Source organism: Acidobacteriota bacterium, assembly GCA_016713675.1.
GTDB lineage: Bacteria > Acidobacteriota > Blastocatellia > Pyrinomonadales > Pyrinomonadaceae > OLB17.
In genome coordinates this window covers 115,344-173,014 of record JADJOS010000004.1, presented here as the reverse complement: position 1 = coordinate 173,014, position 57,671 = coordinate 115,344, and the positions used below count along the sequence as shown (strand labels likewise).

Sequence of the window (57,671 nt, the reverse complement as noted above, 5' to 3'; positions counted from 1 at the left end):
TAAATGCGGGGATTCCCGCATTATTTTGAGTTTTAGCGGCCGAAAGGGCGAAAACCCCCGGCATTTTTCCGCGTTTTGGCAATAAACGTGCCAAAACGTCCGAATGGCACGAACGTTGCGTGAAAACGGTAAATACACAATTTCGGCACCAAAATGCCGATGATCATAAGGGTTTGATATTTTAACGAATATTTTCGTATTTCAAAGGTTTTTATGATTTGTTTTTGGTGCACGAACGTGCGTGAAATTCGCGTTCGTTTTAGATGTTAGTGGGCCTTTGCGCTGATCGATCGGCTGCCCTACATATCGGTCAGAGAGGGCTCATTACCGGGGGCAAAGTGCCTTAGCTTCTGCAGCCTGTTGGCTGCATAGCAGACATCTTGTTTCCGTTGGATTTGGTTGAAAGATAGAACCCTTTGGGTGGTGCCGTTCTCGGGCATTCTTTGCTTGAACGGCCTGTCACTGCCAATTTCTATTATTTGGTTTCGTTCGACGTGCGGTGTTGTGTAATTTCAGCACTATTCCCACGACGTGCGATTCGATTTGAAAAGTAAGAGGAGAAGATGAATGTTTGAAACACTTAACACTTCAACAACGCTGACTTCCAGTTGGCGTTCCCCGGAGAGGTCGATCTTCCGGTATCTTGGACGATTTACATTTGTCATATTGGCGATCACGCTCGCCCTCACCGCATCGTCGGTGACGGCTCAGAGCGTCGTTTACAACGCGGTGCCAGCTACGCTCGCACCGAGCTATCCGAGCCAGCCCTTCAGGCTCAGCAGACGCGCCCATTCGGCGATTATGTTCAGCTCGCAGGCACAAATCGTGTGCTAAATTCCGTAACGTTTACAATGGTGACTTGGGCTCCCAATTCCGACTGGCCGCTAATGCCAGCCGGTGGTTGGTCGCATCCCTTCACCATCAATATTTACAATGCGGTACCGGGAGCTCCGCTCAATACGCTGGGATCATTGATCGCAACTTCGACCCAGGCCAAGTTAGTGCCTTGGCGGCCAGCCGCCGATCCGACTTGCGCGACTCCCACAATGTGGCGTGCCGCTGACACGCTCTGCTATAACGGATACGCATTCAATCTAACTTTTGACATGAGCAGCCTTAATGCTGTTTTGCCCAACGATGTGATCGTTGGTATCGCATACAACACCCAAACATACGGGTATACTCCGATTGGCGTTGGAGGTCCATATGACTCGCTCAATGTCGGTACCACTCCTGGCCCTCCTTCTGTCGGCACGGACAAGAGCCTCGACCGAGTTTTTTGGGATACTGTTACAGCAGGTTGGTATACCGACGGCGGCACCGGGGGAGTTGGTATTTTCCGTGAGGATACGAATTGGACCGGATATGGGTCGATTCCTATCCAGATCAACGCGACGCCAATTGTCCGCGAGGTCGACGACGACTTTGCTCAGTGTCCGCTTGCGACATTTTCGACAATTCAGGCAGCCGTAACCGCAGCCGGAGCCGGCGATATCATTAAGGTGTGCGCTGGTACTTATACTGAGAACGTCTCTATTACCAAGAGTCTAACCCTTCAGGGTGCTCAGGTTGGAGTGGATGCGAGAGGGCGAGCTGCTGCTGAGTCGATCGTAATTCCTGCGAACCCCGCAGTCGCGACTTTTGCATTCTCGTTTAGTGGAACATTTGTCGTTGACGGTTTCTCATTCTCAGGGGGCAGTGCCGGAACACAAGGTGTTATCTACAATGATGTCGGTCAAAATCCGGATTCACAGATCCTCAATAATCGATTTAGCGGATATTCAACACAAGCGATTTGGCTAAATCGTGGCGGAACTGACATAACGATTGACAAGAACGTCATGGACGGATCGAGTATCGCTGGCGGTTCGCAAGTGATGTTCTTCAACGGACCGCAAAATTTCAATGGATTGCATATCACCAATAACAACGTGATCAATAATCCGAATCGAGCGGGCGTATTTGTCGATGGCAACAACAACGTCAGCGAAAGTGCTACTCGCGACCCACTTATCAGTGGAAACCTCTTTAATAATAACAACGTTGGTATGAACCTCGGATCCCGTTCGTTCGGGAAACTTGGAACCCCGGCAACTGGAACTTACGCTGGTGAGATAAGTAACAATACTTTCTCAAACAATGCATTCGACGGTGTTCAGGGTGGTCTCCAACATGTGCTGGTTACTGGAAACACGTTCAGCAACAACGCTCGCGCTGGGCTAGCGCTAACCAGCTTTGGCAATACAGGTGCAGATCGGGGTGCGCAGAACAGCGATATCAAAGGAAACCTGTTCACTGGAAATGGCTCCGGGCCTGACCCGTTCCCGAACCCTGATTCGCGCGCCGGCATTTTCTTAAGCGGCACACAGGGCGTGGGCCTGATGGGAACGAACCGTTTGAACTTTAATCGGATCGTCGGCAATTTCGTTGGCATAAAGTATGGCAGTAGCGTGGCCGCCGGTAACAACGGAACCATTGACGTCGAAAACAATTGGTGGGGTTGCAATACGGGTCCGGGCGGAGCAGCCACAGGTGGCTGTGTAGCCAGTCCAAACGGCACACTGGTATTTGCAGGTAACACCGGTATATTGGACTCGAGTCCATGGCTCGTGTTAACGACATCGGCAGCGACGCCTTCGGTCATTGTTGGCGGAACGGACAATGTCACATCTCTGTTGACGACCAACTCGGACAACGTGACCCCGGGCGGCGGTTTTGTGCCGAACGGAACACCGGCGACATTCGTCGGAACGTTTGGAACGGTAGTGTCACCGAGTACTTTCACGTCTGGAAGCACCGGAACGGTATTCACCGGCACAGCACAGGGAGTCGGTGGAGTGGCAACGACCGTTGACGGTCAGACCGTCAGTGCACCGATCACGGTTTACAACGCAACCTGTTCAGCAGTTACAACGGACAACGTCAGCACAATGACGAACGTGGGAATCTCGATTCCGGTCAATACAGACCTGATGACAGGCCGCGGAGCGATCTCGGCTGACTTTGTATTCAATTACAACAATGCGGTACTAACGCCTAAGGTAGCGGCTGTATTGGCAGGGCCTGTTGCCGGTGGCGGTGCGGTTATCACTTACCGTACGCCGACAAGCCCGATCCCATCACCTGCCGGAACGGTCATCGTTTCAGTTGTCAATTCGGGAGGATTCACGGGAGCCGGAGCTCTGGTAACGATGGAGTTCGACGTGATCGGACCGATCGGTTCGACCTCGCCATTGGGTATTTCGCCTATCGCCGGATTTACGTCGTCTCAACTGTTCAACGGAGGCTATTTGCAGTGCAACACTGTCTCTACCGGAACCCTGTTAGTAATTTCAGGTACGGTGTCAGGACAGGTGACGTACGGCAATGCTCCTGCGGGACCGGCGATACCTGTTCGCGGAGTTCTTATTGATGCTCCGGGAACACCTCCGAATTCACCCAACGTCAGTGATATCACTGATGCGGGCGGCCTCTACTCGATGAGCGGATTCGGACCTGATGCTTATGTCATCACGGCATCGAAGACGGCCTATCCTGTCGGAACATCCAGTGTGGCAACCGGCATCTTTGCCGATGACGCGACGGCTATCGTTCGTCACGTAGTTGGCCTCGAAGTGCTGACCAACCCAACTCAGCTCGCAGCCGCGAAGGTGAGCGGAGTCGTGACGCCGGCACTTTCGTCCTTCGATGCTGCGTTGATCTCGCAGTGGATCGTCGCGATCCCGAGCCCGATCAATCAGACCGGACAGTGGAAATTGTCGCCGACGAGCCAGCCCTCGACGGTCTACACCGCCAATGCAACTCAGAATTACACGGCGCTATTGATGGGCGACGTTAATCAGAGTTGGAACAACGATCCTCTGTCACGTCCGGCTTTGACGGAACCGACCGATCGTTCGGTATTGCCTTCGATCACGAGCATGGAAGCTGAGAAGGGACGCGAGGTCATTGTACCGTTCAGGATCGACAATCTGGGCGGCAAATCGGTCGGTTCGTATCAGTTCGATATCGAATTCGATCCGACAGTGATCGAGCCTGTAACGACGGCAGCGGATGTGATGGGAACACAGAGCGAAGGCTTGACCGTCATTTCCAACTCACCTGAGGCAGGCCTGCTCAAGGTCGCAGCTTACGGTGCGTTGCCGGCAAGCGGCGACGGCGTTTACGTTAATCTGAAATTCCGCACGATCGGAGCTGTGGGTTCGACCACACAGGTCACGATCAAGGAATTCATGTTCAATAACGGAAGCGACGAAGTGTTTGCCAAGGGCGGCCGTGTATCGGTCACTCGAGAATCGAATGACACCGGCATCAAAGGCCGCGTCATCTCGGCTTTCGGACAGCCGGTAGCGAACGCCAAGGTGATCCTGACGGCAACCGATGGAACGACCCGCACTACTGTCACCGGTTCGCTGGGCTCATATGAGTTCGGCGGCCTGCAACAGGCGAAACATACACAGTGACGGTCCAGGCCAAACGCTTTACCTTCGAACCACGAAGCGTAAGCGTAACAGGCACGACCGTTGATCTGGATATGATCGCCAGACAATAGTCATACCGCCGCGGCGGAATAGGAATGCCTCTAGATCAAGAGGCATTCCGCTCCGCCCGGGTAAAATAATTTGCTTGTGGTTAGTTGGTAAATTATGTGAGCAGCAGTTCACATGTTTCAGTTTCGATTATTTGCAAGCGAGGTGCTCGGCCGTCGGCAGCACCACTTAGGATTCTTTTTTTTGGCTTCGTTCGCCGTGTTGTGCTGATCACCATCAGTACGAATCCCCACGACCTGCGATCCGTATTACTGAGTTGAAGGAGAAGAATTATGTTTGAAAGTTTTAACAAATTAAAAAGATCTAGACCGGGAAGAGCTGTACTTCGGCACTTCGGGCGATATTTACTCGTTATTATGGTGATCACATTAGGGGTCGCTGCGGCGAACGTATTCGCGACTGTACTTGTAACTAAACCACCCAATCTACAGGGTTGGGCAGTCCAGACTGGAACTTGCGGCGCGTTGAACACATCGAGTGCCCAGTACGTGATCGGCCCCGCAACGGCACCCGCGGGTGCTGGTAGCCTGAGAATGGCGATCGGTGCGGATGGTGATGCGTACTACATTTATCGAAATACCGCATTTGATGGTGTATTGATGAGTCAACTCACTTCACTTAGCTACAGTACTTATGTCACCACATATATCGACAGCCAAGCGATTGCAGTAAACCTACGGATCGACACCACTGGCGACAGTATTCCTGACGACACCCTCTGGTTCGAACCTGCGTATCAGGATGCAACATACTTTCCGAGTTTCCCGCAAGCAACGTTAACTACCGGAACATGGCAGACCTGGAATGCTCTTTCTGGTGGTTGGTACACAGACAATGGTGCTGGAGGTTCCGGCCCCGGCACGAATGTGAAATCGCTTGCCACGATCCTCGCGGCTTTGCCCCCAGGAACAACTATCGCTCCAAATGGCGCGCTCGGCGGACTAAGGCTCTATTCCGGCTGCGGCTTTGGCTCATGGGATAACTTTGACGGCAATGTTGACAACTTGACTGTCGGCGTATCGGGAAATGATACAACCTACGATTTCGAGCCGGTCGTTACTCACGTCGTTGACATAACGGACGGTCAGGCAAGTGCCACTGACTGTAACGCGGGGGATCTGGCATTTACCTCGATTCAGACTGCCGTCAATGCAGCCGGTGCTGGAGATGTCGTCAAGGTTTGTCCGGGTACTTATCCGGAGAACGTCAACGTCAATAAGGCGAATTTACAACTTCTTGGAGCCAAGGCAGGTGTCGCCGCAGGACCAGCCGCGATTCCAGTCGGCCGTGGTACTGGCGAGGCGATCATCGTTGGTCAGACCCTCGCATCTGCAGCCGTTGAACTGAGTGGCAACGCATCTAGCATCGATGGTTTTACCATTCGCCCAAGAGGTATTAACGGACAGCACGCGTTGTTTTTGTCGAGTGCTAGTGCGAGCAACCACGTAGTTCGGAACAACATCATGGAGGGCAATACGTTCGGAGCCGCCACGGGAACCTCCTCTTCGATGCTCTCGGTGCGTTTCGACAACGCTACCTTCAATAACAACAGCGTTAGAGGGTTTCGGTATGGAATCTACGTTGACGGAGCGGTCACGGATGCTACGAGTACTCTAGATAGCAACTATGTAACAGGTTCTACCTTTGTGAATGTAATGTTCGCAGGGAGTAGTGCCGGGCATATATTCTCAAATAATTTGGTTGAGAACAATTTGGGCTCCATTATTTTGGCGTCAGGGGGAAACACGTTTACGGGAAATACCATCCGTAATAATAACGCGGGCATTAGTTTGCAATCTCATGCGAACAATAACAACAACACCATCGTGGGTAATCGTTTTGTTAGTAATGTCACCGGGATAAGTATCAACGGACCATTGGGAACTGGTAATGTCGCAAGGTTCAACGCCATTATCGGTTCGACTAGTGGAAATGGTATCCGCAACGATCGAGCGGTTGCGTTCGACGCTCAGAACAACTGGTGGGGCTGCAATTATGGCCCAGGAGCCGGAGGATCTGGTTGTGTTGGCACACCCAACGGTATTGGCGGAACTTCGGTGGGCCTGCTAGACGCGAATCCGTGGCTCAGACTGACCACATCTGCGGCGTCGTCACCGATCTTGGTCGGCGGAACGTCCGCAATTACATCGTTGCTTACAACCAACTCGGACAATGTGACACCGGGCGGCGGTTCGATTCCGAACTTTATGACCGCGTCGTTCGTCGGAACGTTCGGGACGGTAGTATCACCAAATACATTCACAGCTGGAGTGACGGGAACGACCTTTACCGCGACCTCTCAGGGAGTCGGTGGAGTAGATACAACCGTTGACGGCCAGACGGTCAGTGCTCCGATCACGGTTTACAACGCAACCTGTTCAGCAGTTACGACGGACAACGTCGATACATTGACGGGCGTTGGAATCTCGATTCCGGTCAATACTGATCTGATGACAGGCCGCGGAGCGATCTCGGCTGACTTTGTGTTCAATTACAACAATGCGGTACTAACGCCTAAGGTAGCGGCTGTGTTGGCAGGGCCTGTTGCCGGCGGCGGTGCGGTTATTACGTTCCGTACTCCGACAAGTCCGATCCCGTCACCGGCCGGAACGGTCATCGTTTCGGTTGTCAATTCGGGAGGATTCACGGGATCCGGAGCTTTGGTAACGATGGAGTTCGACGTGATCGGACCGATCGGTTCGACCTCGCCATTGGGTATTTCGCCCATATCCGGGTTTACATCGTCGCAGCTGTTCAACGGCGGATATCTGCAGTGCAACACCGTCACGACCGGAACCTTGACCGTTATCTCGGGCACGGTGTCGGGAACGGTGACGTACGCACATAATCCGGGCGTACTGCCTGTTCGCGGAGTACTTCTTGATGCTCCGGGATCGCCGAACGTCAGTGATATCACTGATGCGGCCGGCTTGTATTCGATGGACGGTTTCGGACCTGGATCGTATACATTGACGCCGTCGAAGACCGCTTATCCGGTCGGGACCTCTATCCCGGCTCACGGCATCTTTGCTGACGACGCAACGGCTATTGTCCAGCATGTCGTCGGCCTCGTACCGATAACCAATCCAACTCAGCTCGCGGCAGCGAAGGTGAGCGGAGTTGTGACGCCGGCACTTTCGTCGTTCGATGCTGCGTTGATCTCGCAATGGATCGTCGGTATCCCGAGCCCGATCAATCAGACCGGACAGTGGAAGTTCACGAACACGAGTGAGTCTCTTGGGGTCGTGACAGCGAACCAAACGCACAACTTCACCGGTCTATTGATGGGAGACGTAAATGGAAGTTGGAGCAACATGGTCGGATCACGTCCGGCTTTGACGGAACCAACCGAACGCTCGGTGCTGCCTTCGATCACGAGCATGGAAGCTGAGAAGGGACGTGAGATCATCGTACCGTTCAGGATCGACAATCTGGGCGGCAAATCGGTCGGTTCGTATCAGTTCGATATCGAATTCGATCCGACAGTGATCGAGCCTGTAACGACGGCAGCGGATGTGATGGGAACACAGAGCGAGAGCCTGACCATCATTTCCAACTCACCCGAGCCCGGCCTGCTCAAGGTCGCAGCATACGGTGCGTTGCCGGCAAACGGCGACGGCGTTTACGTCAATCTGAAATTCCGCACGATCGGAGCTGTGGGTTCGACCACACAGGTCACGATCAGCGAATTCCGGTTCAATAACGGAAGCGACGAAGTGTTTGCCAAGGGCGGCCGCGTTTCGGTCACGAGAGAATCGAATGATACCGGCATCAAAGGCCGTGTCATCTCGGCGCTCGGACAGCCGGTAGCGAACGCCAAGGTGATCCTGACGGCAACCGATGGAACGACCCGCACTACTGTCACCGGTTCGCTGGGCTCATATGAGTTCGGCGGCCTGGCAACAGGCGAAACATACACAGTGACGGTCCAGGCCAAACGCTTTACCTTCGAACCACGAAGCGTAAGCGTAACAGGCACGACCGTTGATCTGGATATGATCGCCAGACAATAGTCATATCGCCCGGCGAAGCGGAATGCCTCTAGATCAAGAGGCATTCCGCTCCGCCGCGGCAAAATAAATTGCTTGTGATCAATGAGCAAAATAGTGGATAATGGTCATTGAATTCATTATTCGCCCGACTCGTTTGTCGCTGCTGGGATCATGCCTGATTGGATGAAGATTCGGCACACTGCGTCGGTTTTGTGACAAATTATTTTGGATTCGCCATGCTGCAGCCCATAACGGCAGGGTTGATTCCGAACTTCTGACAAAGCGGGCTCTCGTTCGCTTTGTTCTCTCATTTCCGGAGGTTTTGTATATGTCAGTTTTGTCATTTTGCGGGGGCAGGCGTCCTCGAGTCGATTCGGATCTCAAAGCGATGGTCAGCCGATATTCGCGATTCGCGGGTGTTGTAGCGGTCCTGGCTTTGTTTCTCAGCGTTATTTCGACGCCAATTTTGGCGAACACTGCAAATTTTGGTTCTGAAGTGATATCGGGCCCGTCCAATATGACGCTTCCGGTTGAGGTCAGTGCACCAACGATGGGCCATCCGGCAGCCATTTTGACAATTCCTGTGCCGATCTCTGTTCAGAGTGTGACTGGCGACAATATCATCGCATTTCAGTTCAACATTCTTTACGATCCCGCCATGATGAATCCTTTCGGGCCGAATTTTGGCTGCTCTACGGCGGGAACGATATCCGCAGCCGCAGGCCAGAGCGCAACGTGCAACGTAATTATTGGCGAAGAGGGCCGGCTGAGGGTCTCGGTCTCTGGCGCAAATGCGCTGAACGGCATGGGGCCGGTACTAAATGTCACATTTCAGCGTGTGGTGGCGGCTCCTCCCCCTTGGTCTTCGCCGCTCACATTCGAACCCGGAACCGTTTTCTTCTTTCGAGGAGGCCCGATGGCCGGGCCCGTGCCGGTAAACGTAACAAACGGACAGGTCACCCTGCTTCCGCCGACCTCGGCAACTGCTGCCATCTCGGGCAGGGTGACGACCTCGACCGGACGAGGCGTGCAGAATGCGATCATGACAATAACGGGCGGCGGCCTTACTTCGCCGCGTAGTGCCCGAACAGGTTCGTTCGGTTATTTTTCGATCGATGACCTCCTCGTCGGCGAGACGTATGTCGTCACGGTCAACTCGAAACGATATGCGTTCCAGACGCCCAGCAGGATCATTAGCCTGACCGACAGCGTCACCGACGCTGACTTTGTTGCTGACCCTGAACAGTAACCGACTATTGGATTTTCAATGAGGGCAGTGGCCGGAGCTATCGGCTCTGGCTACTGCCTTCTTTATTTTGTATTCTGTATCTTGATCACTGATCTCGATATTCTGACTGCTGACCACTGACAACCGCCAATGTCCATTTACGATCAAATACAGCCGATCGATCTGAGCAAGATCAATACGTACGAGCTGGCTTCGCGGCCGAGCAAGGTGACGGTCGCCGACTTTGCCGAGCCGGTCGCCGACGCGGAATCGCTCGCGGGTTTTTTGGGCAAATTGCCCGACATTTTGGCGGTCAAATCGCTGCGTGAGGTTGCTGCAGCGATCCGGCGTGCTAAAGACCTCGGAAAACCGGTGATCTGGGGAATCGGCGGGCATGTCGTCAAGACCGGGCTTTCGCCTATCATTATCGATCTGATGCGGCGAGGATTCGTTTCGGCGATCGCTTCGAACGGCTCGGTTCTGGTACACGACACCGAGATCGCGTTGGTCGGCTTTACCAGCGAGGACGTCGATTCGACTCTCGGCAAGGGGGATTTCGGAGCCGCACGCGAGACGGGCGAGATACTCAATGCCGCCGCGAAACGAGGTATGGACGACAATATCGGCCTCGGCGAAGCAATGGGCAGGGAGGTCGCGTCGCTGACGCCCCCGAACGGCGAAAGATCGTTGATCCGCTCAGCGTATTCCGCACGGATCCCGTTTACCGCTCATCTGACGATCGGCGCCGACATCGGGCATTTTCACGCAAGCTGCGACGGTGCGGCACTTGGGGCGACATCGCACACGGATTTTAAGCTGTTCTGCTCGCTGGTCCGCGAGATGAACGGCGGCGGCGTGTATCTCAATTACGGTTCGGCAGTGACGATGCCTGAGATCTTTCTCAAGGCCGTGACGGTGGTTCGCAACCTCGGCCACGAACTATCGGACATCACGACCGCCAATTTTGACATGATCCAGCATTACCGTCCGCTGACGAATGTCGTCCGCCGCCCGACCGCGAACGGTGCCGGCCGCGGATACGCGATCACCGGGCATCATGAATTGACTTTACCCTTGCTTGCTGCTCAGATCATCTGCGGCGAGTGATGTTGGACGACCAAGATTATGGAATTTCAAATAAAGAGCATTTTTAGCGTTATGGCACTTGTTGTTGGCCTCGCCGGATATTCGTTTGGACAGATACCTTATTCCGAAGAGCAATTCCATGCCTTTGACGGCAAAGGCAATCCCGTCTCGATGGACCAGATCGTCAAGGCGATCGGTGAAACGGACGTCGTTTTTCTCGGCGAACTCCACGATGACGCAGTTGGGCATGCTGTTCAGGCTGAGATATTCAAGCGAACGGTTGCACAATATGGTGCCGAACGCCGCGTTGCTCTCTCGCTCGAGATGTTCGAACGCGACAACCAGATCGTTATAAACGAATATCTTGGCGGACAGATCACCGAGGCCCATTTTATGTCCAGCTCGCGGCCTTGGGGCAATTATAAGACGGATTATCGGCCCATGGTCGAACTTGCCAAAGAAAAGCGGCTCAGCGTCATCGCCGCCAATGCTCCACGCCGTTATATCAACATGGTGTCGAGGAATGGCCGCGACGCGCTCAATTCGCTGACCAAACCCGCGAAGGAATGGATCGCTCCGTTGCCGTATGCCGAACCGTCCGCCGTCTACGCCGCCAAATTCAAAGCCCTCATGGGCCCGAGTCCCGAGGCTCAGATGGGTATCGACAAGATCCTTGCTTCACAATCTCTGTGGGACGCGACTATGGCAAATTCCGTTTCGAAATATCTCAAAGCGAACAAGAGATCCCTTGTTGTTCACCTTAACGGAGGTTTCCATACCGAGAGCCGCCTCGGAACGGTCGAGCATCTGCTAAAGTATCGTCCAAAAGCTAAGGTCCTGGTCGTAACGATGCGTTACGTAGACGATTTCCAGACGTTTGATAAGGCAAAACTTACCGATATCGGCGATTATGTGATTCTAACGGACGCCAAACAACCTCGCAGCAAGCGCTGATACTCCCAACATCAACGACAATTGCGGGATGGCCGATCGTTTAACTCGGCCATCTCGCGGCGCTGGTATCTCCACAAATCAAGACCTCGTAACGCTGAGAAAATTCGCACTCACACTAACCTACACGCGGACTTTCCCGCACTTTCTGTTTCCGAAGTCCAATAGTTGCCCACATTTACGGGCGGTACGCCCGTTGCAAATAGTCGGTTCGGAGATGATCGGACACTCGCTTTGTAGTATTTCCTCATTTCCGCATACGATTACCGGCTCTTATGAATGTCATCAGCTAATTAGCAACGACTATAAGTGGGGATTCCCATTAGAGCCTAGTTACGATGGTTACGGCGGCCCAATTAATTGGTCGTATGGAAGAAATCGGAGTTTTTATCATGTACAGAACATTTGTCTTACTTATTTTTATTTCAGCAATTTTATTCGTTTCGGCCGTGGCGGGACAATCTGTTTCGGTCAGCGGGCAGGTGAAGGATGCGGCGGGAATGCCGGTCGCAGGAGCTGTGGTCGTCTTACGAAACCAGTCTACAGGCTTAGAGCGTCTGACGAACACCGACGGCGAAGGCCGTTTTTCTTTTTCCGGGCTCGCGAAAGCGAAACACTTGGTGACTGCCCGCGCAAATGGTTTTGCAAACAAATCAGAGTCGGTCGACGGTAACCGAACGGATATTTTATTTACACTTTATCCGGCTATAATCGCCGCGGAGGTTAGCGTCACCGCTGCACGGACCGAGATCGCTTCGATCGATACCGCGGTGCCGTTATCGGTCATTGACCGCGAGGAGATCGAGCGAAAAAACATCAACACCGTAGGCGACCTGTTTCGCGGTCTGCCGGGAACTTCGACAACGAATGAAGGTGCATTTCAGGTGCGACCCCGCATTCGAGGACTGGAGAGCAATCGTGTGTTGATACTTGTGGATGGCGAACGCCTCAATAATAGCCGAACTTCGGCGCAATCCGGTATTGAGCCGGGACTGGTCGAAACATCGCAGATCGAATCAGTTGAAGTCATTCGGGGTAGCGGCTCAGTGCTATACGGGACCGACGCCTTAGCCGGTACGATCAATATAATCACCCGCGACACGCCGCAAAGACGTGAAAGCGGTTTTCGATTCGGCGGTATATTGAACACATTTTACAGTTCAAACGAGAAGGGAAGGCGGGCAAATCTCGAGGTTAACGGATCGGGCAAACTATTTGCCTTTCGCGTGAGCCAGTCGCTTGATCGATTTGATAATTATCTCGCCGGAAAGCCTGGCACGATCGATGTTGCCCGATTGAGAGCTGACGATCTTCAGATCACTGATGACGGCGAGATCCTGAATTCGCAATCACATGGAAGCAACAGCCAAGGAACACTTCGCTTCTTTATAAATGATACAAATACGGCCAAAGTAAACTACGAACGCCGGCGGAGCGCCAATGTCGGTTCGGCCGGTCTTGCGGGTGCAAATACCGGTGTGAACGGAATGACCGGCGTCTTCAACGGATTCTTTCCGTTTAGTAACCGTGACCGCGTCAGTGCCCGATACGATACTGCTGCGGTAAACAAATACCTCCAGCTGGTAACGGTAAAGGCCTTTTATCAAACACAATACCGCAACTTCTCGAACATCCTGACAGTTCCAAGCGTTCCGCCCTATTTCCCGGGACTGTATCAATTCAGCGAGACAGTTACCGACACAAAGACGAGCGGTTTTGACTTGCAGTCAAACTGGATATTTGGGAAGCATAACGTGATCGCCGGAACAAGCTATTTTCTTGACGACAATTCGGACCGACGCATGACTGTGTCGTCGACGACTTCGTACTCCCCAAACCGTACGATTCGATATACGCGCAGTGTCCCAAACGCGAGCTTGTCAAATATTGCGTTTTTCGTACAGGACGACTTTAGGGTAACTGATCGGCTGAGATTGACCGGCGGTTTTCGATTTGATCGATTTAAGACAGCCTCCGAACCGACCACGAACTTTGCGGTCGATCCGCGACTCACGCAGCAGCAGATCGAGCAACTTGGCATTACCGGTTTGGATCAAGGCCTAAAGGTGACCAATGCCGCTTACACGGGTGATATCGGTGTGGTATTCGCGTTGACTGATAACGTGAGCCTTTCTGCCCGAATCGGCCGGTCGTTCCGGACACCGAATATTTCTGAGAGATTCTTTACGGATGCTGCGTCGGCGGAGGGATTTCTCGTCGGCAATCCGTCCTTACTTCCCGAAACCGGGCTCAATTTTGATACAAGTGCAAAATTCCAGGTTAAGAGGCTGCGAGGTTCGGTGACGTACTTTAACAACTACTTCAAGAATTTCCTTGCGACTCAAATTACCGGGATCCGGATCGCACAACCGCCGCCGAGGGCACCGATCGATGTTTATCAAACAAGAAATGTAAGGACCGCACGGATCCAGGGTTTTGAGGCGGAACTCGAAACTACGTACAAGATCAGTCTCGGTTACCTGACCCCGTACGGCAATTTCAGTTATTTGCGCGGTGATGATGTGGATCAAGATCAGCCTTTAGACTTCATCAGTCCGTATCGAACAAATGCTGGATTCCGCTGGCAGAATTTCGGTAAGAATTATTATATCGATTACAATGCCCGCATTGTTGGCAAGCAGAAGCGGTTGTCCGTTGGGTATTTAATACCTGTCAATGACGGTCCGGAGCCCGGATACGTAACCCATAATATCGGGGGCGGTTATTATTTCCGCAAAGAGCGTTACAACTTCAGCATTAACCTGGGCGTTTCTAATCTGTTTGATCGATTTTATAGTGAACAGTTTACGTATGCACCGGCCCGAGGCCGTTCGTTTACTATCGGTACGACCTGGGCAATAAAGTAACCTCTGCAGTCTGTACGATCTGCAATCAGAGAGACGCCCGGCAGGAACGCCGGGCGTCTATTTTTTTTTCTTAATGAAAGCCGCGGGCTACTTGTCTCGCGTCGCTGTAAACGGTATCGACCCAAATCCCGGGTTGGAGAAAGTCCCGCTAATCTTGTCACCGTCGACGCTGCCCGCAATCGCGAACGCAACGATCTGGCCCTGAACATCAGCGTTGAGGTTTCCGGTGAAATCCGTGCCAGTGACCTTGCCTCCGCTGATCGTGCCGTTGCCCATTTGCGAATAGGTAGCCCCCGTAAAATCGGTACCGGTCTGTTTGAATTCGACCGCGATCGAAATCACCTGCCCGCCTGCATCAGCGACCAGCGTCCATTTGCCGTTTAGGCTCGCGGCAGCCGTTGCCGGCCCTGACGGAGTTGCCGCCGGTGCATTCGGATCTTTGATGACAACTTTCTTCGGATCAACTGTGATCTCACCGAGGCGTTTTGCGACCTCCGGCGTCATTGTCTCCTGGTAGCGGCCGCCGATATGTTTCGCGAGGAACTTTTCGGTCGCGGCGAGCATCGCCATGTTGTTGACCGGTCGAGCAAAGCCGTGGCCTTCGTCAGGAGCGAGAATGTACTCGACGGGATAGTTACGGTCCCGCAACGCAACGACGATCTGGTCCGATTCACGCTGTTTGACGCGCGGATCGTTGGCTCCCTGCACTACCATCAGCGGCGTTTTTATCTTGTCGGCATGGGCATGCGGCGACTGGCGTTTCATTTGGGCTTTTCCGGCCTCGGTTCGCGGATCGCCCATGCGTTTGTAGAATGTTTCGCGGATCGCTTCCCAATACGGCGGGATCGAATCGAGCAGCGTCTGCAGATTCGACGGCGGCACGATCGCCACCGATGCAGCATAAACATCAGGCGTAAAGGTCACCCCCGCGAGTGCCGCATAGCCGCCGTAACTGCCGCCCATTATGGCGACGCGTTTCGGATCCGCGATGCCCTGTTCGACGAGGTATTTGACGCCCCAGGTGATATCGTCCTGCATTTTCTCGCCCCATTGATTGTTGCCGGCGTTGAGGAATTTCTTGCCATAACCTGTAGAAGCACGGAAATTTGGCTGAAGCACGGCATAGCCGCGATTCGACAGGAACTGAGCATACGAATGATATCCCCATGAATCGCGACCCCAAGGTCCGCCGTGAATATACATCACGACCGGCAGGTTCTTGCCGGATGAGCCTTTTGGAATTGTAAGATATGCCGGGATCTCGAGGCCGTCTGAGGATTTGTATTTGACCGGCGTCATCGGCGAGAGTGCTTTGCGGTCAAGTTTTTCTCGGACCTGATAGAGAGTCTTCAAATTCCTGGATTTGCGGTCAAACAACCACACCGTGCCGGGATCGACATCACTTGAGGTTACAACGATAAACTTGGTCTCGTCCCTGGTGGCCGATTGAAAATTGACGTCACGGTCGCCCAACTGTTTTTTGATGTAGTTATAATCTTTCTCGTAACTCTTGTTTTTCCAATAGATGCGGTCGCGGTCTTCTTCGTAGGTGGTGGCGATCAGTTCGTCGGTCACCTCGGAGAAATTGGCTCCGCCAAAATCGACCTTGCCGAGCGGATCGCTTTCGACCTTAGTGACAGCACCCGTTTCCGCATCCATTAGGACGAGCTCGATCAGATCGAGATTGCCCTTGTTCGTCTGCATATAGACGAGCTTGTTATCCTTGTGGAACTTGATCGGGCCGCATGATTCGAATGCGTTGCAGTCGTAGATCTTGGTTGCTTTTCCGTCTGCCGCGACCTTAAGGATCTCGGTATCGCCATTCTGGGCCGAACGGACGGCAAGCCGCAATTTGTCAGTGTTGTCAAAGATCATTCCCTGATATCGGTCACGATTCTCGCTGATCTTTGTCCGTTCACCGGTCGAGATCTTTACCTTATAGAGGTCGTGCCATGCGGGGTCGCGGTCGTTGATCCCGACATAGATCGCATCCGGGTCTGATTTAGGCACCGCCTGTATCATCGCACGGATACCCTTGGCGTCCGTGAGATTTCGAGCTGTCGGAACATCTGAGCCCGCCGCCGGCCTGTCAGCGGGATTGACGGCATAGACGTTGAAATTCTCATCGCCGCCCTTATCCTGCACGTACAAAATGAACCTGCCGTCACGCGACCAAAAATAGTTTCGCACCGGCCGCGAGAGATCGGCGGTCATCGGGCGGGCGGCGTCAAAAGCTTCGTCGACGCCCTTGACCCAAACATTCATTGTGCCTTTGAAAGGCTTTACGAACGAGATATATTTGCCGTCAGGCGATATTTGGGCGCCAGCGTATTCCGGATTGCCGAATATCAGCTCCCGGTCGATAAGGGCCGGCATTTGCGCCGCGGCAACCGTTGAAAACACAAACAGCGATAAAACAAACGTTGATAAGATCAGCGATATTTTCATAGTATTTAGATTATTCTTTGATTCAGTACGCGTTTATGGTGCGGATGGTTCACACAAAATCGTACCAGGCGTTATTACTCCAACTTTGCTTGCGAAATTTGCTTTCAATCCAAAAGCCTTTGATCAGTTCGACCGTTGGTTCTGCATATTTTGGCATCAATACCGTGACGACATCATAACGAAAATCGATGTCGCGGATCCCGAACATTCGGCGGTATACCTTAGCCGTTCTGATGATCTGCCGTTGTTTTTTAAGGTCGACCGCTGTGATCACGGGCGTGAATTCATCCGATCGCCGAGTTTTGACCTCAATAAAGCACAGCGTATCGCCATCGAGAGCGACGATGTCGATCTCGCCGGTCACCGAAACGCCCTTGCTGTTGCGGCCGACGGGCACCTTAAAGTTGGTGATGACCGTGCGAAATCCGATCTTCGTCAGATATTCAGCTGCCAATCGCTCACCTCGTTCGCCGAGAGCGGTTGTGCTATTTGCAGCGGCACGACTATCGTCGTAAATAATAGACAAATTCTCGGACATGCAATTATTACCTAATATGAAACCACAGTATATCAAAAACGGCGCCGCTGCCGCTTTATTGTTGTTCATGCTCTTAACCGCAGTATGTGCCCAGACGCCGACTCCGACCGCGACGCTGGCATTTGTTCCGCCGAAGCTGCCCGAGATCGTAAATGTTGAGAAGCCGTCGGTTCATTCGGTCGATCCAGGGAAGTTGCCTTCGCCCTTTCATACTGAAAGTGCTCGCCGGGGATCAAAGGTACTCCCTCAGACCCGAGAATGCATAGCTGAAGGTGCCAAAAGGGTTTAGGGGCAATGTATTTGCCGAAGGTGATTTTCGATATCCGCGGTAAATGGCACTAGCTCCGACTGGCGCTGTATTTGTGGCTGATTCAAGGGCGAATTCGGTGATCGTACTTCGCGATACTGACAAAGACGGTAAGGCCGACCATTATTCTTTCGGGAAATCTTCCGTGATTTGATAAGTTAAAAGAGCTAATTCATGCGCTTTCTGCCAGACTTTGAGATTCTTGAAATCTTGTATAGCGATTTATTCGACCAGGCGACAGTTTTCAGCTACGAGCTTGTAAACTAATGGCTAATAGCTGAGGGCTGTATGAGATCTAAAACGCCGGTTCTTCATAAATTCCATACACATCCCGCAAGGCTACACAGATCTCTTCGACCGTAGCGTATGCGGCGACGGCCTCGATGATCGACGGCATTGTGTTGTCGTTCAAATTTGCAGCCGTTTTTAGTTTTTCTAGGGCAATGGCAACGGCACCCGCGTCGCGGACGGATTTGACGTGTTCCATTCGGAGAAGCTGGTGGTCGCGGACGCTTTCGTCGATCTGGAGTATCTTATAGGTCGATTCGCCTTCGTCCATGGCGTATTTGTTGACGCCTACGATGACCTGTTCGTTGCGTTCGACCGCTTTTTGGTATTGATAGGCTGACTCTTGGATCTCCCGTTGCGGAAATCCGGCCTCGACGGCCTCGACCATGCCGCCGAAACCGTCGATCTTTTCAAAATAGTCCATGCATCCGTCGATCATTTTTTGTGTCAACGACTCGACATACCAACTGCCGCCGAGCGGGTCGACTGTATTTGCGACACCGGTTTCCTCGGCGATGATCTGCTGCGTACGCAGTGCTATCAAAGCGGCGGCATCCGTGGGTAATGCAAGGGCTTCGTCGTACGAATCAGTGTGCAGGGATTGCGTACCGCCAAGAACTCCCGCAAGTGCTTGTATCGCGACGCGGGCGATATTATTGAGCGGTTGCTGGACCGTGAGCGACACTCCGGCCGTCTGCGTATGAAAACGCATCTGCATTGTCCGCGGATTCTTTGCTCCGAATCGTTCTTTCATTGTCCGAGCCCAAACGACGCGGGCAGCACGGTATTTGGCTATCTCTTCGAAGAAATCGTTGTGAGCGTTGAAGAAGAACGAGATACGCGGCACAAACTCATCCACATCCATCCCGCGATCGACTCCATACTGCACATATTCGACTCCGTCACGGAGCGTGAACGCCAGTTCCTGCAAAGCCGTCGCTCCGGCTTCGCGGATGTGATACCCGCTCACCGAGATCGGATTGTATTTCGGTACGTGTTTGGTCGTGTATTCAAAGGTGTCAATGACCAGCTTCATCGCCGGCTTGATCGGGTAGATCCATTCCTTTTGAGCAATGTATTCTTTGAGAATGTCGTTTTGCAGCGTGCCCGAGATCTTTGTGAAATCAGCCTTTTGTTTCTCAGCGACAACCAGATACATCGCGAGAAAGATCGGTGCCGGAGCGTTGATCGTCTGCGAGACCGTCACCTGATCGAGGGGAATGCCATCGAACAACACCTCGAAATCAGCAAGTGAAGACACGGCAACGCCGCATTTCCCAACCTCGCCTTCGCTTAGCGGGGAATCACAATCGAGGCCCATCAAAGCCGGCAGATCGTACGCCACGCTCAAACCTGTCTGGCCTTGAGCCATCAGATATTTGAACCGCCGATTCGTCTCCTCAGGAGACGAAAACCCCGCAAACTGTCGCATTGTCCACAGCTTGCCGCGGTAGCCGGTCGGATGAATGCCTCGTTTATATGGAAACTCGCCGGGGAATCCAACCTCGCTAATGTCCTCGACATCTGCATCACTGTATAGCCGTTCGACCGGTTCGAGACTTATGCCTTCGAACGACGTTTTACGTTCCGGCGTGCGTGCCAAAACCGGTGAAAGTGTCTCGCTTTCCCAGCGTTCGACCTCTGCCTGGGCTTCACTTGCTGCTGATTTTGCTTCCGTTGTATTCATTCTGTTATGAGCCGATCAAATATAGTTCAAACGATAGTTTAAGTTGATATACCGTAGTACGCAAGACCGGCATTCCTCCATCCGCGGCCGAAATGGAGGTAAAGGAACCGATCCTATATTGCCAACTTGGCAGATGTACGCTTACAATTGGCAAATGGCAAAAAGGCGGCTGATCGCAATGTTAATTATCTCGATACTCGCCGCGATATCTGCCGGGTGTGGAAATGGTTCGAATAATGCCGTAAATGCGAATCGTCCATCGTCCGCGAATCGGGCCAATTCGGCTGCGAAAACGAACGTCGAGGAACTCGGCGTACTCATCAATATTCCTTACGAAACCGATGATATCGTTTGGAAAGAAGATGAGACCAATAAGAAACTGGTGGCAGTGTTTCGCCTGATGCCGACCGATTCGGCCAGGCTTGTTGCAGAAGCTGAAAAGAGCCGCCCGTCGCAACCTGCCACCATCTCTACAGAATCATGGTTTCCGGCCGAATTGATAGCCCAGAGCTCAATGAGCGGCGACGATACCCTTTCCGGAAAATCATACGCTGCAAGCAGTTTTCTTCAAGAACCTTACAAAAACGGCTCGGTCACGCGGATCGATAATACTGATTATTTCGTGCTTGATGTTTCGGCAAAATAGGATTTAGAGCTCATCATAACGTTTCAATTTCCGGTAAAGCGTCGACAGGTCGATCCCCAATATCTCTGCAGCTTTTGCCTTGTCTTCTCCGACGGACGTAAGGGTCTCGGTGACATACCGGCGTTCCATCTCCTCAAGTGTTGGCCGAAAGCCGTCCGGATCTCGGGTTTCAAACCTTCCGGCTGCAGCTGCGGCGATCTTTTGAGGCAGATCATCGACAGTGATCTCACTGGTACAGAGTATTACAGCTCGTTCGATCGCATTCTCAAGTTCGCGAACGTTGCCCGGCCAATCGTAGCCGGAAAGTGCCGAGATAGCCTCTTTTGAAACGCTTATTCCGACAGCATCCTTACTCTTAGATGTTTTGCCCACAAAATGCCGGACGAGCAACGGTATGTCCTCGCGGCGATCGCGAAGCGGCGGCACCGTGATCTGCAGGACATTTAGCCGATAATACAAATCTTCGCGAAACCGTCCCTCGGAGACCTCGGTTTCGAGATCTTTATTGGTCGCGGCGATAATTCGGGCGTCGAACTGTTTCGCGATGGCGGAGCCGACCGGCGTTACCTCGTGTTCCTGCAAAGCCCGCAGCAGCTTTACCTGCAAGACCGGTGACATCTCGCCGATCTCGTCAAGAAACAGCGTTCCGCCCGATGCCGATCGAAACATCCCTTTACTTTCGCTGACAGCGCCTGTGAACGCGCCTTTGACGTGCCCAAACAACTCGCTTTCGAGCAGTGATTCAGGCAAGGCACCGCAATTTATGGCGAGAAAGGGGCCATCAGTTCGGCCGCTGCTGAAATGCAGCGAGCGAGCGATCAGCTCCTTTCCGGTTCCGCTTTCGCCCTGGATCAACACGCTCGCATTTGTATCGGCGACCTTATTTACCAATTCGAAAACCTTTTGGATCGCGTCGCTTTTGCCGATGATCTCAGCGAAGTTATATTTCTTTTTGATCTCACGGCGAAGGAATCGGTTCTCGTGAAATAGCTGCCGCTGAGTCGCGGCATTCTTTACGGTCTGAAGCAGATCTTCGTTGACAAATGGCTTTGTCAAATAGTCATAAGCTCCTTTTCGCAGTGCCGAGACTGCCGTATCGACCGACGAATAGGCCGTCATGACGATCACGACAGCCTCCGCATCGAGCGATTTGATCTGATCGAGCAGCTGCAATCCGTCAGCGCCCGCCATTTTGATATCGGTCAGCGTAACCGCGATCTCTTTCTGCGCAAATAACTCAATGGCAGTTTCAGCACTGTCCGCGGTCAGCACTGAATAACCGGCGTCGGTCAAAAGCTGTCGCAGTATTGTACGCATCAGCTCTTCGTCTTCGACTACGAGGATGTTCGGCTTCGTCATAATCAGCGGCGGCATTTTGCAAAAATTAAGTCTATCATACCGTTTTATTGTTCATCGGAGTTCGTGTTAGCATCAAATATTATCTTGTTGATACAATGCGGTTTACAAAGCTGATCACCCCAATATTGCTCGCCGTATTACTTTCCGCGGTCGGCTTTTCATAGCAAACGAACCCCGTCGAACGGCAGGTGGCGAACCCGATCACCGATACCCCGAACATTAATCCGATCTCGCCTGAACGAAACATAGCGGCACCAAAACCCAAAAAGAAAGCGAGTATCGAGCCCGAAGGCGGCGACGGCGAGGTCGTGGTCTATTCCGACCGTCAATCGGTCGCGGGCGAAGGCGGAAAGCGTATCGTCACGCATGAAGGAAACGTTGACGTTCGCTACGGGATCTACCGTCTCCAGGCAGAGAAAGTGGTGATTTATCAGGCCGAAAATAAGATGGAGGCCACCGGCAGCGTCATCTTTGATCAGGGCGAAGACCAACGGATCACGGGTGCCAAAGCGGTGTGGAATTACAAGACAAAGCTCGGAGTGTTCGAAGATTCGACCGGTTTTACAAACCAGACCGACGACGGCACCGTAATATATTTCACTGCAGAACGAGTCGAGAAGACCGCTCTCAATGTGATCGTCGTTTACAAGGGCGAGTTCACCGCTTGCGACGAAGCGACGCCGAAATGGAGTTTTACGTCGTCAAAGGCAACGATCACTCTGAACGATAAAGTGAAGTTGAGAAACGCGAAATTCCGCATAAAGGGAGTTCCGCTCATGGTCGTGCCGTATGCAACGGTACCGATCAAACAGCGCGACCGGAGTTCCGGGTTTCTTACACCGACCGTAGGCTATTCACAGGTAAAGGGTTTTACTCTTTCTGGGGCGTATTTTTTGACGCTCGGCAGGTCGGCGGACGTTACATTTCGCACAGATATCTATAGCGGTCGCGGTGTCGGTTACGGGCTCGACGTCAGGACGCGTGCGAACTCGCGTTCGTATTTCGACTTCGGCTTTTTTGCGGTTAAGGACCGCATCTTTGGTGCAAAGGCCGATGCTGAGCATCCGGACCAGGGCGGTTCGATCGTATACGCACAGGGTGTGCATTATTTCTCGAACGGATTTACCGCATCTGCGGACATTCGTCTGACCTCAAATCTTGATTTCCGGCAGGTCTTTACGGAAGGGATCCAACAGATCATCTCGCCGATCGAAGTTTCGCAGGTCTATGTCAATAAAAGCTGGAATAATTACACGCTCAATTTTCTCGCCCGTTCTCAGGTGATATCGATCCCGAACGTTCGGGTGAAAACGCGAAATTTGCCTAGTGTCAGCTTTGAAAAGCGGCCCTCGAGACTTTCGTTCCTAGATAACGTTTATTTTTCATTCAAGACGAGTCTTGACGGCGTGTCGCGACGCGAAGACGTGGACGACCGCACGTTATACACCCAGATGACCGGCAGCAACCCGACCATTACGCCTGCGTTGGGTCAGCGATTCGATATTTATCCGCAGATCACGGTGCCGTTTCGAACGAAGTATTTCAACTTTACGGCGACAGCCGCAGCTCGCGTTACCTATTATTCAAACTCGTTCGATGATATGAGACGGGTCATCGGCCGTGATGTTATCAGGAAGTATGGTCAGTTTGAGTTTGACGTCCGGCCTGTGGCGTTGGCAAGGAACTTTTACGGGAAGAACAAAGCGTTCCGTTTTCGCCATGTAATCGAACCGTTTCTGACTTATCGGTATGTTAAGGGCATCGATAATTTCAATAAGATCATCAGGTTTGACTATATTGACACCGCGACCGACACCAATGAAATAGAATACGGCGTGACCAACCGTTTTTATACTCGCAAATATGGCGAGGCCGTCACCGACGATGCCCGAAAGGCTTTGGCTGAGAAAAGTGTGGGCGAGCCGAACGCTCTTTCGGTGCAGCCATATGAGATATTCAGCCTGACGATCCGCGGAAAATACTTTTTTGACAAGACCTTTGGCGGGGCATTCAATCAAGGCAGGCGAAACCAGATCGAGCCTATAACCGCACTTAGTTTTTATTCTTTTGGGGGTGTTCCGAGACGATTTTCACCGCTCAGCATCGACGCGACCTATCGCCCGCAAAAGACCATTTTTGCAAGTACCCGAATCGACGTCGGCTTACAGGGCGACGGCGTAAGGGCGATCTCTGCGACACTCGGCTACGACCGCAAGCTGTTCAAATTATTTCAGACGTTCTATTACACGCGGGCTGTAACACTGATACCATCGCTTGCTCAATATGCAAACGTCGCTGGCAACGAACCCGGGACGCTCCGTGGAGCCCAATGGAGCCCGTCAATATTCATCGGAAGCCGTGACCGCGGCCCCTACGGCGGAGCATCACTCTTTTTCGATCTCGAAAACCGCCGTGCCGCCGGCCTAACGCCGCTCATCAGCTCGCTCTACACTGTCGGCTACGCCTACGATTGCTGCTCGCTCGCACTTCAATATTCAACCTTCAACATCGGCGTCCGCCAAGAAAATCGCCTGACATTCTCCTTTCGCCTAAACGGAATCGGCACCGTAGGCACCGAACAATTCGGCCAGGGATTAAGGTAGAACTGTTGGTCAGACTTCATGACGATTTCACGGGGCTGGGTGACAGTAGACCGACGAGAAACCCGACAACTGTGGTGAAAATGATCAGCAGTTTATCAAATGCCGCAGCCTTTTCGCCCTCGCCAAGCAGGCTGTAGACCATTGAAGCAGCCGTCCCGACGAAAACGAGGACAAACGCGCTGACAACCAAGATCCAGATCCAGTTGTTGGTTTTCCCGTCTGGCTTTGGCAGTCCCGCCTCAATTCGAGCTGCCACCTCCTTTTTGTCCGTATCGGAAAGTGAGTTTGTCGCATCAACTATCGTTGATTTCTTTTCGGTTGCTCCAAGCGTTTTTACGGTTTCCGCTGCAACCATCTGACGTTCCGGCATATTGAGCTGCTCCAGATCGGCAATGTAGCCGGACGTATCAAAATCGGTAATCACCTTAATCCTCCTAATGTCGATCAAATGATCGGCTGACCTGCCTCGAACCTGGCACGATCTTGCGAGATGCTAAGTCCCGTCGCGTACTGGTAGTGCGGCCTGTCTGTGAAACTCGCCCAAAACCATTCCCGACGAGCCAAATACCGCTCGAATAACATTACAGTTAGTCAAGTGGCTTTTGCGACGTTCCCCAATTAAAAGCGGTTCGCACGAAAACCTTGCCTCCGCCCGGAATATTACTTTCCTTCGTCGCCCCGCCGATCGAAAAATTTAGATAGAGGTTTGACGCGAGTTTATAGTCGGCGCCCAGAGAAGCCTCAATGCTGCTCGAAGATGTGCGACCAGCATACCGCTCTGCTCTATAAACTCCTTCGAAATTAACCGACCATTTCGGAACCCCGATGCGAAGGCGAGTTCCGAATAGGTTGTAATCTCTGGTTGTAAATAGTCCTGTATTGAGCGGGTCTGGAACAGACTCTTGAGAACGTCGTCGGAAATGAAATACTAATTGGGGTTTAATACATCTTTTGGAAGGACCGTCACCAGCTTTCTCGTGCTTCTTTGAACAATCTAAACCGGCAATTCCCTCAAAGCCATAGGCTAATGTTCCCCAAAAGCCAAACCCATTGTTAGTGAATTTTCCGCTGTCTCCGGTTGGACTGATCCAACTTCCTGCACCGCCTATGGTGAAACTCGAACTTGCGAAATTACGCTCTTTGGATTGGTCAACGCATTTTTTATAGTCCGTTTTGTTGTTTTCAATCAGGCGAATGAGAACTGCCTTAAACCGTTCATCACCAGCGGCACTGGCAAACCAATCCGGTACTTCACGCTTTGCTTGAGTCCTGATTAACGCCGCTATTCTGTCAAAACACTGGTCTAGCTTCTCATCTAATCTAGGGTCGCCGTAATCAAATAAGGTGAAACGAACACCTGCTGCTATCTTTGCGGATTTATCATCCTCCGTGGTGCCCTTGGTGGTTGCCAGTGAAAACTGAGTTCTGGATAGCATCCTAGTGAAATAACCCGAGGGATTATTTTTATTCCAAATTATGTTCCCAGAAGGATCTCGCACCATATTCCCAGAAGCATCGCGTTTTATTCCTCCACGATACTCGCCCAAGGTTACATCGTCTCCGAACAACAGCAAGAATGGAGCAGTGTCAATTGCTACACCGGTTTGAAAGTTTCCATTTTCATCAAGACTGTTAATGAGGGCTGTCGCAAATTCACGCGGCGTTCCAGGACGAATTACGGTTTGAGGCGTAAGCCCCAAAATCGTAAACCCCGGAGAATCCGGCACGCTGAGATCCGCCGCATCTTTTTTCGCTTCCTCATTCTTTTTCTTAGTCGTTTCCGCCACTTCAACAGCGGTTATTGTGGAAGGTGTCGGTGCCGGAGTCGGAGTGGTCTGCGGATTTGTCTGCGGATTTGAATTGGTAACAGGCGTATTGCCGGCAGAAAATCCAATTTCAAATCCCACTTGGGTCTGTGTACACGAGGGAATCTCGCTCCCGGGAGTAAAGACAAAGGAAACGATCTTGAAATTATCATTTCCTATCTTCTCAGTTCCGCCAAGAAATACTGCCCGGGAACTGACTGGTGTCGGAACGTACCTGTCAGGGATAAACACTTCATATCTGCCGGAAGCAGCATTAATGCGTGATCCGCATGCTACAGGCGCGGTCGGTTTTGGGGCTAAATAGATCTTTTCAGTTTGCGAAAGCACAGGTAGGGCAAATAGTAAAAGCAAAATTGGAGACATCATTAACGTTATCTTAGTTTTCCTGACACATTTAACCTCACCTTATCGTCGATCAAACCGAGGCCGTCTATCTTCTTACGGGTAACAATTGTACCGCCTGAAACGACCTGATCATCTTGAATAATTCTTACAGTTACGGAAGCATTTTCTTCTCCGCCGCTCATTGTGCCAATGATGCAATTCCACCTCAGTTCACTTCCGTCTAACGCTGATAATGGTTTTGGAATCTGATAACGATAGGCGACGGGTATACCATTATTTGTTTCCCCAACAATCACCCCATTTTCACCGTTTCGATCAAGCAAAATAATTGAGTGATCGCCTCGCTGTAATTGTCCAATAACAATTTCCACTTCCGGCTGTCCGCCATTCGCGGAGAGTTCTGCTATATTCTCTGGCATATTTTTCTCCTAATTAATGATTTATGGAAAAAGGCACGCGCGTGCCTTTGGGTCAAGCTACTAAATTCCCCTTGATCTTTTGGTTTTGGAAAGACTGCGAAGTGTCGATGGTTGAGGACGGGTCGCAGTTTTTCGGGCTGAATACTTTTTCGTGAATTCGCCGGACAACGGGAGCCCTTAGAATCACTTTGGTGAGCGACAGGGCTGACGGGACTTCCGTTAGGTGAACGCTCTGTGAGGTACTGCTTATGGGTTTTGACGATCATGTTTTACCCGATTGTGAGAGACCAAGGGAAAAGCTCCGGAGACCTGGAAAAACTTCTGGTCAGCGATGGCAATTGGCCGAGAGAATGTCCTCGGATATTGCTTAACTTCTCAAAAAAATTGCTTGTTCATGGGTATATGGGTTTTTTGGCAAAAAACTTTCATACTTTTTGCATTTTTTTTCACTTTTTATCGAATGGACTAAAAAAAGATGAAAAAAAGCGGTGGTTTGTGGGCGATTTTGGTGGTGGGCGATGATCGTAGGTGTTAGGCTTTGTCGCCGGAAGTTGTTGGGGAACTGGTGGCGAACTGAGCGGTGTAGGTGTTTGGGATTCGCAGTAATGCGTGAGCAGGTGAATGGGCGGCGGGTGACGTAGTGGCGGTAAGGGGCGGAATTTGTCGAAATTGAGATCAGGTCCTTAGAGGATCTACATGCTGTCACTGATTTCGCTTCGCGTCATCCAAGGGGTCCAATGGGTCACCGATCAGGATAATTCGGCAACCGAACGTAATATTAGGTGTAACCGGTGGGGAAAGCTATTAGACAAGTTCCTTTGCAATTCGATCATCGAAGTGACTTTAAGAAGATGTTTTGTGCGATCGCGTTGTAGTATTCGACCGGGGCGAGGTCATCGGTTATGATCGCGGCGTCCGTTCGCGGCTCGGTCGAGTAAGCGTGCGACAACAGGGAAGCGATCTCGGAATCCGCGCTTGAGAGATCCAGTGCGACCTGCGAAGCTGTCGCGACGATAATTAGGTTCTGAAGCCGTTCGTCGGCGTAGTCGGCATTCACCTTGAACAGGTAAACATTGGGAAAGACCGCGCGATAGGTGGCGAGTTCTGCGTGTAAAAATCGACTCGCGGGCCCTTCGATCGATGAGCCAAGGTTGAATATGACGGCACCGTCGTCGCGGAGAGCCCGACGCATTTCGGTAACGGCTTCGACGGTCGTAAGTTGATATGGAACTGAGAAAAGCGAACCGAAAGCGTCCATCAAGATCGCATCATACTTGGCCGGTTCGGTCCTTCGAAGGAAGGTACGGCCGTCCTCATGAGTGATGTCGAGCCGAGGGTCATCTTTCAATTTGAAAAACCGTTCTGCGATCTGCGTCATCTGCGGATCGATCTCGACAACGTCGATATTTACTAGTTCATAACGCCGCAAAAAGTCCTTCGGCACAGAATATCCGGCTCCGCCGATCACCAGAACTTCTCGGAAATCGGGCTTGAAATGCCTTGTCAAATGATAATATCGGCTGTAATCAAATACGTGTTCGTCGCTGTCGAAAAACATCGCCGATTGAGTAAAATACGGGTCCGTAGCGAGAGCCTCGATCGGACGGCCCGTCTTTGGGTCGGCCGTGCGAAAAACTTGTACGCGGCTATATTCGGTATCGATATCGTGCAGGTCATTTGCTTGCCGCAAAAGCATCACGCTCGCTTCGTTTGAGACGATCGAAAATAGAAAGACCACAATCACACCGATCTTTGCCCGCGAGATCACAAATGGCACAAGGAGCAGCGATAGTAACAGAAGCAATGCGGAAAGGCCGTATAACGTCCGTACACTGCCGATGAAAGGTATAAGAACAAAGCCCGCCAGGAACGTGCCCAGAATGCTTCCAACTGTCGAAAGGGCATATAGTCTGCCGACAGTTTTTCCGGCGTCGGCGAGCGATAGCATTCGCAATTTCACCGCATAAGGAGTGACAAAACCTAGACAAATACTGGCCGGTGCGAAAAGCAAAAGTGAAGCTAGTAATGACCGAAGCTCAATGCCGACGGGTGCTGAGGCGACAAATGACAACGCGATCTCTTTGATCAAGACCGTCAGTGAAATAAGTCCGCCCGCCACGAAGATCACAGACGCAAGGATTCGAAGATCAGGCTTTCGATCGGCCATGCGGCCGCCGAGCCAATAACCGAGACTGAGACTGCCAAGTATGACACCGATCAGGCTCGTCCAAACATATGTCGACGCTCCAATAAATGGTGACAGTACTCGCGAGCCAATGATCTCATAGGTCATTACTACGCCGCCGCATACGAATACGGTGACATCGAGCAATCCCTGACGAACAAGTTTTTCAGACATTTTAACTAAAGCCTACACAAAAAAGCACGAAGCAGGCAAAGCCCGCTCCGTGCTTTTGAAATTGTTGTACGGGCGTCGCAGGTGCCCGTCGATCAACGGATTTACGCACCTTCTATGCTACCGCTACTTTTTTTTCGTCCGTAGAGTGAACAAAGGTCAGCCACTCAGCACCAAACGGTGCCGGGCGCGTCGCATCGATGATCTTGAAAAATTCTTCCTGAAGTACTTTGGTAATTGGCCCACGTTTTCCAGCACCAACTGTGATGCGGTCTACGCTGCGGATCGGTGTGATCTCCGCCGCAGTGCCGGTGAAGAATACTTCGTCAGCCAGATAAAGTGCAGCGCGCTGGATGTTCGATTCTAATACTTCGATACCTAGTTCCTTGGCGATCTGTATCACCGAGTCGCGGGTGATGCCCGGCAACACGGACGCTCCGAGCGGCGGTGTGATAAGCTTGCCGCCGTTTACGATAAAGAGATTTTCACCTGATCCCTCGGAAACAAAACCTCGGTCATCAAGGGCAATGCCTTCTGAAAAGCCGCCAAGGATGGCTTCCATTTTAATAAGCTGCGAATTCATGTAGTTCGCACCGGCCTTGGCCATTGCCGGCATTGAATTTGTGGTGATGCGTGTCCAACTCGACACACATACATCGATGCCGTTCTCGATCGCTTCCTCGCCAAGGTACTTGCCCCATTGCCATGTTGCAATGTACGAATCGATCGGAGCAGGAAACGGGTTTACGCCGAACGACGGCTTGTCGTTATCGAGGCCTCGTACGATCAAGGGCCGCAAATAACAGTGTTCGAGACCGCTGATTCGAATCAGCTCGACAGCGGCGTCGCAGAATTGATCCCGAGTGAACGCCGAATTCATACGGTAGATCTTCGCTGAGTTGACGAGACGCTGCATATGTTCCGTAAGACGGAATACTGCCGAGCCCTTTGAGGTCTCGTAACAGCGAATACCTTCGAATACGCTGGAACCGTAATTGACGACGTGCGACATGACGTGTATCTTTGCGTCGTTCCAATCAATAAACTCACCGTTCTTCCATACTTTCGATGAGATCTTCATCGTGCTCACGTCTTGTCCGGCCATATTATGCAATTGCTCCTAGATCTTAAAATGTATTTGTTTGATTCTTTCGCCCTGATGGTAAGAAATCACGAAAACGGGCGACATTCTGTAAATTGATCGATACACACCTTATTCCGTCGGTCTGTTTGTATGACCTTAGGATATTATAACCATCGGTTAATCGCAACAATAACCAACTCTAATACGATAATAACGAGATCCGATAAACAAAAAGGACGAGCCAAAAGCCCGCCCTCTTTTTATCGTGTTCATTCGTCATCAGAGAATATTGATGAACGATGCCGTGTCATCAAATCGAGACGAGAATGTGACGCCCTCGATCGTCACCGTCACAATTATCGGTTGATCGCCGACGCCCTCCATATCCGGAGGAAGTGTGAAGTCAATGTAGTAAATGCCCGTATCAAATAGGGTTGCATCACCTGTCACAACGGTTCCCGTCGTGGTCCTCGTTCCTATTCGAATGGTCGTGTTAGACCTGATCGACGTTGCAACGCCGGTCAGATACACACGAAGTACCGTCGGAGTTCTGCCGAAGGGTCGAATGCGGCGGGTTGTAACATTGAAGGGCTCACCCGTGTGTATTCGGTTCGTGACATTAAATACACGCGCCCGCCCGCCAGGTGCCGGGATATTTGCGATGTTAAAGATGTCGGGCCTTGCCGGAACTATCGTGACCGTGGTTCTCATAACGACGCCGTTATTATTGATAACCAGCGGATAAGTTGTCCCCGCCACAGCTGACGGTGTGCCCGGAGGTACGACAAAATCAATTCGATGTCTACTAACGTAGCTCAAACCGCAAGCTGCTCCATTAATAGTCAAAGTGACGCCGCTCAATTCGATCGGCAACTCAAACCGTCGTTTGATAGATCCCGTTGCCGCCCGAATGGTCACAGGCCGATCAAACGATGCCTGATAGCTTAGAGAGGCCAGCATTCCGGGTGCGATCCCATGCACCGCTGGCGGTGTATTGGGAGGCGGCGTCGGACTCGGCGTAGGAGTCGGCGTTGGCGTTCCCGTTGGAGTCGGGGTCGGCGACGGAGTTGGTGTAGGGCTAGGAGTTGGAGTCGGACTCGGAGTTGGAGTCGGCGTTGGAGTTGGAACCACCGTCTGCGATACCGGAATTCGCGTAGCACCGGTAGCAAAGGTTGTCGTTACCGCCGCCACATTCGTCACGGCCGGAGTCAAGAGATAAAAGACCTCGGTTGAAAGATCCGGGTTACCCGTACCGACTTCGGTCAACGATAAATTGAATGCGATCCGACGCGACGAATTACTCGGCAAAGCCTGAGTCGATGCAATGAATGAAAATGGAACGGGGAACTTCGTTAATCTCGTAAACGTGGCAGTTGCTGGTGCTGCCGTTAAGGAATACGAATACAATTGCGTCGGACGGGAAGGATCCGGATTTAGACCGTCGCTCTCAGTCGTCGGGATAGTACCGTCGGCCTTAATATTCATTCTTGTCTCAAGCAAGAGCGTAGCCGGAGTTCCGTTCACATCTGTATCTGTGAATCCAGGATATCGGGCAACGTCGCCGCCCGAAGCCGCAGAGTCGGCATCGCTTCTGGGTCCGATCCGCCGAAACGTGCTAGTGGTCGTATCGTATAGGTACAAGGCGAACGAAGTATAGTTGTTACCGCTATTCTCGCCGGGTGTCAGCAGGTCCGCGTATGAATCGAAGGCAATGTATCTGCCGTCGCGGCTCATTCGCCTGCCGATCGCAAAAATATTCACCGGGGCACCGGCGGTCGTTGGCGTTGTAACTGTGATCTGTTTCTTCAATGCTCCGGGGGCACCGGTTGCGAGCAGATCAGAGAAAAAGACCTCTTCGTTTCTGCTAGCCAACGGATTGTTTCCACCCGTCATTCCAATGATCGGATTGTCTCCCGTACTGACAAATGTTACGCGCACGCCATTCCCGGAGATTGACGGATTTTTGTTATATATCGGATTCGATATTATTCCCCTTGGGGTTTGGGTAACCTGTCTTATCGTACCCCCGCCTCCGATCAACGGATCTGGAGGCATCCCGCTGCGAACAAATGTAAAGATCTCTTCATTGTCGTCTGCAGGAAATGAATTCCCGCCAGCTACAAGATCACGGGTAGATGCAAATGCGATCACCGAACCGTCATCGCTGATACTAGCATCGTGATTATCATCAGCAATAAAAGCACCGGTGGTTGCCGTTCCTGCCCGCGGCAATTGACTGGGGATCGTGTTAGTGACACGCAAGAATGTTCCGCCCGCCAAGTTCGTGATCGGAATTTCATCACCGGTCGACATATCCGAAACCGGAGCGAAAGCAGGAACTTCGTAGATCCACATTTCGAGATTTGCGTCACGAGTGAGCGGATTGTCGCCAAGAGTTGGTGTTGCAGATGGGCTGGGACTTGGGGTCGGCGTAGGCGTTGGTGTTGGAGATGTATAAGCGTTGCCGTCAAAATTGCTTGGGTTCGTCGAGCTGATAACCGGAGGATTGGTGCCATCGCCTGGATAGGCTATGGTAGCGTTCGAACTAAACGCGATCCATCTTCCGTCATTGCTTATTACCGGACGGGTGTTCACTATTTCAACACGGACGTTGCTGAATGTGATCCCTCCATTCGGGTCACTGAGAACGCTCTTAGTATCGGTAATTTGAAATATTCTGCGCTGAGCATAATCGAATATGAATATTTCGCTATTATTATCCGAATTTCTCGGGTTCTCAGTCGCAATATTCCCGCGCGATTCAAAGACAACAAACCTGCCGTCGCCGCTCATCCCACCGGAGAACGATTCAGTTTCAGAATTTGAGATCTGAGCAAGCACCGAATCGACCTGAGCAGACGCAATGCCTGCAAATGACGACACAATTATAAGAATAGATAGGAAAGTAAGACGAAGCGTCACAAACTCCTCCAAATGACCAAAAAACCAAAAAAATTAATACAATCTACAACTGGCACCCAAAACGTTAAATTTTAAGCTTTAAGCCATGATTCTGCAAGCAAGTGCATGATAAAAGGACAAGTTCGAAATTAATTTCAAGGGGTTTGATGCCTATAGTCCCAACAAGGGTTGTAATTTTCTGCCTTGGATATATCATTTATTATTAACGACTTACGCGATTATGGGAACCAAACGCAAATTTATGATCGTCTCTGGGGAGCCTTCCGGCGACGGTCATGCCGCTAATCTTGTTCGTTCGATGCGCGAGATTGAACCTGCCAGTGAGTTTTTCGGAGCCGCGGGACCAAAAATGCGTGACGCAGGGGTCGAAGCAATTGTTAGGTCAGATGATCTGTCTGTTGTCGGATTGCTCGAGATCGGGAGTGCATTGCCGATGTTCTTACGAATATTCGGCGATCTAAAGCGGGCGGCCATACAACGAAAACCCGATGTCGTTATCCTCGTGGATTTTCCCGAATTCAACCTCAAGCTTGCAAGATCACTCAAGAAAAAGGGATTCCGCATTGTCTATTACATTTCACCTCAGCTTTGGGCGTGGCGAAAATATAGAGTTTCAACAATAAAAAAGTATGTGGATCTGATGATCACGATACTCCCATTTGAAAAACAGTGGTACGCCGAACACGGCGTTGATCGCGTTGAATACGTGGGAAACCCTCTCGCACGAGAGGTTAGGCCCGTGCTTGAAAAACCGGAGTTTTGCCGAAAACATGGAATAGATGCAGATCTTCCGATCGTGTCCATGCTGCCGGGGAGCAGAGATAAAGAAATATCAAGAATTTTGCCTGTGATGTTCGAAACCGCGCTAACGATCCTAGCTGAACGGCCGGAAACTCAATTTGTCATCGCGGCCGCTAACGACAACGGCAAGCAGAAGATCAAGTCGATAGCAGAGGACTTCAATGTAACAAGGCTGATAGATTCGACTAAATTCAAGGTGGTTCTCGATGAAACCTATGATGCCCTCAACGCATCTGATGCCGCCGCTGTAACCAGTGGAACTGCAACTCTCGAAACCGCTTTGATCGGTACGCCCATGGCGGTCGTTTACAAGACATCCGGTATCAACTATTTTCTCCTCAAACCCCTAATAAACGTCGAGCATTATGGTCTGGTCAATTTGATATCCGAACAACGTGTTGCTGTTGAATTGATCCAAAACGATCTTACACCAATGACACTCTCCACCGAACTGCTTCGCCTCCTGGAGCCGAACGAAAATTCGGCAATGCGTGAAAAGCTAAAAAGATCCGCTGACAAACTGGGAGCGGGAGGAGCTTCGATGAGGGCCGCTAAGGCGATAAGAGACCTGATGATCTTACCCATGAACCAATGATCAGATCTGTAACTAGATCTTGGCGAGCGTGGCGAGGATCACCGTTCGGCCTTATTGACGAGCGACTGAAGAAATATTTCAGTTCCAACAATTTCGAATCCAAGTTCGGTCTCAAGTCGCTTCAGGATCGGGGCAGAATCGCTGTCAAGAAAGTCGAGGTCAGCCAGGTCTATTGTTATCGAATTGCCTGTCTCTTCCTGTGAGTCCCGAGCGATCCGTCCAAGCAAAACGGCGTCTTCGAACAGCATATCGCCCTCCACACGGAAAATTGTGATCCCGCGAGTTATGTCATCGATCTGCTTGATCTGAGTCGGCATATGCGTGCGATTAAATGACAAAAATACGGAAATTGCAAGAATTAAGTTTCTATCGCTCTAAATTTTCTTGTGACGAGAAACACGCCTGCGAAGATCAAAACGCTGGAAAAGACAAAAACTCCCGTTATGCTCTCACCAAGAAAGAACAATGCAAGTGTGAATCCGATCAAAGGCTGCAAATAAACAAAAACCGCCACAGTTGATGGATTGACCTTGGATAAAGCCCACGCATTCAGCAAATAAGGCCCCGCTGTCGCTCCAATTCCTATGTAGAGAGTTATGAGCCATATCTGCATATCGACTGAGCTGATATCGATAGTTGATAGCGAATACGCTCCGAGTGGAATACACACAAGGCTCGCGAAAATAAACACCCACATCATCGAACGAAATGTTCCATTGCGGGTGATCGCTGCCTTCGAAGTTGCCACGTAAATACCATAAGCAAGGCAATTTATTATGATGAAAATATCACCAAGCGTGGTCTGAGATGAGAATGAGGCCTTTCGCGGGTCGATTAGTATTATTACGCCGATCGCGGCGAGTATGATACCGGCTATCTTGATCACTGTCAGACGTTCAAATCCGGCGATCGCACCAACCGCGAGTGCAAAAACGGGGATCATGACGGCAAGGAGCGAAGTATTTGATGCAGTTGTCAGCGAAAGTCCGCCGATGAAGAAAAGCTGGTTAATTACGACACCGAACAGGCTCAGGAGGGCAAATCGCCAATAATCGCCTTTCTCCCTAAGCCAAAATCGCCCTCGAAACGATTGAACAACTATCAGGATCAGAGCAGTGATCGCAGTACGAATTCCAACAAGGGCGACCGGTGGCAATACGGCCAACACCACCTTTGCTATGACCGGCAGGGAACCGAAGAGAAGCTGCGCCGGAATCAGCGCAAAAAGCGGGGAAGTTGATCTCTCTTCAGTTTCCAATTTCAGCCGTCTAAGCCAACATTAACGCCGGCTGCTCAAGCATTTGCTTGAATGTCTGGAGGAATTTAGCTCCGGTCGCCCCATCAATGACGCGATGGTCGCATGACATTGTGACATTCATGATGTTGCGAACAACGATCTCTCCGTTTCGAACGACCGCGGTTGGGGCGGCCCCGCCAACTGCCAGAATTCCCGACTCGGGCGGATTGATGATCGCCGTAAATTCCTTGATCCCGAACATACCGAGGTTGGATATCGAGAATGTAGCTCCGGTGTATTCCTCAGGTTGGAGCTTTTTGGCCTTTGCTTTTGCTGCAAGGTCTTTTACCTCTGCGGCGATCTCAAGAAATCCTTTCACATTCGCTCCGCGAATGACTGGCGTGATCAAACCTTCATCGATCGCGACCGCGACACCTATGTCGGCCTGCTCGTAAAAGCGGATCGACTTGTCTTGGTACGAGGCGTTTACGAATGAATGTTTGACGAGCGAAAGTGCCGCAACCTTGACAATAATGTCGTTCACGCTGATCTTCAGATCTTCGGAAACACTTGCGTTTATTGCCTTTCTGAGTTCGAGAGCGTTGTCCATCTCGATCTCGACCGTAAGATAAAACGTCGGGATAGGTCCGATCGATTCAGCTAGACGGCCGGCAATGATCTGTCGCATTTTCGAGGTCGGTTCGTCTGTAAACGCAGATGCTCCGACGACGGTCGATGGACTGAACGTGCGGGCGGGCTGTGCTTTCATAGCAGAACCACCGGATTCCATCGCGGCTTCGATGTCGCGCTTGATGATTCGGCCATTCGGTCCTGTGCCGCTGATCGATCTGAGATCGATCGCATTTTCGGCGGCCATACGGGCGGCGATCGGCGAGACGATAAGGCGGCCGTTGTCAGAACCGCTTGCGTCAGCGGCCGGCGTAACTGCAGCAGTAACCTCGGGCTTTGGCGCAGCGGGTTTAGTCGATTTTATAGCGGCTTCGTCGGCGCCCGCTTACGCAAGCGGTTCTGACTTCGCCGAACCGTTTGCCGAAACCTCGCTTAGCAATGCCGAAATGTCCTCACCGGCCTTGCCAATAATTGCAATAGCTTCACCCAGCATGGCCGTTTCGCCCGCACTCTTGAGAATCTTCAACAGAGTGCCACCCGACAGAGCCGTCATTTCCATCGTCGCTTTGTCGGTATCGACCTCGGCGAGCGTTTCGCCCGAGTCGTAATTGTCACCCTCGTTTTTGACCCACCGCGAGATCTGGCCCTCTTCCATAGTGGGCGAAAGCTTCGGCATTAAAAATTTTTCAGCCATATAGGTTCAACTTATAAATAACAGACTTCTTTTACGGCCGCGACGATCTTCGCCACATCCGGCAATGCCAACACCTCGAGATTTTTCGCGTACGGCATCGGTGCTTCGACGGTCGAGATGCGTTTGATCGGAGCGTCGAGATGATCGAATGCTGTGTCCATGACCTGATATGTGATCTCGGCAGCGACGCTGGCGAATGAATGCGACTCCTCGGCGATAACAAGCCGATTGGTTTTTTCACCGAGTTGACGATCGTGTCGATATCGAGCGGTTTGATCGTTCTCGGGTCGATAACCTCGACTGAGACGTCAAACTCGCTTTGGATCAGTTCCGCCGCCTGTAATGCAAGCGGGACGGTCATTGAACGGGCGACGATCGTGCAGTCAGTTCCTTCGCGTTTGATGTCAGCGACGCCGAGCGGGACCGTGAAATCGTCGTCGTCAGGAACTTCGCCTTTCATTCCGTACATGCGTTCCTGCTCAAGGAAAACTATCGGATTGTCGTCGCGGATCGCCGATTTGAGTAAACCCTTTGCATCAGCTGCGGTCGATGGCATCACCACCTTCAATCCCGGAAAATTTGCGTAAAACGCCTCAAGTGCCTGTGAGTGTTGGGACGAAACCTGATACGCCGAGCCATTTGGCCCTCGAAAAACGATCGGTACTTTGAATTGGCCGCCGGACATATAGAGCATCTTCGCAGCGTGATTAATGATCTGATCAGCCGCGAGGATCGAGAAATTCCAAGTCATAAACTCGATCACCGGCCGCAAGCCGGCCATCGCTGCACCGACGCCAACGGCCGCAAAGCCAAGCTCAGTGATCGGCGTATCGACAACGCGTTTATCGCCAAACTCTTTCCAGAGCCCACGCGTCACCTTGTAAGCACCATCGTACTCAGCGACCTCTTCGCCCATTACGAAGACATTCTCGTCTCTTAAAATTTCTTCTCGCAGAGCCTGATTCAAGGCATCGCGAATAGTCAAAACTGCCATAATTATTAGATTGAGATCGCTTCCACATGGGAATCACCGATCCCGAAATATTCAACTCGTCTGTTGTCACCGATCAAGGTAGCTTCGTAAAACCTCACTCCCGCACGAGCAATTTGGTCCATGAAGCCCTTAAAGTCTGATCTGCCCTGCTGGTTCGCCAGGATCGCATTTTTAACTTCGGCCGCATCAAGATCTCTTGTCGGAACTCTGGATTCCGAATTGGAATATCGCACGACCGTAATACCGCCAGCTAGGCGAAAAACAGTGACATCAGTAGCCGCTTCTGCCGTATAAGATGCAACGCCCAACGAGATGAGGCTCCGGATAATGTCCGGGTAACTCGTCGCACCAACGTACGCATTGTTGATCTGATCCAGCGTCATCCTCGTTTATGCGTAAACGTGTGTCATCAACTCGCGTTCATCAGGATACGGGCTTTCGTCGGCGAAAGCGACCGCCTTCGCAACGGCATCAGCTGCCTGAACTTCGATCTTTTCAAATTCCTTGTCGCTGAATACCTTCGCTTCCTGGAGACTATCCTTAAAGAGGACTATCGGGTCGCGTTCCTGATATTTTAGGATCTCGTCACGGGTCCGGTAGTTTCCCGGATCAGACATCGAATGGCCCATGTAACGGTAGGCGCGAATCTCAAGCAGCGTAGGCGAACCGTCTTTGCGGGCACGGTCGATCGCACGTTGGGTAGCTTCGCGAACTGCCATTACGTCCATGCCGTCTACAAATTCATTTGCCATTTCAAACGCTTCGGCTTTTTTTGCTATGCTCCGGGAGGACATTGCCCGTGCCTGCGAAGTGCCCATTCCGTATTGATTGTTCTCGCAAATGAAGATGCATGGAAGCTTCCAGAGTTGTGCCATGTTGAGCGATTCGTGAAAAATGCCCTGATTTACCGCCGCTTCGCCAAAGAAGCAAAGAACGACTTGGCCTGAATTTTTGTATTTTGCAGCGTAAGCCATGCCGGCTCCAACACCGATCTGGCCGCCGACGATACCATGACCGCCGTAGAATTCGAGTTCCTTCGAAAACATATGCATCGATCCGCCTTTGCCGCCGACACATCCGCCGGCTTTGCCGTATAACTCAGCCATTACAGATTCGGGCGACATGCCTTTGATCATTGCCTGAACGTGGTCACGATAGGACGTAATGACCATATCGGTCGGCTTAAGCGCCATCATCGACCCGACACCAATGGCCTCCTGGCCGATGTAGAGATGGCAAAAACCGCCGATCTTGCCCATTCGGTAAACTTCGGCACATTTTTCCTCAAAACGTCGACCGAGGACCATCTGATATAGCATCGCCTGGAGCAATTTCTTGTCCGTTTTTTTGATCGAGATCAATTGCGACGCTTTTCGTTCCAAATACTCCGCATGAGCAAGTTCGACCTCTACAAAATCAGTCGTGGCGTTTGTTTTCGCGGGCTTATTGTCAATGCTCTTTCCGGTGCCATTTGTGGACACCTTGGCCGGCTTGGCGGCTGTTTTTGAGATGGTTACTGCTTTTGGCAAAATCAAATCCTCCGTCGAAATAAAAAGGCAAAATCCTGCATTAAATGCAAAAGCGTTATTATAAGCGACGGCCGAGCATTCTGCAAAAGATTCATTACCACAATTGGTAATACCAATGGCACGCTGCAGCAGTTCGGAACCAGCAGTCTATACCGCAAACCTCGAAAATGTTATAGTCTTGGTTTAGATTTTAGGCTTTATGAGCATTACGGTTTTCCGAATATTTTTAGGTGTTATTCTCCTTTCGACTGCCGTATTTGCTCAAAATCCGACGAGTTGGAAGCTCTCCTCCGATGCCGGGATCAAGTCTCTGAAGGCCAATGACCTGATAAAGGTCACATTAAAGGCTGAGATAGAGAATGGTTGGCATCTCTACGCGCTGGAACAGCCCCCGGGCGGACCATTTGCGACGACGATCAAGGTCAGCGAAGGCAAACCGTTCGAGGTGAACGGCAAGATCGGATCGACCAAGCCGATCGTCAAGCCTGACAACAATTTTATCATTGACGGAAAGCCTCTTGAGACGCTGTTTTTTGACAATTCGGCCACGTTCAACATTCCACTTAAGGCGACCGCCGAGACCTCGGTCGAAGCCATCTCTATCGACGTAAGATTTCAAGTGTGCGATGCGACGCGCTGTCTACCGCCAAAGACGGTTCGTGTCTCGACTGCCGGATCCGAAGATGTAAAAAAGGCCGCAACCAGTCAAGTGCCGTCGGTGTCGCCGCCGACTGCTCCTAATACCGAAAAAACATTAACGACTAGCCAGCAGCCTGCGGATCTGTGGACGTTTATATGGCTTGCGATCACGCTCGGGGCGTTGTCACTGCTGACGCCGTGCGTTTTTCCGATGATACCGATCACGGTCTCGTATTTCACTAATCACGCAGCCGGCAGCCGTGCCAAATCTGTCAAACTTGCGACCATCTATTCGATCGGAATTATCGGGACGTTCACCATTCTGGGAATGCTCCTCGCGATATTTGTCGGTGCGGCCGGGATCAACCTTTTTGCGGCAAATCCGTGGATAAATATCCTGATCGCCACAGTTTTTCTGTTTTTTGCATTTAATTTGTTCGGAGCATATGAGATCACGGTACCCGCGGGTGTTTTGACCAAACTTGACAGTCTGACTCGAAGCAAAGAGGGCGAAGGCAGCGGCGTTGTCGGGGCTTTGCTTATGGGCCTGACGTTTACGCTGACATCGTTTACTTGTACATCGCCGTTTGTCGGCACGATCCTGGTTTCTGCTTCACAAGGAGATTGGCAATTGCCCTTGATCGGGATGCTAGTGTTTTCGACGGTGTTTGCTCTACCGTTCTTTGTGCTTGCTCTTGCCCCGCAGCTGCTTTCGCAATTGCCGAGAGCTGGCGGCTGGATGAATTCGGTAAAGGTCGCGATGGGCTTTCTTGAGGTTGCGGCGGCTATGAAATTTATTTCAAACGTCGACTTGGTCTGGAAATGGGGAATTTTTACCCGCGATGTCGTACTTTCGGTTTGGATCGCGATCGGAGTTATTTTGTCGATCTATCTGCTCGGGAAATTTCAGCTCTCACATGATTCGAAACCCGAACGGTTGGGAGCGTTTCGAATGTTTGCCGCGGTTGTCAGCCTTGCATTAAGTTTCTATCTGTTGACCGGTCTTTTCGGTGCCAAACTTGGCGAGATCGAGTCGTTCCTGCCTCCTGATCTTAGTGATTCCTCCGTCAGATCCACAGGTAGAAGTGAAGGGTCAGTGAAGTGGATCGTCAACGACTATTCGGCGGCTCTCGCAAAGGCGAAAAACGAGAACAAACTCGTTTTCATCGATTTCACCGGTTACACCTGCACTAACTGCCGCTGGATGGAAGCAAACGTCTTTCCCAAGAAAGAGGTCGAGGCTGAGATGAGTAAATATGTACTCGTTAAGCTTTTTACCGATGGCAGCGGCGAAGTCTATGAACGTCAGCAGGAAATGGAACAGCAGATGTTCGGTACGGTTGCTTTGCCCTTTTACGGGATCGTCGACGGCGACGGTAAGATCATTTCGAGCTTCCCGGGATTGACTAGAAACATACCTGAGTTTGTTGACTTTTTGCAGAAAGCGCAGAAGAATTGAGCGATTCAATTTTTTCTCAATTGTGCGAGGTTGACGTTCTGAAAACATCAATACACTTTTTTGTCGTAACCCTTGTGATCGTTTTCGTTAACTCGGTGAACGTTTACGCGCAGCTGAATATCCGTGCGATCGACGTTGCCGGCGACAGTATCTCGAAAGGGTTCAATGCCGGGAGTGCGTTTCCTTGCTCGAACGGTGATCAGGAAAATTACAATTGGTTGTCAAGCGATACGCATGGTTCGAATCTTTGTGCCGTTGGCTCAGAAGGCGTTTTTAGCTTTCTTGAACGTATTGAATGTACGCTTGGCCTAAACCTCGCAGCCCCAAACCCGAATCACGCAGCTTCGGGCGCCAAGATGATCTCGGATTTTGTAAACCAATCGAACAACATAAAGACCTACCTCAATGGACAAACCGGGCCGCGAATGGCCGCGGTTTTTATGGGTCACAATGATAGCTGCTCCGGTTCGGTCAACAAGACCAATGCGTCATGTTCGAGCGGCGACCTTGATCCCGGAAATTACTGCAAAACAAAGGCAGAATCATTCGAACGCGAGTTTCGGAAAGGGCTTGAGCTGCTAATGGCCGTTCCCGATACACGCATTGGCGTCGCGGCTCCTGTTCGGGTTTCGCAATTGTGCAATTTCGGAGCGAAGGCCAATTGCCAACTTGCCGGCACGTGCCAGTTCCTTTGGGGCGTCGTTAATATTTGCGGTTCACTGACATCGGATTGCTCGGCAACAAGGATCGTCGATACCTACACCACGATGAAGGCCTACCGCGATATCTTAAAGAGCGTAACGGCCGAATACGCACTCATACCGGACGGCGGCAATTCGCGGGTCGTGTTCATCGGAGGCGAGGTCGTCGGTGGTGCCGTCAAGGCCGCGGGAACGAACTTTGTTTACAGCGACGGGCCGTGGATGTACAAATTCAACGCTGACCAGATCTCATGCTGCGACTGCTTTCATCCTTCGGCAACAGGGCAGAACAAACTTGCTCAGTTTATGAAAGAAGGGTTAAGCTGCAGCCGGTTCCAACCGTGCTGCAAAGAAACGGGTGATCCACTCGTCGATGGTAAATGTACAAAGACCGAGATCAAACGAGTCTACTACAACGGTCTTTATTAAAGATCAACGATTTGATTCGAGATGCCGGCTTTGGTATTTTTACGCTTGGACAAACTCACCTATGAACTCAGTCGACAACATTATCGAAGGCCTGCGGGAGATTCCCGACGCAGAATTCATTTGTCAGAACGTTTATGAATTTCTTGGTGCAAATCCGGTCGACGTCGATACTATTTCCAAATATTTTCATTGGAGCCCGAAATTTTACACCCGCAACCTGATATACAAAGATGCACGTTTTGAAATGATGGCTATTTGCTGGGAAAAGGGCCAGGTTTCGCGCGTGCATAACCACTCGGAACAGCGTTGCTGGATGACCGTGCCGGTCGGACGGCTTCGCGGTCAGAATTTTGCCGTCGCTGCGATGGATGAGTCCCGCGGCTATTGCAAACTGATCGAGACCGATTCGTTCGAACTGTCCGATTGCCTCGCTGCCAAGGTCGAACTCGAAGAGCCTGTCCACCAGATACTGAATCTTGCCGAATTCGACGAACGAGCGGTCAGCATTCACGTCTATTCAAAACCTTACGCAAGCTGCCGTTCTTATTGCCGCGATACAGATACATTCAAGACCGTTCCGCTGTTTTATACGAGCATCGACGGCAAGCTTTGCGACGGCGTAACACTTTAAATGTCGAAGAACCGTGCGATCTCAACAACGGTGATCGTTGGTTTGGCGATCGCCTATATTGCGGCACGACTGTGGCGATTGACGGCGTCGTGTCTTTGGTTCGACGAGATATTTAGCGTTCATGCGGCGACGCATTCCTGGAGCTCGATCCTTTCGTTCGTCGCACAGGATCTCATTCACCCTCCGCTTTTCTATTTTCTGTTAAAACTCTGGATCGGCATCGGCGGCGAGAGTGTTTTTTGGCTTCGCCTGCTGCCGGTCATTTTCTCCGCTGCTGCACTCGTTCCTTTCCTTCTATTGATGCGAGAGATGAAGAGCGGACGCTCGGTGACCGTCTTGGCGTTGTTTTTCATCGCTTTCAATGGCTCCCTGATCAAATATGCTCAGGAAGTCCGAATGTACAGCCTGTTGATGTGCATTTCGCTGTTCTCGATATGGTTGTTTGCCCGTTATTTTATTAAGGGAAAAAGTCTGGTTCCATTGATCATAGTTAACGTTTTAATGGTCTACAGCCACTATTTTGGATGGTTTGTGGTTTTTAGCGAGGTAGCTGCGATCTTGTTGTTTCAACGAATCAAAATACGGGCGATATTGTTAATGTTCGGGTCGACGCTGCTGGCATTTTTGCCGTGGGCGATCATGGTCATGAGTTACGCGAGGGCCGGAGCTGAGGTCGGACAGAACATTGGCTGGATGCAAAAGCCAATGCCCGCGAATATTGTGCAGCTGATATTGAGCTTGGTCGAGCCGCTCTATTTTGCGACGAGCAACGCAGTTCCATATTCGATCTACAAGGTCTCACTGCCAGTCCTGCTGATACTAACGGCCGGTGCAACACTTTTTTGTGTGAGGTGGAACAGGAACAAAACCTCGTCTGACTCAGAGCAGCTTTGGATGCTGGTAATATTTGCCGGAATGCCTGTGTTTATTGCGTTTGCCGCAAGTTGGCTGTTGCCGCATTCTATTTGGGGAACGCGGCATTTGATCGTTATTTTTGTTCCACTAGCGATACTTTTAGCGATCGCTGTGTGTGAAGTGGAACAAAAAGCGGTGCGAATCGGTGTGCTCTCACTGCTCGTGTTGTTTACCGCCTACGCGGTCGTTCTGACCGCTCAGAGAGAAACGGCGCAATATTCCTGGTGTGCGTGGGATCCGTTGACGGTGACCAGCGGTCTGCCTGCCAACGCCGCAATCTACACCGGCGAAGACCTCGTCGCTTATCATCTTTGGTTCGCGAACAGGCAGTTGCCCGAACGCAGGATCGTCCGTGTCGATGGTCTGAACGGCGTAAAAGAGGATAAAGCCTATTTCCTGCCTCGCGGATTCGAATCGGTCCAGACCGTTTCGATCGATGAATTGAACGAGAAGCAGTTTTGGATCGCATTCAGGACAAAGTACTGGGACCCGAATGCCGCGTTTATCGACGATCTTCGCGTTCGAGGCTACAACGTCGGAGAAGCCAAGATCATCGACGCGAATAGCGAACAAGCAGTGCTGGTTGAATTTTCAAAGGAAAAATAATACTTCTATTTACGTTTCCACCTAACGCCTTCTTTGGTGTCTTCCAAAATGATGCCTTTCGCGGCGAGTTCGTCGCGGATCTCGTCTGACCGGGCGAAGTCGCGGTTTTGACGAGATGCTTGACGTTCGGCTATCAGAGCGTCGATGTCGGCATCGAGGATCTCGGTCGATTCGGTTCCGAAAATGCCGAGGAGCGAATCGAACGTTGCGATCGCGTAGAGAATTGCGGTTCTATCATCTTCCCGCAAATCCCCGGCAGCCATGATGGTATTTATCTCACGTACCATATCGTGAACAGATGCCAATGCGGCGGCAGTGTTCAGGTCGTCGTCCATCGCAGATTCAAAATCCGTTAGAGCTGTTTTCACCGATGCGGCGGCGGATGGAAGCGAACCTTCTTCGGTTCTGGCATCCTTGACCAATGATCGGAAATTTCGTAACCGTTCAGTTGTTGTTTCTGCACCTTGCAGTCCTTCAAATGTGAAATTCAACTGCTTACGGTAGGGAACTGAAAGCAATAGATACCTGATCGCGAGCGGTGAATAGCCTTGTGCGATAAGATCGCGGAAGGTGAAAAAATTGCCCTTTGATTTGGACATTGTCACGTCGTCGATCTTGAGAAATTCGCTGTGGATCCAGTACTTTGCAAACTGTTTACCGGTCGCTCCCTCGCTCTGGGCGATCTCGTTCTCATGATGCGGAAATTGCAGGTCCTGGCCGCCGGCGTGGAGGTCGAAGGTCTCGCCTAGGTATTTCATCGCCATCGCTGAGCACTCGATATGCCAACCCGGACGGCCTCGTCCGAACGGTGCGTCCCAGCCCGGCTGTTCGTCTTCGCCGACCAGCTTCCATAGGGCAAAGTCGCGTGCGTCTTCCTTATCGTATTTATCGGTATCGATGCGTTCGCTGCCGCCGTCGCGGTTGCCGGAGAAACTGATCTTCGACAGCTTGCCGTACTCAGGAAACGCAGTGATGCGGTAGTAGATCGAACCGTCGGATTCGTACGCGTGGCCGTTTGCAAGCAATGTTGAAATAATATCGATCATTTCCGCAATATGGTGCGTCGCACGCGGAATTATCTCCGGCCGCTCGTTGCCGAGAGCGTCAAAATCCTCAAGAAAATATTGGGCAAATGGCTCGGTAAATTCGTCGATACTGATATTCCGGGCCGCCGCCTCGTTGATGATCCGGTCGTCGATGTCGGTCAGGTTCATGACGTGCGTCAGACTGAAGCCCTTGAATTTCAAATAGCGCCTTAGAACATCGCCAAAGATGAATGTCCGAAAATTGCCGATATGAGCAAAATTCCAAACCGTCGGGCCGCAGATATACATCCGCACCTTACCGCTTTCCAGCGGAACAAAATCTTCGACCTGTCTGGATAATGTGTTGTAAAATCTGAGCATAATTTCTATTTTGTCAGTTGATAATGCTTATTATACCGTTTTGTTGCTCGAACTCTGACATCGAGTGCCGTCACATAATTAATTTGATCTTGGCACGTTCAGCAAAATTCCTTTGAACGCCCGTCCTAATATTTCGCTTAAGATCGATCACGATCGAATCAAAAGCACTTTTCAATGGGAGGCATCATAATTTTGAGTAAATATCGACACATCTCGGCTGTTCGACAGATCAACGACATGGCCTGTTGGGCGGCAAGTTTGAAATGGTGGTACAAGGCAGCGATGTCGATCAATGCGTCGCAGACCAAACTTTGGGATCGCTACAAAGCACGGGCGACCCAGCAGGGCGGAATGCCTGACGCAGATATGAAGTATCTTATCAACGAAAACGGAATGTACCTGCACGAATTTCCCAACGCAACGTCGTTTACATACGACAAAGTGAGAGACCTCCTGATGTGCGGCCCGATCTACACTGCGTTCACCGAACTTGGAACCAATAAGCGGCATGTCAATGTGATCTATGAGATCTCCGGAGACGCTTCGTGGGCTGACGTTCGTGCTATGGAACCGCAGCATCGAGCCCACACCGGAGCTGATTGGACCGGCAAACATATCTCCCGCGGCCTGGCGGATTACAACTCGGTTGGGGCTGTTTGGGCCGGTGTTCATCGAAACAACTATTATGATTGGGTCTCGTGCTTTGGCGAACTATAGACGGACAGGTCGGGTTCAACATAACTAGCCCGAGCATCGTCTGAAAAAAGATACTCTCGTGAGTAGAATTTGAGCGGATGATCTTTGTCGAATGTCGCGACCAGATCATTCGCTCTTTCCAATATTGAACTGCCGTTCTTCGCCGCGTTAAATTCCGCGACCGTCCGCATCCAAAATACCGTCAGCGTTTCGTGATAAGGCATTTCTTTTGAAAGATCTACCTCAAAGCCCTTGGTCAGCAATTTAAATATCCCGTCACGCATCTTCACGGTTGCCATATCAATGTCGTGCATTGACACGTAATGAAGAGCAACGGTCAAGTGCTCAGCGTGTTTCCATGCGTCACGGCTGATCGAGGCGTCCTCAAATGTTCGAACGACCTCGGCTATCTCTTCTTCGTTTTTGTATCTCAATTCCATTTCTTTCACCATAAAAAAAGCAAAATGATCAAGATCAAGTCTCGATCATTCCGCTTACTTATAACTAAATAGCCTAAAACTAACTACGCAGCCATTGCTTCGTTTGTTTCCTGGATCGCGTCAAATTCGTCCATGAACAAGTACTTACGCCATTCGGGTCGGTTTTCCGCGTAATGACACAGAAGTACATGATCAAGGCCGAGACGGAGCAGTTTTTGCGAAGTCAAGAGTGGCATACGGGCCTGTTCAGGCGTACGGTTTCCTTTTCGCTGATTACACTTTACACACGCCGACACCAGATTGTGCGGTGTGCTTTCGCCGCCTTGGGCACGCGGGAAGATGTGATCGAGCGTCAATTCCTTAGCATGTTTGTGCTCACCGCAGTACTGGCACCGGTAACGGTCGCGGATGTAGATGCGGGCACGTTTCATGGTAGTTTCGCGGTTATTTCGACGAACATGTACATAATGACGTAGACGAACGACCGACGGAACTGGAAAGGTTGTCGAAGGGGAATGGAGAACATTGTCGCCGTCGTTTTCTTCGACAGTGATCGCTCCGCGAAACCATAAACAAACAGCACGAGCCACGCCCACGGTTCCGAGCGGCTCGTACGAAAAATTCAACAGTAAAACACGACTAGTTAGCAACACTCACTCCTCCTTATTATTCTTTTGGTAATGTAATATCAAACGGTGTTAAACGCAAGGACTATATCTTGTTGCGTAACAGAAAAGTAAAACCATATGTCAGGCAATTTAGCGGCTCTCGACAAAAGATATGCGTATGTATTAAATTATTTTCGTTTTCGTATCTACAAGAGCTTTTTATAGAGGATCTTATGAATTCACGAACAATTCGCCAATTTTCAGTTCCAACAAATATTTGGCCGGCAGTCGAACGCTGGGCCGTAAGCGAGGGATTTAACCTGATCGAAGACCTTGGCGAAAAACGCCGCTATCAGAAGGGCAACGGCTGGATCGTCCTGCCGACAAAACTCGAGATCACTCAGAACGAGGCGGGAGTTCATCTTGAGGTCTGGGTTTACGGTTCACTCTTCAATCGAATATTCACGCTTTTCCTGTTGCCCGAAGAAATCACTATCGAATCCGGCGGCGTCCGGGCCCTCATCCCCCGTTCGATCGCACGTGACTCTGTGAACCGGCTTCTGGTCCAGCTCGCGCAGCCATTGATCACTTGAGGTCTGGGTCGGGTAAGGAGTTGGAGCATCGTGTCGGATTCGAACCGGCGTCTTCTGCTTGGAAAGCAGACGTCTTGAACCAACCTGACGAAGGTTGCTAGATTAGGAATCATCTAATGGCGAACGTCATTACAAAATATCGAGAATTTTGGCTTAAACAACGGACTCGTCGAGTCGCCGAGTGGTCCACCAAACGGCTCACAGGCAGGGCCCATTATGTTGCCGGTTTTGCTATATTTGGGTGTCTAGTAATGACCGGACCGTCAGTCGTTTTAAACCTAGCGTTTAACGACGCACAAAATATCGCAAATGTTACTTTGCGGCTGGTTCTAAATTTTCTGTGCGGGCTGTTTGTTGGCCATCTTACTTGGAATTCCCGTGAGAAAGCGTACTTGGCCAGATCAAAACACTGAGCAAGAAATTGGGTTTTGCCTTTCGGCGAAACCCATTTTTAATCACTCTTTGTGACCACGAATGTGGTTATCCTTTAACACAGATGACCTGTTTGATCTCCGCTACGACCTCGACTAGGTCGGACTGGGCTCGCATTACGTCATCGATGTCTTTGTAGGCACCGGGGATCTCGTCGACTACGCCTTTGTCTTTGCGGCATTCGACGCCGGCGGTTTGACGGGCGAGGTCGTCGATGGTGTATTTCGACTTTGCCTTGGTACGCGACATTTTGCGGCCCGCACCGTGCGAGCAAGAGTTGAACGACAACGGGTTTCCAAGGCCCTTAATGATGAACGATTTCGCTCCCATCGAGCCCGGAATGATGCCGAACGTGCCTTCGGCGGCGTTGATCGCACCCTTTCGGGTGATATAGACCTTGTCGCCGAAATGCTCTTCGACCGCGACGTAATTGTGATGACAATTCAGCGTGATCTCACGACGGAACGCCTTATCGCCGTTGAACATTCGGTTGAACGACTTGAGCAGACGCTTCATCATGATCTCGCGGTTCTTCATCGCGTAACCCTGAGCCCAGTCGAGGTCGTGCCAGTAGGCTTTGAACTCGTCCGTGCCGTGTACGAAATACGCCAGATCCGGCGAAGGCAGTTCGTTCAGACGATGCAGCGTTTTCGCGGTCGCGAGGTGACGTTCGGCAAGTTCTTTGCCGATGTTTCGCGAACCGGAATGCAGCATCAGCCAGACGTTGTCCTCAGTATCGAGACAAACCTCGATAAAGTGGTTGCCGCCCCCGAGCGTTCCGAGCTGAACCATCGCTTTGCGCTTAAGTTTTGGGATCCCGGCGTGCAGATCGTCAAACGTGTTCCAGCCGTCCCAACGCGAAGCGTCGTCGACCGATTCCTTATACCAGTTGAATCCGACGGGAATTGTACGCTCGATCTCGTGGCGAAACTCGGCCATTTTACGGTCGAGAATCCCGCTCTTGAACGGCGTCTTAACCGCCATCATTCCGCATCCGATATCGACTCCAACAGTCGCCGGGATCACGGCATCTTTCGTCGCAATGACCGAACCGACCATCGAGCCTTTACCCAAATGAGCGTCCGGCATGAGTGCGACGTGCTTGTAAATACAAGGCAGCCGCGATACGTTGCGGAGCATATTTTCTTCGTCAAAAGTCAGCCCGTGCGAGACCCACGAGAGGACTTCGGCCTTCGCCCCGCTGATATTTAGTTTGTTATGTGGCATAAATCCTCCTTTTGATATGTTAGTGCGTGTGAGTTGGCTGTGTAAAAGTTTGTTCCGTTCCACCTCACACAAACGTGTTTCACGGAACAAAATGAGATGGCTGACAGGGCGGGACTCGAACCCGCTACAACCCGATTAACAGTCGGGTACTCTACCAACTGAGTTACCTGCCAATGAAAAATGGTCGCGGCGGAAGGAATTGAACCTTCATCTCACGGTTTATGAGACCGTTGTTCTCCCATTGAACTACACTGCAGTATAAGGAGTGCGGGCATGCCTGCCCGCACGTGTGTCCGCTGGGGGGCAGGATGCCCGCGTTCCAGTTTTGGTCGATCGGGCGGGACTCGAACCCGCGGTACCTCGCTTAAAAGGCGAGTGCCTTGACCAACTTTGCTACCGATCGCTTTGTCCGTAGTCCGCAAGTGAGTAAGGGCTCAAGATATTTTAGATTCCACTCACGGGCAGGTGCTCTCGCTCCGATTGAGTCGTATTTACCTGAGTTAAGCCCTTACTTACGTGCGGGCTACAGACACTGATGAGGGCAAACGCGGCCGCGTGACGGCATCAGCGGACGATCGGACAAGCAAGCTGTTAAGCGAAGAGACAGAAATTGTCTACTTGTTCGAACGTCCTCGCCGTATGCGGCGGACGCGTTTGTATGGGTAAGACTGTTATTTGCCGGCCGTTCCACGGCAGAACGGCCGGTGAGCTGTGGAAGATAGTGTTAATGAACGGCACTCATTGCCCGTTCATGGAGATTTACCGTTTCCCGATCTTCGAAAGACGCAGCTTCGATCTCAAGAGCATCGCGAAATGCTGTCAAAACCTCGACGATCTTTCGGATCTTGAAAAGGCTGTTCTCGCGTTCGTCCTTATTCGAAAGGTCGAAATCGAGAGCGATATCGTCAAAACAGTCGGACATTTTTAGGACGATCTCGCCGTGATAGCGGTGATTGCGGCAGCACGAATGTATGTGCCGCGTGTCTTCGACGATGGCGATTATGTATGCCCGCATGTCGGCATGCAGATTCAGAAACGTGCGTTCCCGAACGTGAAATTTCCTGCTCATTTTCTTTTCCTCGTTGATAAATTGCTGAAAAATGTTGATAGATCGCGACATTTGTTCAGCTAACTAGGAAAAGCGGAACGGTCACGTCGCGAGCGGTGCAGATTTTCTTGGACTCTTTAGTACAAACATTTTGGTTTTCTCCTCATTGAATTGAATTTGTTATGCGTTCAACCACGCGCTTCGGCGGGTGGTTCTGAAATGGTGGACGCTCTTGGTATCGCACCAAGCTCTTCGGCTCTTCAAACCGACGCTGATCTGTCTCAGCTAAACGTCCGAACTGATTTTGGATTTAGGATTCTCGATTTCAGATTGAAATCCAAAATCTAAAATCCTAAATCCAAAATGGAAATGGCGGGGCCGAACGGACTCGAACCGTCATCGTCTTCCTCGACAGGGAGGTGCACACGCCTTTCTGCCACGGCCCCGAAATTGGGTGGAACGTCGGGATTTGAACCCGCCTGGAACAGTTCGAAAAACTGCTTGCTCGACGGCTTTGCATTCGTCCCCACTCGATTTGTAAACGCGGAGAGATTCAAACTCTCACTTTTCTGTTTCTAAGACAGATGCCTACGAATTGGCCACGCGTGCTTGAGAAAGATGGTCAGAGCGGCGGGATTTGAACCTGCGAACATTTGTTTCAAAACAAGCCCGTATGGCCGCCGCGGAACGCTCTGTTTTTGATCTTGGATTGGGGATTTTAGATTTTGGGTTCGTTTCTAAATCCAAAATCGGCAATCCAAAATCTAAGGTCGTGTTGGCTTCGGGACAGGGCTCGAACCTGTATTTTCTGATTCAAAGCCAGACGTCCTGCCAGTTAGACGACCCCGGAAAAGAAATTGGTGAAGACGGAAGGACTCGAACCTACAACCTGCTCGTTCGTAGCGAGCTGCTCTAATTCCGTTAAACTGCGTCCGCGTAATAAAAAGTGGCCGGTGGTCAGTGGACAGTGGTCAGGAAATAGAACTGATCACTGACCACCGGCCCCTGACCACTGCAATAGGCTATTCAGTTTTCAAACATCAAAAGTAAAAGGAGCGGCTACTCTCGGGCTTCTAATATCCCGGGCGTAACCGCTCCTAAAAAACGTGAAAACGTTGTCGTTTTACTTTCGATGTTTCGGGAGCGGAAACGCCGCTCCCGCAAGATCAATCTGGTTGCAACGAACGATCCGTGCCGTTCGGTTTGGGCTGATAATTCATACTATCGAGACATAGACACATTGCTCCGCATGACAAAACACTGCCTTATATCACGGCCAGTTGCCCATGCGGTTGTCGCAAATGTATGTTCTAAATTCCGAATCATAAAAATTAACTCCAAAAGTTTCGACTCGCAGTGCGAGCGAGTTGAAGTATAAACACAGCTTAAAAACGCTTGTCAAGCGATTTTTTGCACGGATCTTCGAAAAGTCTCAAAATTGCCTAGAAATGTTGGTAGCCTTTTTTCCAGCATTTGCAGTGACCTCGCCGATATGTGTAAATCCGGCCAAATTCGGATGCGAAATATTTTTTTTCGAAACGGTAAAAAGCAGCTCAAAATCTTCGCCGCCATTGAGGGCCATGTCTAAGCACTCTTGGCCGGCGAAATGAATGGACAGGTCACGGTTGATCGGCAAGCTTTCGGAGCGTAAAGATGCCCTGACAACGCTCGCGTTGCAGATATGTTGAGGTCTGACGAGAGCCCATCGCTGAGATCGATCATCGAGGTTGCTAGGTCTAGTGATTGCAATAGGTTAGCATACTTTACCTGAGGCTGTGGTTGTAGCTGCTTTAGCAAAAGGTCGTCAGAATTTCCTTGCTGATCCGGGCACCATTTTCGACCAGTTCAGCCCAGCGGCGGCCCCGCCGAGTGTTCCGGTTACGAAGATCGCATCTCCGGCTTTGCGGTCGAACGCAGTATTGCACGGCCTTTTTCAATTTCGCCTCCGACGATCGAATCAATTACTACTTTATCAGGCGTTCGTGATACGTCCCCCCCAACGAGTTCAACGTTAATGTTCCGAGCTAAGGCGAACCAGCCTTCATAAAATCTATCGACAAAATCAGTTTTCCACAAGGTTTCGGGAACGCCCATGGAGAGCAATGACCACACCGGTTTTCCACCCATAGCGGCGATATCTGACAATGAAACGGCAAGAGCCTTATGGCCCTGGAATTCGGGAGTCGTCCAATCGAGCCGGAAATCAATGTCCTCGACCAGCATATCGGCAGTCACCAAGAGATCTGTCTTGCCATCTTTCGGCAATACAGCACAGTCATCGCCAACTCGGCCAAGCGAATATTTGTTCTTAATGTTTTGATGAAGTCAAAACTCGCTCTGGCTCATATCAGTATTGACACAACTATAATAAACACATACAATAACGGCTGTTTACTTATACAAAACTTTAACACACCCAACAGACTGCAATGGCACAAGAAACTACGGTAATTCCGGAAAAGCTCTTCTTCAAGATCGGCGAAGTTTGCGAACTCGTAGGTGTGCAGGCCCATGTACTGCGTTATTGGGAATCTGAGTTTCCGATGCTCTCGCCGCAGAAGAATAAGAGTGGCCAGCGGAGCTATCGCCGGCGTGATGTCGAGATCGCATTTGAGGATCAAACAGCTTTGTACAAAGAAATGTTCACGATCGCCGGAGCGATCAAACGGCTGCAGATAGAAGCGCGTGAAGGTAATAAGCCTAGGGACTGCTGAACCGGTTCGTGCCCCAATAGCAAATGGTCGTTGAAGCACCCAAACCCGTTCGGAGACTCACCTCTTTTATTTGATGGCCAACTGGATCTTGAACCTCCTTCCGTTTGCTGCACCTCCTGCGATGCTGAGTTGAGCGGCCATCAGCGGGAAGCGCTTGAAAGGTACTCGCGTCCAGTTGCTCGAACTGCGTGAAATGCTTAAATCACCGCCTGACACGCATGCCTAACACCGGGCGTGGTTGACTTTCGCTTCCGTAACAATAATCTTAACATTCGATTTCGGGACGTAGCGCAGTCTGGTAGCGCGTTCGCTTGGGGTGCGAGAGGTCGTGAGTTCAAATCTCGCCGTCCCGACCAATAAACATGGGGCTTTCAGCGATTGCTGGAAGCCCCATTTTTTTGACTTGGTTGCAGGTTGGTTGCAGTATTCTTTTTGTCCTCTTTTTTCAGCTCAAAACTCTCAAAGATCATCACTCTTGATCAGGCTGGTTTATAAACATCCTTTGTGTGGTTCAAAACTGCGTCGAATGGCGCGTTTTCGCGACTTTTGTGGCGGTTGCTGTCTATTTTCATGGCTTTTTGGCGAGGCACATTTTTTGCCAACTGGTGATCGGAGGTTCAGGAAATGGTTGAAATTATCACGATAGAAAAAGAAGAGCTGATTCGCTTGATCGACACCTCCGTCGCGGGGCCATCGAAAAGCTATTCATTCATCTCAGCCGCCGCAGATCATGACGAAGTCCGAAGTTGCGAAGTATTTGAAGAAATCGGGAGCAACGATCAATCGATGGATGCGAAAAAATGGTTTACCGTTCCACGGAGTTGGCCGGCCAACTTTTAACAGAACTGAGGTGGATGCCTGGTTAGCGAATTACTAAGTGTATGTCAGTTTTTAAGAAATATAACGGTAAGCGGATAAACGCTAAGCATCCGGCGTATGCGGCAGCTCGCTGGTGGGTATACAGACGAGTTAAAGGGCATAAGACCATTCATCAGGTTATTCCGACAGCGCGGACCAAGGAAGAAGCTGAACTCGCCGAGCGCCAACTGGTCAAGCAACTCTTCGACAGATCATTCGGACAAGCAGATACGACTGTAACTTTTGGAGACTTTGTAGACACAACCTATCGAAAGTATGTAGAGCAAAACAACGTCAATAAGGGAGCGAAGAATCTTTACATAAGACTTCTTTTGAAACACCTAAAGGATCAACCTCTGCACACCATTACGCCACAGGATTGTCGCGATTGCAGGAATAAACTTCAGTACGGAAAAAACCAGCGAAAAAAGAAAAGTTCGATATCTCCGTCCTCGATCAATAGGAATCATGTCGACTTTGTCGAAGATCTTTAGTCTCGCGTGTGAAGAGGACGTTCTTGATCGCAACCCAATGCAGTATGTGAAGGCCCTACCAGAACCACCGCCAAGAAAGCGCCTACTTACGACCGAGCAGAAGAAAGCTCTTTGGAAGGAACTTGAATCCGATCAGCTACTCTACAGGCTTGTCCAATTGGCCGTTAACATGCCGTTGCGCCGAGGTCAACTACTGGCTTTGAACGAGGATGTGGTTGATTTCGAGAATCAGAGGGTGTGGGTTATTGGTTCGAAAGGCCGGCCTCCTAGATCCGTTCCGATCAACGCAACCGCGACATCTATTCTGCGGTATTTGATTGCCGATAAGCAGTTGCCCTTTCCAATCGTCGATTTCCGCAAACGATGGCACCCAGTCCTGATTCGAGCAAAAATCAACAAGCCGGATGGAACTCGTGAAGAAAACTATCACTTCCACGACCTAAGAACCTATTTCGCTAGTGAACTTATTCGAAGGAACACTAATCCGCTAATAGTTCAAAATCTATTCGCTCATTCCGACATGAGCATCACAAACATTTACGCCGAGACTGATGCCGATCTGATGTTGGAAGCAGTAAAACGGCTTGACAATGCGAATCTGGGCTAAGAAGAGTCGATCCTTTACTGACTATGTAGAGTTTTTGGATTGAAATATAGGGGCAGCCGCGAGAAAACTGTATGGAACACAAGGGATTAGAACGAGATCTTGATCAGAATTTAATCTTGCGGCCCTTCGTACACGTTGGGCATCCATTTTTTCCTAATTCCCAGTATCTGACAATCTCCTTTATTGGCTCGCTCCATCGTGTTGCGTGTTGTGAACAATAGAAGGTAGCAGTTTTACCAGAACCTGTCGTTAGTTTTTCATAGGAAATTCCGTCGTTCTCGTTCTCTTCGAAATCCCAAATTTCTGCAATGAAAGCGGGATATATTTCTGTCAAGTTAAAGCTCTCTCCCTTTGCACGTCCGTGACAAGATGGGCATCCACTGCTTCCGTTACTCCACGATTGACGAATCGCCGTGATTCTTGCCGACCATCGATGGCCGTCAACGGGACATCGGAACCAACCTTCTTTGGACGATCCCAAAGTGATTTCAGATGGATCGAGGCCAAGTTCGTCATTTTTTTCCTTATCCCAATAAACGCGTACCTGTTCCGGAAACTCGTCGGAAAGCTTTGGAGCTTTTCCCCATTCGCCTAACTTGCGATCAATTGTTCCATTGCACACTCGGCATCCTGCATTTCCACGTGACCACTGCTGCCTTATAGTCGCGTGAATTCGGCCTTGCCAAGAATGCGAGTCTTTCGGACATCTAAACCATGCCTTCCAGTTGCTTGCTAGCGTCAGCTCGTTTGGATCCAATCCATCCGCTTCGTTCTTCTCAAAATCCCAATATTGCCTGACGTACTGAGGATAAGCGTCGACGAGTTTCTCCTGTTTTACGGGTTTCTTTGTCTTCCCGGCACATTTCGGGCATCCAGATGTTCCCGATCGCCACCAGCTAACAACGATATCGCAAGGACGCTTCAACCATGAATGACCATCTTTTGGACACTTCCACCAAATCTCAACTGACGCGCTTCGCGACGAGATCTGTGTTGGATCAAGCCCTGCATTCTTCTCGCGGTCCCAAAGCTCATCAACCCGATCTGGGAATTGGTTGGCGAGACTTTTTTCCAGGCGTTTCCACTTTGAGTCCTTTTCCTTTTGCAGTTCACGTTGCCTCTCTCCTTCCTCATGCTCTTGTAGATAGGCAGGAAAATTTGGGGTTATATTAAGAATCTGCCTGAC

Annotated in this window: 43 protein-coding genes, 10 tRNA genes and 2 pseudogenes (1 of these 55 only partly in view); 22 read left to right on the top strand and 33 right to left on the bottom strand. The window is 50.9% G+C overall.

Annotated elements, in window-relative coordinates; translation table 11 throughout:
- Window positions 1–567: 567 nt before the first annotated feature.
- From IPK01_14265 to IPK01_14235, 7 genes are all read left to right on the top strand, one after another.
- On the top strand, window positions 568–834 hold the full coding sequence (locus tag IPK01_14265) for a hypothetical protein (protein ID MBK7934604.1): 267 nt from the start codon (window positions 568–570) through the stop codon (window positions 832–834).
- Window positions 835–851: 17 nt separating this feature from the next.
- Window positions 852–4,463: a carboxypeptidase regulatory-like domain-containing protein gene (locus tag IPK01_14260; protein MBK7934603.1), complete on the top strand. Its 3,612-nt coding sequence runs from the start codon at window positions 852–854 to the stop codon at window positions 4,461–4,463.
- Window positions 4,464–4,906: 443 nt separating this feature from the next.
- The gene (locus tag IPK01_14255) at window positions 4,907–8,563 is read left to right on the top strand and encodes a carboxypeptidase regulatory-like domain-containing protein (GenBank protein ID MBK7934602.1); all 3,657 of its coding nucleotides are present in this window, start codon (window positions 4,907–4,909) and stop codon (window positions 8,561–8,563) included.
- Window positions 8,564–8,870: 307 nt separating this feature from the next.
- On the top strand, window positions 8,871–9,791 hold the full coding sequence (locus IPK01_14250) for a carboxypeptidase regulatory-like domain-containing protein (protein MBK7934601.1): 921 nt from the start codon (window positions 8,871–8,873) through the stop codon (window positions 9,789–9,791).
- A 129-nt stretch (window positions 9,792–9,920) separates the two neighbouring features.
- The gene (locus IPK01_14245; protein MBK7934600.1) at window positions 9,921–10,877 is read left to right on the top strand and encodes a hypothetical protein; all 957 of its coding nucleotides are present in this window, start codon (window positions 9,921–9,923) and stop codon (window positions 10,875–10,877) included.
- Window positions 10,878–10,895: 18 nt separating this feature from the next.
- Entirely contained in the window at window positions 10,896–11,810 is a 915-nt protein-coding gene (locus IPK01_14240; GenBank protein ID MBK7934599.1) for a ChaN family lipoprotein, read from the top strand.
- A 389-nt stretch (window positions 11,811–12,199) separates the two neighbouring features.
- On the top strand, window positions 12,200–14,674 hold the full coding sequence (locus IPK01_14235) for a TonB-dependent receptor (protein MBK7934598.1): 2,475 nt from the start codon (window positions 12,200–12,202) through the stop codon (window positions 14,672–14,674).
- 87 nt (window positions 14,675–14,761) lie between these two features.
- On the opposite strand, the gene IPK01_14230 is transcribed toward IPK01_14235, so the two are convergent.
- Window positions 14,762–17,122: a S9 family peptidase gene (locus IPK01_14230; protein ID MBK7934597.1), complete on the bottom strand. Its 2,361-nt coding sequence runs from the start codon at window positions 17,120–17,122 to the stop codon at window positions 14,762–14,764.
- A 49-nt stretch (window positions 17,123–17,171) separates the two neighbouring features.
- Window positions 17,172–17,660, bottom strand: a complete 489-nt coding sequence (locus IPK01_14225) for a YraN family protein (protein MBK7934596.1) — start codon at window positions 17,658–17,660, stop codon at window positions 17,172–17,174.
- A 16-nt stretch (window positions 17,661–17,676) separates the two neighbouring features.
- On the opposite strand from IPK01_14225, the gene IPK01_14220 reads away from it, so the two are divergent.
- Window positions 17,677–17,949 carry a hypothetical protein gene (locus IPK01_14220; protein MBK7934595.1) on the top strand — a complete coding sequence of 91 codons (273 nt, stop codon included), beginning with the start codon at window positions 17,677–17,679 and terminating at the stop codon, window positions 17,947–17,949.
- A 141-nt stretch (window positions 17,950–18,090) separates the two neighbouring features.
- Here the strand turns inward: IPK01_14220 and IPK01_14215 are convergent, their stop codons facing one another.
- Complete coding sequence (locus tag IPK01_14215) at window positions 18,091–18,189, bottom strand: four helix bundle protein (GenBank protein ID MBK7934594.1); 99 nt, start codon at window positions 18,187–18,189, stop codon at window positions 18,091–18,093.
- Between the two features lie 73 nt (window positions 18,190–18,262).
- Window positions 18,263–19,942, bottom strand: coding sequence for a methylmalonyl-CoA mutase family protein (locus IPK01_14210; protein MBK7934593.1), 1,680 nt, complete (start codon window positions 19,940–19,942; stop codon window positions 18,263–18,265).
- A 154-nt stretch (window positions 19,943–20,096) separates the two neighbouring features.
- On the opposite strand from IPK01_14210, the gene IPK01_14205 reads away from it, so the two are divergent.
- Complete coding sequence (locus IPK01_14205) at window positions 20,097–20,588, top strand: hypothetical protein (GenBank protein ID MBK7934592.1); 492 nt, start codon at window positions 20,097–20,099, stop codon at window positions 20,586–20,588.
- A 3-nt stretch (window positions 20,589–20,591) separates the two neighbouring features.
- On the opposite strand, the gene IPK01_14200 is transcribed toward IPK01_14205, so the two are convergent.
- Complete coding sequence (locus IPK01_14200; GenBank protein ID MBK7934591.1) at window positions 20,592–21,947, bottom strand: sigma-54-dependent Fis family transcriptional regulator; 1,356 nt, start codon at window positions 21,945–21,947, stop codon at window positions 20,592–20,594.
- A 188-nt stretch (window positions 21,948–22,135) separates the two neighbouring features.
- On the opposite strand from IPK01_14200, the gene IPK01_14195 reads away from it, so the two are divergent.
- Entirely contained in the window at window positions 22,136–24,550 is a 2,415-nt protein-coding gene (locus IPK01_14195) for an LPS-assembly protein LptD (protein ID MBK7934590.1), read from the top strand.
- Window positions 24,551–24,566: 16 nt separating this feature from the next.
- Here the strand turns inward: IPK01_14195 and IPK01_14190 are convergent, their stop codons facing one another.
- From IPK01_14190 to IPK01_14165, 6 genes are all read right to left on the bottom strand, one after another.
- Window positions 24,567–24,974 carry a hypothetical protein gene (locus tag IPK01_14190; GenBank protein MBK7934589.1) on the bottom strand — a complete coding sequence of 136 codons (408 nt, stop codon included), beginning with the start codon at window positions 24,972–24,974 and terminating at the stop codon, window positions 24,567–24,569.
- A 163-nt stretch (window positions 24,975–25,137) separates the two neighbouring features.
- On the bottom strand, window positions 25,138–26,742 hold the full coding sequence (locus IPK01_14185) for a hypothetical protein (protein MBK7934588.1): 1,605 nt from the start codon (window positions 26,740–26,742) through the stop codon (window positions 25,138–25,140).
- A 5-nt stretch (window positions 26,743–26,747) separates the two neighbouring features.
- Complete coding sequence (locus IPK01_14180) at window positions 26,748–27,140, bottom strand: hypothetical protein (GenBank protein ID MBK7934587.1); 393 nt, start codon at window positions 27,138–27,140, stop codon at window positions 26,748–26,750.
- A gap of 829 nt (window positions 27,141–27,969) precedes the next feature.
- Window positions 27,970–29,499: a fused MFS/spermidine synthase gene (locus tag IPK01_14175; GenBank protein MBK7934586.1), complete on the bottom strand. Its 1,530-nt coding sequence runs from the start codon at window positions 29,497–29,499 to the stop codon at window positions 27,970–27,972.
- A 112-nt stretch (window positions 29,500–29,611) separates the two neighbouring features.
- Window positions 29,612–30,577, bottom strand: coding sequence for a branched-chain amino acid transaminase (locus IPK01_14170; protein MBK7934585.1), 966 nt, complete (start codon window positions 30,575–30,577; stop codon window positions 29,612–29,614).
- Window positions 30,578–30,859: 282 nt separating this feature from the next.
- Window positions 30,860–33,463 carry a PD40 domain-containing protein gene (locus IPK01_14165; protein ID MBK7934584.1) on the bottom strand — a complete coding sequence of 868 codons (2,604 nt, stop codon included), beginning with the start codon at window positions 33,461–33,463 and terminating at the stop codon, window positions 30,860–30,862.
- Between the two features lie 259 nt (window positions 33,464–33,722).
- Here IPK01_14165 and lpxB point away from each other — a divergent pair, with 259 nt between their 5' ends.
- Window positions 33,723–34,898 carry a lipid-A-disaccharide synthase gene (gene lpxB, locus IPK01_14160; protein ID MBK7934583.1) on the top strand — a complete coding sequence of 392 codons (1,176 nt, stop codon included), beginning with the start codon at window positions 33,723–33,725 and terminating at the stop codon, window positions 34,896–34,898.
- 38 nt (window positions 34,899–34,936) lie between these two features.
- Here lpxB and IPK01_14155 read toward each other — a convergent pair whose 3' ends face one another.
- The 6 genes and pseudogenes from IPK01_14155 to pdhA form a co-directional block, all read right to left on the bottom strand.
- Entirely contained in the window at window positions 34,937–35,215 is a 279-nt protein-coding gene (locus tag IPK01_14155) for a hypothetical protein (GenBank protein MBK7934582.1), read from the bottom strand.
- Window positions 35,216–35,256: 41 nt separating this feature from the next.
- Entirely contained in the window at window positions 35,257–36,156 is a 900-nt protein-coding gene (locus IPK01_14150) for a DMT family transporter (GenBank protein MBK7934581.1), read from the bottom strand.
- Window positions 36,157–36,166: 10 nt separating this feature from the next.
- Window positions 36,167–37,459, bottom strand: a pseudogene (locus IPK01_14145) (pyruvate dehydrogenase complex dihydrolipoamide acetyltransferase).
- Between the two features lie 11 nt (window positions 37,460–37,470).
- A pseudogene (locus tag IPK01_14140) lies at window positions 37,471–38,453 on the bottom strand (pyruvate dehydrogenase complex E1 component subunit beta).
- Between the two features lie 5 nt (window positions 38,454–38,458).
- Window positions 38,459–38,836: a DUF1398 family protein gene (locus tag IPK01_14135; protein MBK7934580.1), complete on the bottom strand. Its 378-nt coding sequence runs from the start codon at window positions 38,834–38,836 to the stop codon at window positions 38,459–38,461.
- 6 nt (window positions 38,837–38,842) lie between these two features.
- Window positions 38,843–39,772, bottom strand: coding sequence for a pyruvate dehydrogenase (acetyl-transferring) E1 component subunit alpha (gene pdhA / locus IPK01_14130; protein MBK7934579.1), 930 nt, complete (start codon window positions 39,770–39,772; stop codon window positions 38,843–38,845).
- A 409-nt stretch (window positions 39,773–40,181) separates the two neighbouring features.
- Between pdhA and IPK01_14125 the strand changes: the two genes are divergently transcribed.
- From IPK01_14125 to IPK01_14110, 4 genes are all read left to right on the top strand, one after another.
- Window positions 40,182–42,080 (top strand): thioredoxin family protein, encoded by a 1,899-nt coding sequence (locus IPK01_14125; protein ID MBK7934578.1) that lies wholly within the window; start codon window positions 40,182–40,184, stop codon window positions 42,078–42,080.
- 95 nt (window positions 42,081–42,175) lie between these two features.
- Window positions 42,176–43,210 carry a hypothetical protein gene (locus tag IPK01_14120; protein ID MBK7934577.1) on the top strand — a complete coding sequence of 345 codons (1,035 nt, stop codon included), beginning with the start codon at window positions 42,176–42,178 and terminating at the stop codon, window positions 43,208–43,210.
- A gap of 61 nt (window positions 43,211–43,271) precedes the next feature.
- Complete coding sequence (locus IPK01_14115) at window positions 43,272–43,841, top strand: cysteine dioxygenase family protein (protein MBK7934576.1); 570 nt, start codon at window positions 43,272–43,274, stop codon at window positions 43,839–43,841.
- A complete protein-coding gene (locus IPK01_14110; GenBank protein ID MBK7934575.1) occupies window positions 43,842–45,362 on the top strand; it encodes a glycosyltransferase family 39 protein in 1,521 nt (506 codons plus the stop codon).
- A 5-nt stretch (window positions 45,363–45,367) separates the two neighbouring features.
- Here IPK01_14110 and IPK01_14105 read toward each other — a convergent pair whose 3' ends face one another.
- Complete coding sequence (locus tag IPK01_14105) at window positions 45,368–46,771, bottom strand: cysteine--tRNA ligase (GenBank protein MBK7934574.1); 1,404 nt, start codon at window positions 46,769–46,771, stop codon at window positions 45,368–45,370.
- 189 nt (window positions 46,772–46,960) lie between these two features.
- Here IPK01_14105 and IPK01_14100 point away from each other — a divergent pair, with 189 nt between their 5' ends.
- Complete coding sequence (locus tag IPK01_14100) at window positions 46,961–47,485, top strand: hypothetical protein (GenBank protein ID MBK7934573.1); 525 nt, start codon at window positions 46,961–46,963, stop codon at window positions 47,483–47,485.
- Here IPK01_14100 and IPK01_14095 read toward each other — a convergent pair.
- Both IPK01_14095 and IPK01_14090 read right to left on the bottom strand, forming a co-directional pair.
- Window positions 47,452–47,904 carry a hypothetical protein gene (locus IPK01_14095; GenBank protein ID MBK7934572.1) on the bottom strand — a complete coding sequence of 151 codons (453 nt, stop codon included), beginning with the start codon at window positions 47,902–47,904 and terminating at the stop codon, window positions 47,452–47,454. The two genes, IPK01_14100 and IPK01_14095, sit on opposite strands and share 34 nt — an antisense overlap.
- An 83-nt stretch (window positions 47,905–47,987) precedes the next feature.
- The gene (locus tag IPK01_14090) at window positions 47,988–48,554 is read right to left on the bottom strand and encodes an HNH endonuclease (GenBank protein MBK7934571.1); all 567 of its coding nucleotides are present in this window, start codon (window positions 48,552–48,554) and stop codon (window positions 47,988–47,990) included.
- A 191-nt stretch (window positions 48,555–48,745) separates the two neighbouring features.
- On the opposite strand from IPK01_14090, the gene IPK01_14085 reads away from it, so the two are divergent.
- Window positions 48,746–49,105: a hypothetical protein gene (locus tag IPK01_14085; protein ID MBK7934570.1), complete on the top strand. Its 360-nt coding sequence runs from the start codon at window positions 48,746–48,748 to the stop codon at window positions 49,103–49,105.
- A gap of 21 nt (window positions 49,106–49,126) precedes the next feature.
- Here the strand turns inward: IPK01_14085 and IPK01_14080 are convergent.
- The 12 genes from IPK01_14080 to IPK01_14025 all read right to left on the bottom strand — a co-directional run bounded on the left by IPK01_14080 (window position 49,127) and on the right by IPK01_14025 (window position 54,077).
- Window positions 49,127–49,197, bottom strand: a tRNA-Gly gene (locus IPK01_14080).
- Between the two features lie 388 nt (window positions 49,198–49,585).
- Window positions 49,586–50,764, bottom strand: coding sequence for an RtcB family protein (locus IPK01_14075; protein MBK7934569.1), 1,179 nt, complete (start codon window positions 50,762–50,764; stop codon window positions 49,586–49,588).
- A 97-nt stretch (window positions 50,765–50,861) separates the two neighbouring features.
- A tRNA-Asn gene (locus IPK01_14070) sits at window positions 50,862–50,937 on the bottom strand.
- A gap of 8 nt (window positions 50,938–50,945) precedes the next feature.
- A tRNA-Met gene (locus IPK01_14065) sits at window positions 50,946–51,020 on the bottom strand.
- A 70-nt stretch (window positions 51,021–51,090) separates the two neighbouring features.
- Window positions 51,091–51,167: transfer RNA gene (locus tag IPK01_14060), tRNA-Lys, on the bottom strand.
- A gap of 321 nt (window positions 51,168–51,488) precedes the next feature.
- Window positions 51,489–51,833 (bottom strand): hypothetical protein, encoded by a 345-nt coding sequence (locus tag IPK01_14055; protein MBK7934568.1) that lies wholly within the window; start codon window positions 51,831–51,833, stop codon window positions 51,489–51,491.
- Window positions 51,834–52,032: 199 nt separating this feature from the next.
- Window positions 52,033–52,107 (bottom strand) — tRNA-Phe (locus tag IPK01_14050).
- Window positions 52,108–52,182: 75 nt separating this feature from the next.
- Window positions 52,183–52,258, bottom strand: a tRNA-Asp gene (locus tag IPK01_14045).
- 92 nt (window positions 52,259–52,350) lie between these two features.
- Window positions 52,351–52,422, bottom strand: a tRNA-Leu gene (locus tag IPK01_14040).
- Between the two features lie 9 nt (window positions 52,423–52,431).
- Window positions 52,432–52,507: transfer RNA gene (locus IPK01_14035), tRNA-OTHER, on the bottom strand.
- 81 nt (window positions 52,508–52,588) lie between these two features.
- Window positions 52,589–52,662: transfer RNA gene (locus IPK01_14030), tRNA-Gln, on the bottom strand.
- A 1,028-nt stretch (window positions 52,663–53,690) separates the two neighbouring features.
- Window positions 53,691–54,077, bottom strand: coding sequence for a hypothetical protein (locus tag IPK01_14025; protein ID MBK7934567.1), 387 nt, complete (start codon window positions 54,075–54,077; stop codon window positions 53,691–53,693).
- Between the two features lie 164 nt (window positions 54,078–54,241).
- Between IPK01_14025 and IPK01_14020 the strand changes: the two genes are divergently transcribed.
- From IPK01_14020 to IPK01_14000, 5 genes are all read left to right on the top strand, one after another.
- Window positions 54,242–54,526 (top strand): MerR family transcriptional regulator, encoded by a 285-nt coding sequence (locus tag IPK01_14020; protein ID MBK7934566.1) that lies wholly within the window; start codon window positions 54,242–54,244, stop codon window positions 54,524–54,526.
- 279 nt (window positions 54,527–54,805) lie between these two features.
- Window positions 54,806–54,882, top strand: a tRNA-Pro gene (locus tag IPK01_14015).
- A gap of 374 nt (window positions 54,883–55,256) precedes the next feature.
- Window positions 55,257–55,403, top strand: coding sequence for a helix-turn-helix domain-containing protein (locus tag IPK01_14010; protein MBK7934565.1), 147 nt, complete (start codon window positions 55,257–55,259; stop codon window positions 55,401–55,403).
- A 4-nt stretch (window positions 55,404–55,407) separates the two neighbouring features.
- Window positions 55,408–55,878 carry a hypothetical protein gene (locus tag IPK01_14005; GenBank protein MBK7934564.1) on the top strand — a complete coding sequence of 157 codons (471 nt, stop codon included), beginning with the start codon at window positions 55,408–55,410 and terminating at the stop codon, window positions 55,876–55,878.
- Window positions 55,853–56,485, top strand: a complete 633-nt coding sequence (locus IPK01_14000) for a site-specific integrase (GenBank protein ID MBK7934563.1) — start codon at window positions 55,853–55,855, stop codon at window positions 56,483–56,485. Before IPK01_14005 ends, IPK01_14000 begins: the two co-directional genes overlap by 26 nt.
- A gap of 103 nt (window positions 56,486–56,588) precedes the next feature.
- On the opposite strand, the gene IPK01_13995 is transcribed toward IPK01_14000, so the two are convergent.
- Window positions 56,589–57,671: the 3' portion of a hypothetical protein gene (locus tag IPK01_13995; GenBank protein MBK7934562.1), read on the bottom strand. It continues 621 nt past the right edge of the window; the window shows 1,083 of its 1,704 coding nt (coding positions 622–1,704); its start codon lies beyond the right edge, outside the window; the stop codon is at window positions 56,589–56,591.

Coding starts and splice junctions, on each gene's coding strand:
- IPK01_14265 (MBK7934604.1), top strand. CDS start 568: ATGTTTGAAACACTTAACACTTCAACAACGCTGACTTCCAGTTGGCGT.
- IPK01_14260 (MBK7934603.1), top strand. CDS start 852: ATGGTGACTTGGGCTCCCAATTCCGACTGGCCGCTAATGCCAGCCGGT.
- IPK01_14255 (MBK7934602.1), top strand. CDS start 4,907: ATGGTGATCACATTAGGGGTCGCTGCGGCGAACGTATTCGCGACTGTA.
- IPK01_14250 (MBK7934601.1), top strand. CDS start 8,871: ATGTCAGTTTTGTCATTTTGCGGGGGCAGGCGTCCTCGAGTCGATTCG.
- IPK01_14245 (MBK7934600.1), top strand. CDS start 9,921: ATGTCCATTTACGATCAAATACAGCCGATCGATCTGAGCAAGATCAAT.
- IPK01_14240 (MBK7934599.1), top strand. CDS start 10,896: ATGGAATTTCAAATAAAGAGCATTTTTAGCGTTATGGCACTTGTTGTT.
- IPK01_14235 (MBK7934598.1), top strand. CDS start 12,200: ATGTACAGAACATTTGTCTTACTTATTTTTATTTCAGCAATTTTATTC.
- IPK01_14230 (MBK7934597.1), bottom strand. CDS start 17,122: ATGAAAATATCGCTGATCTTATCAACGTTTGTTTTATCGCTGTTTGTG.
- IPK01_14225 (MBK7934596.1), bottom strand. CDS start 17,660: ATGTCCGAGAATTTGTCTATTATTTACGACGATAGTCGTGCCGCTGCA.
- IPK01_14220 (MBK7934595.1), top strand. CDS start 17,677: ATGAAACCACAGTATATCAAAAACGGCGCCGCTGCCGCTTTATTGTTG.
- IPK01_14210 (MBK7934593.1), bottom strand. CDS start 19,942: ATGAATACAACGGAAGCAAAATCAGCAGCAAGTGAAGCCCAGGCAGAG.
- IPK01_14205 (MBK7934592.1), top strand. CDS start 20,097: ATGGCAAAAAGGCGGCTGATCGCAATGTTAATTATCTCGATACTCGCC.
- IPK01_14200 (MBK7934591.1), bottom strand. CDS start 21,947: ATGACGAAGCCGAACATCCTCGTAGTCGAAGACGAAGAGCTGATGCGT.
- IPK01_14185 (MBK7934588.1), bottom strand. CDS start 26,742: ATGATGTCTCCAATTTTGCTTTTACTATTTGCCCTACCTGTGCTTTCG.
- IPK01_14180 (MBK7934587.1), bottom strand. CDS start 27,140: ATGCCAGAGAATATAGCAGAACTCTCCGCGAATGGCGGACAGCCGGAA.
- IPK01_14175 (MBK7934586.1), bottom strand. CDS start 29,499: ATGTCTGAAAAACTTGTTCGTCAGGGATTGCTCGATGTCACCGTATTC.
- IPK01_14170 (MBK7934585.1), bottom strand. CDS start 30,577: ATGAAGATCTCATCGAAAGTATGGAAGAACGGTGAGTTTATTGATTGG.
- lpxB (MBK7934583.1), top strand. CDS start 33,723: ATGGGAACCAAACGCAAATTTATGATCGTCTCTGGGGAGCCTTCCGGC.
- IPK01_14155 (MBK7934582.1), bottom strand. CDS start 35,215: ATGCCGACTCAGATCAAGCAGATCGATGACATAACTCGCGGGATCACA.
- IPK01_14135 (MBK7934580.1), bottom strand. CDS start 38,836: ATGACGCTGGATCAGATCAACAATGCGTACGTTGGTGCGACGAGTTAC.
- pdhA (MBK7934579.1), bottom strand. CDS start 39,772: ATGCTATATCAGATGGTCCTCGGTCGACGTTTTGAGGAAAAATGTGCC.
- IPK01_14125 (MBK7934578.1), top strand. CDS start 40,182: ATGAGCATTACGGTTTTCCGAATATTTTTAGGTGTTATTCTCCTTTCG.
- IPK01_14115 (MBK7934576.1), top strand. CDS start 43,272: ATGAACTCAGTCGACAACATTATCGAAGGCCTGCGGGAGATTCCCGAC.
- IPK01_14110 (MBK7934575.1), top strand. CDS start 43,842: ATGTCGAAGAACCGTGCGATCTCAACAACGGTGATCGTTGGTTTGGCG.
- IPK01_14095 (MBK7934572.1), bottom strand. CDS start 47,904: ATGGAATTGAGATACAAAAACGAAGAAGAGATAGCCGAGGTCGTTCGA.
- IPK01_14085 (MBK7934570.1), top strand. CDS start 48,746: ATGAATTCACGAACAATTCGCCAATTTTCAGTTCCAACAAATATTTGG.
- IPK01_14075 (MBK7934569.1), bottom strand. CDS start 50,764: ATGCCACATAACAAACTAAATATCAGCGGGGCGAAGGCCGAAGTCCTC.
- IPK01_14055 (MBK7934568.1), bottom strand. CDS start 51,833: ATGAGCAGGAAATTTCACGTTCGGGAACGCACGTTTCTGAATCTGCAT.
- IPK01_14020 (MBK7934566.1), top strand. CDS start 54,242: ATGGCACAAGAAACTACGGTAATTCCGGAAAAGCTCTTCTTCAAGATC.
- IPK01_14010 (MBK7934565.1), top strand. CDS start 55,257: ATGACGAAGTCCGAAGTTGCGAAGTATTTGAAGAAATCGGGAGCAACG.
- IPK01_14005 (MBK7934564.1), top strand. CDS start 55,408: ATGTCAGTTTTTAAGAAATATAACGGTAAGCGGATAAACGCTAAGCAT.
- IPK01_14000 (MBK7934563.1), top strand. CDS start 55,853: ATGTCGACTTTGTCGAAGATCTTTAGTCTCGCGTGTGAAGAGGACGTT.